Annotated in this window: 49 protein-coding genes, 2 tRNA genes and 1 pseudogene (1 of these 52 only partly in view); 15 read left to right on the top strand and 37 right to left on the bottom strand. The window is 74.2% G+C overall.

Features of this window, described 5'->3' with window-relative positions:
- Both ACIQBJ_RS21560 and ACIQBJ_RS21555 read right to left on the bottom strand, forming a co-directional pair.
- Positions 1-703, bottom strand: partial view of an NAD-dependent epimerase/dehydratase family protein gene (locus ACIQBJ_RS21560; RefSeq protein WP_400712738.1) — the 5' portion only. Its footprint begins 278 nt before the window's first position; the window shows 703 of its 981 coding nt (coding positions 1-703); its start codon is at positions 701-703; its stop codon lies beyond the left edge, outside the window.
- Positions 700-1,860 (bottom strand): Gfo/Idh/MocA family protein, encoded by a 1,161-nt coding sequence (locus tag ACIQBJ_RS21555; protein ID WP_400712735.1) that lies wholly within the window; start codon positions 1,858-1,860, stop codon positions 700-702. Before ACIQBJ_RS21555 ends, ACIQBJ_RS21560 begins: the two co-directional genes overlap by 4 nt.
- A 352-nt stretch (positions 1,861-2,212) precedes the next feature.
- On the opposite strand from ACIQBJ_RS21555, the gene ACIQBJ_RS21550 reads away from it, so the two are divergent.
- Positions 2,213-2,668, top strand: a complete 456-nt coding sequence (locus ACIQBJ_RS21550; protein ID WP_400712732.1) for a YwqJ-related putative deaminase — start codon at positions 2,213-2,215, stop codon at positions 2,666-2,668.
- Between the two features lie 43 nt (positions 2,669-2,711).
- The gene (locus ACIQBJ_RS21545) at positions 2,712-3,215 is read left to right on the top strand and encodes an SUKH-3 domain-containing protein (protein WP_400713581.1); all 504 of its coding nucleotides are present in this window, start codon (positions 2,712-2,714) and stop codon (positions 3,213-3,215) included.
- A 64-nt stretch (positions 3,216-3,279) separates the two neighbouring features.
- On the opposite strand, the gene ACIQBJ_RS21540 is transcribed toward ACIQBJ_RS21545, so the two are convergent.
- Entirely contained in the window at positions 3,280-4,545 is a 1,266-nt protein-coding gene (locus ACIQBJ_RS21540; protein ID WP_400712729.1) for a sensor histidine kinase, read from the bottom strand.
- Positions 4,546-4,762: 217 nt separating this feature from the next.
- Between ACIQBJ_RS21540 and ppc the strand changes: the two genes are divergently transcribed.
- Positions 4,763-7,558, top strand: a complete 2,796-nt coding sequence (gene ppc, locus ACIQBJ_RS21535) for a phosphoenolpyruvate carboxylase (protein ID WP_400712726.1) — start codon at positions 4,763-4,765, stop codon at positions 7,556-7,558.
- Between the two features lie 65 nt (positions 7,559-7,623).
- On the opposite strand, the gene ACIQBJ_RS21530 is transcribed toward ppc, so the two are convergent.
- From ACIQBJ_RS21530 to ACIQBJ_RS21505, 6 genes are all read right to left on the bottom strand, one after another.
- Complete coding sequence (locus ACIQBJ_RS21530) at positions 7,624-7,905, bottom strand: hypothetical protein (RefSeq protein WP_400712723.1); 282 nt, start codon at positions 7,903-7,905, stop codon at positions 7,624-7,626.
- A gap of 105 nt (positions 7,906-8,010) precedes the next feature.
- Complete coding sequence (gene pth, locus ACIQBJ_RS21525; protein ID WP_400712720.1) at positions 8,011-8,586, bottom strand: aminoacyl-tRNA hydrolase; 576 nt, start codon at positions 8,584-8,586, stop codon at positions 8,011-8,013.
- A 121-nt stretch (positions 8,587-8,707) separates the two neighbouring features.
- Entirely contained in the window at positions 8,708-9,295 is a 588-nt protein-coding gene (locus ACIQBJ_RS21520) for a 50S ribosomal protein L25/general stress protein Ctc (RefSeq protein ID WP_400712717.1), read from the bottom strand.
- Between the two features lie 250 nt (positions 9,296-9,545).
- On the bottom strand, positions 9,546-10,526 hold the full coding sequence (locus tag ACIQBJ_RS21515) for a ribose-phosphate diphosphokinase (RefSeq protein ID WP_400712714.1): 981 nt from the start codon (positions 10,524-10,526) through the stop codon (positions 9,546-9,548).
- Positions 10,527-10,681: 155 nt separating this feature from the next.
- Positions 10,682-12,127: a bifunctional UDP-N-acetylglucosamine diphosphorylase/glucosamine-1-phosphate N-acetyltransferase GlmU gene (gene glmU / locus ACIQBJ_RS21510; RefSeq protein ID WP_400712711.1), complete on the bottom strand. Its 1,446-nt coding sequence runs from the start codon at positions 12,125-12,127 to the stop codon at positions 10,682-10,684.
- A 100-nt stretch (positions 12,128-12,227) separates the two neighbouring features.
- Positions 12,228-12,298, bottom strand: a tRNA-Gln gene (locus ACIQBJ_RS21505).
- 244 nt (positions 12,299-12,542) lie between these two features.
- Between ACIQBJ_RS21505 and ACIQBJ_RS21500 the strand changes: the two genes are divergently transcribed.
- Together ACIQBJ_RS21500 and ACIQBJ_RS21495 are read left to right on the top strand one after the other, a co-directional pair.
- Positions 12,543-13,511 carry an acyl-CoA desaturase gene (locus ACIQBJ_RS21500; protein WP_400712708.1) on the top strand — a complete coding sequence of 323 codons (969 nt, stop codon included), beginning with the start codon at positions 12,543-12,545 and terminating at the stop codon, positions 13,509-13,511.
- A complete protein-coding gene (locus ACIQBJ_RS21495; protein WP_400712705.1) occupies positions 13,508-14,218 on the top strand; it encodes a TetR family transcriptional regulator in 711 nt (236 codons plus the stop codon). Before ACIQBJ_RS21500 ends, ACIQBJ_RS21495 begins: the two co-directional genes overlap by 4 nt.
- A gap of 19 nt (positions 14,219-14,237) precedes the next feature.
- Here ACIQBJ_RS21495 and ACIQBJ_RS21490 read toward each other — a convergent pair whose 3' ends face one another.
- Positions 14,238-15,032, bottom strand: a complete 795-nt coding sequence (locus tag ACIQBJ_RS21490; protein WP_400712702.1) for a methyltransferase domain-containing protein — start codon at positions 15,030-15,032, stop codon at positions 14,238-14,240.
- A gap of 117 nt (positions 15,033-15,149) precedes the next feature.
- Here ACIQBJ_RS21490 and ACIQBJ_RS21485 point away from each other — a divergent pair, with 117 nt between their 5' ends.
- A complete protein-coding gene (locus ACIQBJ_RS21485; RefSeq protein WP_400712699.1) occupies positions 15,150-15,644 on the top strand; it encodes a MarR family winged helix-turn-helix transcriptional regulator in 495 nt (164 codons plus the stop codon).
- A 122-nt stretch (positions 15,645-15,766) separates the two neighbouring features.
- On the opposite strand, the gene ACIQBJ_RS21480 is transcribed toward ACIQBJ_RS21485, so the two are convergent.
- The 4 genes from ACIQBJ_RS21480 to ACIQBJ_RS21465 form a co-directional block, all read right to left on the bottom strand.
- Positions 15,767-17,308: a polysaccharide biosynthesis protein gene (locus tag ACIQBJ_RS21480; RefSeq protein ID WP_400712696.1), complete on the bottom strand. Its 1,542-nt coding sequence runs from the start codon at positions 17,306-17,308 to the stop codon at positions 15,767-15,769.
- A gap of 62 nt (positions 17,309-17,370) precedes the next feature.
- Positions 17,371-18,240: a LuxR C-terminal-related transcriptional regulator gene (locus tag ACIQBJ_RS21475; protein ID WP_400712693.1), complete on the bottom strand. Its 870-nt coding sequence runs from the start codon at positions 18,238-18,240 to the stop codon at positions 17,371-17,373.
- A 143-nt stretch (positions 18,241-18,383) separates the two neighbouring features.
- Positions 18,384-19,343 carry a UDP-glucose 4-epimerase GalE gene (galE, locus tag ACIQBJ_RS21470; protein ID WP_400712690.1) on the bottom strand — a complete coding sequence of 320 codons (960 nt, stop codon included), beginning with the start codon at positions 19,341-19,343 and terminating at the stop codon, positions 18,384-18,386.
- A gap of 67 nt (positions 19,344-19,410) precedes the next feature.
- Positions 19,411-19,974, bottom strand: coding sequence for a TIGR03086 family metal-binding protein (locus tag ACIQBJ_RS21465; RefSeq protein WP_400712687.1), 564 nt, complete (start codon positions 19,972-19,974; stop codon positions 19,411-19,413).
- Between the two features lie 306 nt (positions 19,975-20,280).
- Between ACIQBJ_RS21465 and ACIQBJ_RS21460 the strand changes: the two are divergent.
- Positions 20,281-21,065 (top strand): annotated as a pseudogene (locus tag ACIQBJ_RS21460) (DUF6597 domain-containing transcriptional factor).
- 48 nt (positions 21,066-21,113) lie between these two features.
- On the opposite strand, the gene ACIQBJ_RS21455 reads toward ACIQBJ_RS21460, so the two are convergent.
- Both ACIQBJ_RS21455 and ACIQBJ_RS21450 read right to left on the bottom strand, forming a co-directional pair.
- On the bottom strand, positions 21,114-21,773 hold the full coding sequence (locus ACIQBJ_RS21455) for a LuxR C-terminal-related transcriptional regulator (protein WP_400712684.1): 660 nt from the start codon (positions 21,771-21,773) through the stop codon (positions 21,114-21,116).
- Positions 21,774-21,898: 125 nt separating this feature from the next.
- Positions 21,899-21,971: transfer RNA gene (locus ACIQBJ_RS21450), tRNA-Thr, on the bottom strand.
- Positions 21,972-22,235: 264 nt separating this feature from the next.
- Between ACIQBJ_RS21450 and ACIQBJ_RS21445 the strand changes: the two genes are divergently transcribed.
- Positions 22,236-24,068 (top strand): FUSC family protein, encoded by a 1,833-nt coding sequence (locus ACIQBJ_RS21445; RefSeq protein WP_400712681.1) that lies wholly within the window; start codon positions 22,236-22,238, stop codon positions 24,066-24,068.
- Positions 24,069-24,072: 4 nt separating this feature from the next.
- Here the strand turns inward: ACIQBJ_RS21445 and ACIQBJ_RS21440 are convergent, their stop codons facing one another.
- The 8 genes from ACIQBJ_RS21440 to rsmI all read right to left on the bottom strand — a co-directional run bounded on the left by ACIQBJ_RS21440 (position 24,073) and on the right by rsmI (position 31,983).
- Positions 24,073-25,887 (bottom strand): ABC-F family ATP-binding cassette domain-containing protein, encoded by a 1,815-nt coding sequence (locus tag ACIQBJ_RS21440; RefSeq protein WP_400712678.1) that lies wholly within the window; start codon positions 25,885-25,887, stop codon positions 24,073-24,075.
- Between the two features lie 72 nt (positions 25,888-25,959).
- Positions 25,960-26,946 carry an aldo/keto reductase gene (locus ACIQBJ_RS21435; protein WP_400712675.1) on the bottom strand — a complete coding sequence of 329 codons (987 nt, stop codon included), beginning with the start codon at positions 26,944-26,946 and terminating at the stop codon, positions 25,960-25,962.
- 79 nt (positions 26,947-27,025) lie between these two features.
- Positions 27,026-27,952, bottom strand: coding sequence for a 4-(cytidine 5'-diphospho)-2-C-methyl-D-erythritol kinase (locus tag ACIQBJ_RS21430; protein WP_400712672.1), 927 nt, complete (start codon positions 27,950-27,952; stop codon positions 27,026-27,028).
- Positions 27,952-28,833 (bottom strand): 16S rRNA (adenine(1518)-N(6)/adenine(1519)-N(6))-dimethyltransferase RsmA, encoded by an 882-nt coding sequence (rsmA, locus tag ACIQBJ_RS21425; RefSeq protein WP_400712669.1) that lies wholly within the window; start codon positions 28,831-28,833, stop codon positions 27,952-27,954. Before rsmA ends, ACIQBJ_RS21430 begins: the two co-directional genes overlap by 1 nt.
- Positions 28,834-28,849: 16 nt before the next feature.
- Positions 28,850-29,425 carry a Uma2 family endonuclease gene (locus ACIQBJ_RS21420; RefSeq protein ID WP_400712666.1) on the bottom strand — a complete coding sequence of 192 codons (576 nt, stop codon included), beginning with the start codon at positions 29,423-29,425 and terminating at the stop codon, positions 28,850-28,852.
- Positions 29,426-29,479: 54 nt separating this feature from the next.
- Positions 29,480-30,361 carry a TatD family hydrolase gene (locus tag ACIQBJ_RS21415; RefSeq protein WP_400712663.1) on the bottom strand — a complete coding sequence of 294 codons (882 nt, stop codon included), beginning with the start codon at positions 30,359-30,361 and terminating at the stop codon, positions 29,480-29,482.
- 145 nt (positions 30,362-30,506) lie between these two features.
- A complete protein-coding gene (locus ACIQBJ_RS21410; RefSeq protein WP_400712660.1) occupies positions 30,507-30,917 on the bottom strand; it encodes a hypothetical protein in 411 nt (136 codons plus the stop codon).
- 220 nt (positions 30,918-31,137) lie between these two features.
- Positions 31,138-31,983, bottom strand: a complete 846-nt coding sequence (rsmI, locus tag ACIQBJ_RS21405) for a 16S rRNA (cytidine(1402)-2'-O)-methyltransferase (protein ID WP_400712657.1) — start codon at positions 31,981-31,983, stop codon at positions 31,138-31,140.
- Positions 31,984-32,119: 136 nt separating this feature from the next.
- Between rsmI and ACIQBJ_RS21400 the strand changes: the two genes are divergently transcribed.
- Together ACIQBJ_RS21400 and ACIQBJ_RS21395 are read left to right on the top strand one after the other, a co-directional pair.
- Complete coding sequence (locus ACIQBJ_RS21400; RefSeq protein ID WP_400713578.1) at positions 32,120-33,919, top strand: dolichyl-phosphate-mannose--protein mannosyltransferase; 1,800 nt, start codon at positions 32,120-32,122, stop codon at positions 33,917-33,919.
- A gap of 149 nt (positions 33,920-34,068) precedes the next feature.
- Entirely contained in the window at positions 34,069-35,769 is a 1,701-nt protein-coding gene (locus ACIQBJ_RS21395) for a penicillin-binding transpeptidase domain-containing protein (protein ID WP_400712654.1), read from the top strand.
- 236 nt (positions 35,770-36,005) lie between these two features.
- On the opposite strand, the gene ACIQBJ_RS21390 is transcribed toward ACIQBJ_RS21395, so the two are convergent.
- The 7 genes from ACIQBJ_RS21390 to ACIQBJ_RS21360 all read right to left on the bottom strand — a co-directional run bounded on the left by ACIQBJ_RS21390 (position 36,006) and on the right by ACIQBJ_RS21360 (position 44,238).
- Positions 36,006-37,520, bottom strand: coding sequence for a N,N-dimethylformamidase beta subunit family domain-containing protein (locus tag ACIQBJ_RS21390; RefSeq protein WP_400712651.1), 1,515 nt, complete (start codon positions 37,518-37,520; stop codon positions 36,006-36,008).
- 40 nt (positions 37,521-37,560) lie between these two features.
- A complete protein-coding gene (locus ACIQBJ_RS21385; RefSeq protein WP_400712648.1) occupies positions 37,561-38,964 on the bottom strand; it encodes an APC family permease in 1,404 nt (467 codons plus the stop codon).
- A gap of 97 nt (positions 38,965-39,061) precedes the next feature.
- Positions 39,062-40,486, bottom strand: a complete 1,425-nt coding sequence (locus ACIQBJ_RS21380) for a penicillin-binding transpeptidase domain-containing protein (protein ID WP_400713575.1) — start codon at positions 40,484-40,486, stop codon at positions 39,062-39,064.
- A gap of 86 nt (positions 40,487-40,572) precedes the next feature.
- A complete protein-coding gene (locus tag ACIQBJ_RS21375; RefSeq protein ID WP_400712645.1) occupies positions 40,573-41,922 on the bottom strand; it encodes an FtsW/RodA/SpoVE family cell cycle protein in 1,350 nt (449 codons plus the stop codon).
- 20 nt (positions 41,923-41,942) lie between these two features.
- Positions 41,943-42,446 (bottom strand): DUF1269 domain-containing protein, encoded by a 504-nt coding sequence (locus tag ACIQBJ_RS21370; protein WP_400712643.1) that lies wholly within the window; start codon positions 42,444-42,446, stop codon positions 41,943-41,945.
- A 116-nt stretch (positions 42,447-42,562) separates the two neighbouring features.
- Complete coding sequence (locus ACIQBJ_RS21365; protein WP_400712640.1) at positions 42,563-43,213, bottom strand: ABC transporter; 651 nt, start codon at positions 43,211-43,213, stop codon at positions 42,563-42,565.
- A gap of 146 nt (positions 43,214-43,359) precedes the next feature.
- Entirely contained in the window at positions 43,360-44,238 is an 879-nt protein-coding gene (locus tag ACIQBJ_RS21360; RefSeq protein WP_400712637.1) for an ATP-binding cassette domain-containing protein, read from the bottom strand.
- Positions 44,239-44,327: 89 nt separating this feature from the next.
- Here ACIQBJ_RS21360 and ACIQBJ_RS21355 point away from each other — a divergent pair, with 89 nt between their 5' ends.
- Together ACIQBJ_RS21355 and ACIQBJ_RS21350 are read left to right on the top strand one after the other, a co-directional pair.
- Positions 44,328-45,665: a VWA domain-containing protein gene (locus tag ACIQBJ_RS21355; protein WP_400712634.1), complete on the top strand. Its 1,338-nt coding sequence runs from the start codon at positions 44,328-44,330 to the stop codon at positions 45,663-45,665.
- A gap of 2 nt (positions 45,666-45,667) precedes the next feature.
- Entirely contained in the window at positions 45,668-46,615 is a 948-nt protein-coding gene (locus tag ACIQBJ_RS21350) for a peptidase (RefSeq protein ID WP_400712631.1), read from the top strand.
- Positions 46,616-46,669: 54 nt separating this feature from the next.
- Here the strand turns inward: ACIQBJ_RS21350 and ACIQBJ_RS21345 are convergent, their stop codons facing one another.
- Positions 46,670-48,862 (bottom strand): germacradienol/geosmin synthase, encoded by a 2,193-nt coding sequence (locus ACIQBJ_RS21345; RefSeq protein ID WP_400712628.1) that lies wholly within the window; start codon positions 48,860-48,862, stop codon positions 46,670-46,672.
- 159 nt (positions 48,863-49,021) lie between these two features.
- On the opposite strand from ACIQBJ_RS21345, the gene ACIQBJ_RS21340 reads away from it, so the two are divergent.
- Together ACIQBJ_RS21340 and ACIQBJ_RS21335 are read left to right on the top strand one after the other, a co-directional pair.
- Positions 49,022-49,342, top strand: a complete 321-nt coding sequence (locus ACIQBJ_RS21340; RefSeq protein WP_400712625.1) for a hypothetical protein — start codon at positions 49,022-49,024, stop codon at positions 49,340-49,342.
- 117 nt (positions 49,343-49,459) lie between these two features.
- Complete coding sequence (locus ACIQBJ_RS21335; protein WP_400712622.1) at positions 49,460-49,990, top strand: hypothetical protein; 531 nt, start codon at positions 49,460-49,462, stop codon at positions 49,988-49,990.
- On the opposite strand, the gene ACIQBJ_RS21330 is transcribed toward ACIQBJ_RS21335, so the two are convergent.
- The 4 genes from ACIQBJ_RS21330 to ACIQBJ_RS21315 form a co-directional block, all read right to left on the bottom strand.
- Positions 49,977-51,233 carry an MFS transporter gene (locus ACIQBJ_RS21330; RefSeq protein ID WP_400712619.1) on the bottom strand — a complete coding sequence of 419 codons (1,257 nt, stop codon included), beginning with the start codon at positions 51,231-51,233 and terminating at the stop codon, positions 49,977-49,979. The two genes, ACIQBJ_RS21335 and ACIQBJ_RS21330, sit on opposite strands and share 14 nt — an antisense overlap.
- Before the next feature lie 196 nt (positions 51,234-51,429).
- Positions 51,430-52,074, bottom strand: coding sequence for a TOPRIM nucleotidyl transferase/hydrolase domain-containing protein (locus ACIQBJ_RS21325; RefSeq protein ID WP_400712616.1), 645 nt, complete (start codon positions 52,072-52,074; stop codon positions 51,430-51,432).
- A 108-nt stretch (positions 52,075-52,182) separates the two neighbouring features.
- Complete coding sequence (locus ACIQBJ_RS21320) at positions 52,183-53,901, bottom strand: SulP family inorganic anion transporter (protein ID WP_400712613.1); 1,719 nt, start codon at positions 53,899-53,901, stop codon at positions 52,183-52,185.
- A gap of 157 nt (positions 53,902-54,058) precedes the next feature.
- Entirely contained in the window at positions 54,059-54,436 is a 378-nt protein-coding gene (locus ACIQBJ_RS21315; RefSeq protein WP_400712610.1) for an ArsR/SmtB family transcription factor, read from the bottom strand.
- A gap of 281 nt (positions 54,437-54,717) precedes the next feature.
- Between ACIQBJ_RS21315 and ACIQBJ_RS21310 the strand changes: the two genes are divergently transcribed.
- Positions 54,718-55,080, top strand: coding sequence for a zinc ribbon domain-containing protein YjdM (locus ACIQBJ_RS21310; protein WP_400712607.1), 363 nt, complete (start codon positions 54,718-54,720; stop codon positions 55,078-55,080).
- Positions 55,081-55,182: 102 nt separating this feature from the next.
- Here ACIQBJ_RS21310 and ACIQBJ_RS21305 read toward each other — a convergent pair.
- Positions 55,183-55,896, bottom strand: a 714-nt coding sequence (locus ACIQBJ_RS21305; RefSeq protein WP_400712604.1) for a hypothetical protein, incomplete at its 5' end; no start/stop codon positions are given.

Here is a 55,896-nt window from a genome sequence, read left to right as displayed (position 1 = left end):
CGATGTCCTCGGTGTAGACGAAGTCCATGGTCTGGGCGCCGTCGCCGAAGATCAGCGGCTGCTGCCCGGCGGCGATCCGCTCCATCCAGCGGATGAACACCTCGGTGTAGCGGCCGTGCACGTCCATCCGGGGGCCGTACACGTTGAAGTAGCGCAGCGCGACGTAGTCCAGGCCGTACATGGCGTGGAAGCTGCGCAGCAGGCCCTCGTTGAAGACCTTGGCGGCGCCGTACAGGGTGTCGTTGCGGTACGGGTGCTGGGTCTCGGGCGTCGGGAAGGTGTCGGCGAGGCCGTACACCGAGGCGGTCGAGGAGGCGATCACCTTGCCGACGCCGACCTCGGCCGCGGCCTCGACCACGTCGAAGGTGCCGTCGACCATGATCTCCAGGGCGAGCCGGGGTTCGGCGGCGCACTGGGTGATCCGGATCGCGGCGAGGTGGAACAGCGCGTCGGTGCCGGGCGCGAGCAGTTCGCGCAGCAGGGCGCGGTCGCGGATGTCGCCGTCGACGACCCGCAGTTGTCCGGGGGCGGCGATCTCCTGGGCGCGGGCCAGGTTGGCCATCCGGCCGCGGACGAAGTTGTCGAGGACGACGACCTCGCGGGCGCCGGCTTCGAGGAGCTGGTCGACGACGGTGGAGCCGATGGTTCCGGCGCCGCCGGTGACCAGGCAGCGGGAGCCTTCGAGGGGGACGGCGGCGTTCATCGTGCGGCGGCCTTCTGCTGGACGGGCTGGGCGGTCTGGACGGGCTGGGCGGGGTGGTGACGGGTGATCAGGTCGGTGTCGGTGGCGGCCGGGTCCACGGGGACGGTCGCGCCGCCGAGTTCGAGGCTGCGGGAGGCGGCGTGCAGCAGGCGCAGCACGCGCAGTCCGGCCCGGCCGTCGGTGAGCGCGGGGCGGCCCTCGGCGATGGCGGCGGCGAACTCGCCCATCACGTTCCGCAGGGCCTCCTGCTCGACCAGGGCGGGGGCGACCATGTCGCCGACCCGGTAGGAGATCAGGGCGCGGTGCCGGATGGCGTCGGTGAGTTCGTCGGGCGGGGTGAGGTCGACGCCGCGGTCGTGGACGGCGAGCCGGGCCTGCGGGTTGAGGTCGTCCCAGACCAGGGTGCGGCGGGAGCCGCCGATCATGGTGGTGCGGACCTTGGTCGGGGAGAGCCAGTTGACGTGGCAGTGCGCGAGCGCGCCGTTGGACAGCCGGAGCGTCAGGTAGGCGACGCAGGCCCGGCCGGCGCCGATCGGGTCGGCGGCCTGGGCGCTGACGCCGACGGGTTCGACGCCGGGCGGCAGCACGAAGTCGAGGATCGACAGGTCGTGCGGGGCGAGGTCCCAGAGCACGTCGACGTCGGGCTGGACCAGGCCGAGGTTGATCCGGACCGAGTCGAAGAACTGGATGTCGCCGAGTTCGCCGGCGTGCACGAGTTCGCGGATGCGGCGGACCACGGGGGTGTAGCAGAAGGTGTGGTCGCACATCAGGACCAGGCCGCGCTCCTCGGCGAGGGCGACCAGGTCGGCGGCCTCCTCGGCGGTGGTGGTGATCGGCTTCTCGACCAGGACGTGCTTGCCGGCCTCCAGGGCGGCCCGGGCCAGCCGGTGGTGGGCGGCGGCGGGCGTGGCGATGGCGACCGCCTGCACCCGCTCGTCGGCCAGCACCTCGTCGAAGGAGGTGGTGGAGGCGACCGTGGAGTACTCGCCGAGGACCCGGCGGGAGCGCTGTTCGTCCAGGTCGCACAGCCAGTGCAGCCGCAGCGCGGCGGTCTGCTGGGCGTTGCGGACCAGGTTCGGGCCCCAGTAGCCGGCCCCGACCACCGCGAGTCCGATCCGCCGGTCGGGCTGCCGCTCGGTGCTGCCCGGTGTGGGCACGTGTTCCCCTGGCGCCTCGTGCGCCACGACGTTCGACCCCATCGCAAGACCCCCCTTGCCGCCGCGTCGCTCGAACGGTACCGGCCCGGCCGGGCCCGCCGGGGCACAATCGGCAAAACCGGGTGGCCCCGCCCGGGGCGCGCGCGGCGGCGGTTCGGCCCTCCGTACACCTCCGCGCGCCCCGTGTCCGGACCCCGGCGCGGCGGGCGTCGGTACGGTTTGGCAGGCTGGACGCTCCGGGGTGAGGATTCACTCTCCGTGGACCGTCCGGTCCTCGGGAGTTCACCCTCCGTCAGCAGACCCCCGGCAGCTGAGAACTGCCGGTGCGCCGTACCGAAGCCGAGGAGCAGTCATGGATGAGTCGGGCCCGCCCCCGGTGCTGCGGCACCAGCGCGACAGCCTGCTGCCCGCGGTGGCCGCGGCGCTGTCGCTGCGCGGCGGCGAGGTGCACACGCTGGCCGGGGAGAAGTCCGCGCCGGCCCCGATGCTGCACCCGCTGGTCGGCGAGTTCCTGGCGGGGCTGCCGGTGGAGAAGCGCGAGCGCTTCCTCGGCCGGTGCCCGGAGCCGGCCCTGCTGTCGCAGTACCTGGCGCAGGTCGACGCCTCCCGGTCGAAGCGGGCGGCGCGCAAGCCGATGACGCTGCACGAGGCCCGCAAGGCGCTCAAGGGCGCCCGGATGACCACGGTGCGGATCCGCGAGGAGGGCGATCCGGCGCACGGCACGCACGCCCCGCCGTGCCGCTCCTGCGGCCCGCTGCTGGATCATCTGAACGTGGCCAGCGTGCAGGTCGGACCGTCCGGCGGCTGACCGCACCCGCACGTCCCCCCGTCCCCGAACCACGGAGCACGCCCTGAACGCCAGCACCGTCCGCAACCGGCCCAGGTTCCCGGCCGACGTCGCCGCCGCGCTCAAGCAGGCCGGCTGGCACCCCGGCCGCTGGGAGATCCGGCAGGCCGAGCAGTGGGCCGACGCCCTGGTCGCGCACGGCGGCCCGCTGGACCCGCAGCACGCGGTGTTCCCGGCCGCGATCGAGGCCTGGGCCGAGTTCGGCGGCCTGGCCTTCGACGTGCCGGGGCCGGGGCGGGTGCTGGCCCGCACCCCGTTCCTGCTGGACCCGCGCCGCGGCCTGCACGCCCCGCGCGCGCTGGCCGACCTGGGCCGGGCCCTGGACACCCGGCTCGCGCCGCTCGGCGAGGAGCTGCACGGGCAGGCGCTGCTGGCCGTCGACGAGCAGGGCCGGGTCTACAGCCTCGACCACACCGGCGAGTGGTTCCTCGGGGACGGCGTCGACCGGGCGATCGCCACCCTGGTGCTCGGCCTGGCCCCGCACCGGCTGCGCACCGCCGAGGACTGACCGGGCGCACGGTCGGCCGTCGGTCGGCCGAACGCCCGTCCGGCCGAGGGTTCCTGACGCTCCGTCAGTCCAGTGGTTCGCGGGCCGTCCGCAGCCGGGAGGGCAGCACCGCCTCGATCCGGAAGCCGCCGTCCTGCTCCGGTCCGGAGTGGAACGCCCCGCCGAGCGCGAGCACCCGCTCCCGCATGCCGACCAGGCCGTTGCCGCCGCTCGGCAGCGCGACGCCGTCCCCGCCCGGGCAGTCGTTCACCACCGACACCCGCACCCCGTTGGGCACGTAGGCGAGCAGCACCGCCACCCGGGCCCCGCCGGCGTGCTTGTGCGCGTTGGTCAGGCCCTCCTGCACCACCCGGTAGGCGGTCTGCTCGGCCTCCGCCGCGTACCGGGCCGGGTCGCCGCTGACGGTCAGCGACACCGCCATGCCCGCGATCCGGGACTGCTCGACCAGTCCGGGCAGTTCGCCGAGGCCGCCGACCGGGGCCTCCACCTGCTCCTGCGGCTCGGTCATCCGCAGCACGCCGAGGATCTCCCGCAGTTCGTCCAGCGCCTGCCGACCGGTCTCGCCGATCAGCCTGGCCGACTGCTGGGCCTTCACCGGGTCCTTGGGGACGATCCGCTCCACCGCGGAGGCGTGCACCACCATCAGGCTGACCCGGTGCGCGACCACGTCGTGCATCTCGCGGGCGATCCTGGTGCGCTCCTCGGCCCGGGCCCGCCAGGCCCGCTCCCTGGCCTGCTCGGCCAGCAGCGTCAGCTCGGTCTCCAGTCCCTGCGCGCGGTCCTTCAGCGACTCCACCAGCCGCCGCCGCGCGCCCACGTACAGGCCGCTCGCCACCGGGGCCACCGCCATGCCGACCGCGACGAAGGCCGCCGTCACGGCGTACACCCAGGTCGGCGGCAGCGGTTCGGCGGACGGCGTCTTCGGCGGCGCCGACATCGCGAACCAGACCATCCCGAAGGTCTCCACCATGGCGAGCGCGGCGAGCCCGACCACCCGGCCGCGCCGCGAGGGCCACTCCCAGGTCGCCGCCAGCGTGTACAGCGACACCACCAGCAGCACCACGCCGAAGAACCCCGGCACGAACACCAGCGCCACCACCACCGGCACCACCGGCCAGCGCCGCCGCACCAGCAACGAGGCGCCCGCGAGCGCCCCCAGCACCACGCACACCACGGCGGCCGGGACGCCCAGGTGCAGCCGGTCCCGGATCAGCCCGTACGCCCCGAGGGCGCACTCCAGCCCCGAGACCGCCGCCAGCCCCACGTCCAGTACCGCGCCGCGCCGCCGCGCCCACCACCACACGCCGTCCCCCGCCGGCTTCTCACTCATGCGGCCACGATACGCAACCCCGCGCGGGCGGCCGCGGGAACGTGCGCGACGGGGCGGCGGCGAACCGCGCGACCTGTCCGCCATCCGGCCACCTCTCCGTTCTGGCACCCCGTGCCACCTATGCTGTTGCCCGTCGGACAGCGCGGTCCGCACCCGTCACCCGCACCGCGGTGATGGCAGAGCCGTTGCCGAACCCCACCACCACAGGGAGCCAGCCGTGACCGCTCCGGTCCCCACCTCGGCGGACAACCCATCCCCGATCGCCGACGCAGACAACGCCGCCCTGCGCGCGGACATCCGTCGCCTCGGCGACCTGCTCGGCGAGACCCTCGTGCGCCAGGAGGGCCCCGAACTGCTGGGCCTGGTCGAGCAGGTGCGGCTGCTGAGCCGCACCGACGGCGAGGCGACCGCGCAGTTGCTGGCCGAGATCGACCTGGACACCGCGGCGAAGCTGGTGCGGGCGTTCTCCACCTACTTCCACCTGGCGAACGTCACCGAACAGGTGCACCGCGGCCGGGAGTTCGCGGCCCGCCGGGCCCGCGAGGGCTCGCTGCTCTCGCAGACCGTGGACGAGCTGAAGGACGCCGACCCGAAGCACCTGGCCGACACCCTGGCCAACCTCGCGGTCCGCCCGGTGTTCACCGCGCACCCGACCGAGGCGGCCCGCCGCAGCGTGCTGAACAAGCTGCGCCGGGTCGGCGAGCTGCTGGAGCGCATCCACCGCGAGCAGGCCGCCACCGGCCGGGTAGACAGCGCCCGGCAGACCTCGGCCCGCCGCCAGGCCGACCGCCGCCTCGCCGAGGTGATCGACCTGCTCTGGCAGACCGACGAGCTGCGGATCGCCCGCCCCGAGCCCACCGACGAGGCCCGCAACGCCGTCTACTACCTGGACGAGCTGTACCGCGACGCCGTCCCGGAGGTGCTGGAGGAGCTGCACGAGGAGCTGGCCCGGGTCGGCCTGTCCCTCCCCGAGGGCGTCCGCCCGCTGACCTTCGGCACCTGGATCGGCGGCGACCGGGACGGCAACCCGAACGTCACCCCGCGGGTCACCTGGGACGTGCTCAACCTGCAGCACGAGTACGGCATCAAGGACGCCCTGGAGGCGGTCGACGACCTGCGCGCCTCGCTCTCCACCTCGGTCCGCCTGGCCGGCGCCTCGGAGGAGCTGCTGGCCTCGCTGGAGGCCGACCTGGCGCACCTGCCGGAGCTGAGCCCGCGCTACAAGCGGATGAACGCCGAGGAGCCGTACCGGCTGAAGGCCACCTGCGTCCGGATCAAGCTGGAGAACACCCGGGACCGGCTGGCCGCGGGCACCGCGCCCAGCCCGGGCCGCGACTACGTCGGCACCCGGGACCTGATCGCCGACCTGCGGCTGATCCAGGACTCGCTGCGCGCGCACCGCGGCGGCCTGATCGCCGACGGCCGGCTGGCCCGCGCGATCCGCACCATCGAGGCGTTCGGCCTGCAGCTCGCCACCATGGACGTGCGCGAGCACGCCGAGGCGCACCACCACGCGCTGGGCCAGCTGTTCGACCGGCTCGGCGAGGAGGCGTGGCGCTACACCGACATGCCGCGCGAGTACCGCCAGCGCCTGCTGTCGAAGGAGATGCGCTCGCGCCGCCCGCTGGCCCCGACCCCGGCGCCGCTGGACGCCGCGGGTGCCAAGACGCTGGGCGTGTTCACCACCATCCGCGAGGGCTTCGAGCGGTTCGGCGACGAGATCGTCGAGTCGTACATCATCTCGATGTGCCAGGGCGCGGACGACGTGTTCGCGGCCGCGGTGCTGGCCCGCGAGGCCGGCCTGATCGACCTGCACGCGGGCATCGCCAAGATCGGCATCGTGCCGCTGCTGGAGACCACCGACGAGCTCCAGGAGGCCGACCGGATCCTGGACGAGATGCTCTCCGACCCGTCGTACCGGCTGCTGGTGTCGCTGCGCGGCGACATCCAGGAGGTCATGCTCGGCTACTCGGACTCCTCGAAGTTCGGCGGCATCACCACCTCGCAGTGGGAGATCCACCGGGCCCAGCGCCGGCTGCGCGACGTCGCGCACCGGTACGGCATCCGGCTGCGGCTGTTCCACGGCCGCGGCGGCACGGTCGGCCGCGGCGGCGGCCCCTCGCACGAGGCGATCCTCGCGCAGCCGTGGGGCACCCTGGAGGGCGAGATCAAGGTCACCGAGCAGGGCGAGGTGATCTCCGACAAGTACCTGCTGCCGTCGCTGGCCCGGGAGAACCTGGAGCTGACCCTCTCCGCGACGCTGGCCGCGTCCGCGCTGCACACCGCGCCCCGGCAGGCCCCGGAGGAGCTGGCCCGCTGGGACGCCGCGATGGACCGGGTCTCCGAGGCCGCGCACACCGCGTACCGGGCGCTGGTCGAGCAGGAGGACCTGCCGAAGTACTTCTTCGCCGCCACCCCGGTCGACCAGCTGGCCTCGTTGCACCTGGGCTCCCGCCCGTCCCGCCGCCCGGACTCCGGCGCGGGCCTGGACGGCCTGCGGGCGATCCCGTGGGTGTTCGGCTGGACGCAGTCCCGGCAGATCGTGCCCGGCTGGTACGGCGTCGGCTCCGGCCTGGCGGCGGCCCGCGCGGCGGGCCTGGGCGACGTGCTGGACGAGATGCACGGCAACTGGCACTTCTTCCGCAACTTCCTGTCCAACGTCGCCATGACGCTGGCCAAGACGGACCTGCGGATCGCCCGGCACTACGTCGAGCAGCTGGTCCCGGCCGAGCTGCACCACGTCTTCGACCAGATCGTGGCCGAGCACGACCTGACCCTGCGCGAGGTGCTGCGGCTCACCGGCGAGGGCGAACTGCTGGAGCACAACGAGGTGTTGAAGCAGACCTTCAACGTCCGCGACGCCTACCTGGACCCGATCTCCTACCTGCAGGTGGCGCTGCTGCGCCGCCAGCGCGAGGAGGTGGCGGCCGGCCGGCCGGAGGACCCGCTGCGGGCCCGGGCGCTGCTGCTGACCGTGAACGGCATCGCGGCGGGCCTGCGCAACACCGGCTGACCACCGGCCGGTCCGGCGCACGACGACGGCCCGCCCCCCCGGTCCGGGGGGCGGGCCGTCGTCCGTCAGGCCTTCTTGCGCTTGCGCAGCCAGGTGGCCGCGCCGCCGGCCGCCACGACCAGGCCGCCGCCGACGGCGTACACGCCGACCGCGCCCACCGAGCCGGTGGGCGGGGCGAGTCTGGCGGCGGCGGGCTCCGGGCCGGTGCTGGGTTCGGCGGCCGCGGCGGGCGCGGCGCCCCACCCTCCGGCGGCCAGGCACAGCACGGCTCCTCCGACGACCTTGCCCATCCGCTTCGACCGGATCACGGTCCATACCCCCAGTGACGGCACTTCAATCCTGCGCATCCACCCCGACGGTATCCGATCCGCGGCCGGTCCTGACCCCCAGTCAGCTTCCAGCGGGCAAGCGTTGCATGAACGTTGTGCACGGAGCGTGGTGGGCGCCGGGGGTCAGGAGTGGTAGTTCTGCTGGGCGCGCTCCAGGCCGTCCTGGAGCAGTGCCTCGACGGCGTCGGCGGCCCGGTCGACGAACCAGTCCAGGTCCTTGCGCTCGGTGGCGGAGAAGTCCTTGAGCACGAAGTCGGCGACCTCCATCCGGCCGGGCGGGCGGCCGATGCCGCAGCGCACCCGGTGGTAGTCCGGTCCGAGCGACTTGGTGATCGACTTCAGGCCGTTGTGGCCGTTGTCGCCGCCGCCGAGCTTGAGCCGCAACCCGGAGTAGTCCAGGTCGAGTTCGTCGTGCACGGCGACGATCGCGGCGGCCGGGACCTTGTAGAAGTCGCGCAGCGCGGTGACCGGGCCGCCCGAGAGGTTCATGAAGGTCATCGGCTCGGCGAGCACCACCCGCTTGCCGGCCAGCCGCCCCTCGGCGACCTGGGCCCGGCTCTTGTGGGCCTTGAACTTCGCGCCCATCCGCTGGGCCAGCAGTTCGACCACCATGAAGCCGATGTTGTGCCGGTTGCGGGCGTACTCCTTGCCCGGGTTGCCGAGCCCCACCACCAGCCAGGGGCCGTCGTACTCGCTCATGCCGCTCCTCACGCGGGTGTTCTCCGTACCGCCATCATCCCGGGTGCCGTCGTCCCGGACACGCCGCTGCCCCGGCCGTCCGCGCGGGTGCGGGACGGCCGGGGCAGCGGGCGGGAGGTGATCAGGCCTCGGCGGACTCGTCGCCGGCCTCGTCCTCGACGGCCTCGGGGGCCTGGGCGCCGATGACCTGCAGCACGACGGTGTCGGCCTCGACGGCCAGGGTCACGCCGGAGGGCAGGGTGATGTCGCCGGCGGTGATGGCGGCGCCGGCCTCCAGGCCCTCGACCGAGACGGTGACGGCCTCGGGCAGGTGGGTGGCCTCGGCCTCGACCGGGAGGGCGTTCAGCACGTTCTCGATCAGGTTGCCGCCGGGGGCCAGCTCGCCCTCGGTGTGGACCGGGATCTCGACGGTGACCTTCTCGCCGCGCTTGACCAGCAGCAGGTCGACGTGCTCGATGGAGCGCTTGATGGCCTCGCGCTGGACGGCCTTCGGCAGCACGAACTCGTCCTTGCCGTCGATCGGGACGACCAGCAGCGCGTTCGGGGTCTTCAGGGCCATCATCAGGTCGTGGCCGGGCAGGTTCAGGTGCACCGGGGCGTGGCCGTGGCCGTACACGACACCGGGGACGAAGCCGGCGCGGCGGGCGCGACGGGCGGCACCCTTGCCGAACTCGGTGCGGGCTTCGGCGGCAAGGCGGATCTCGGACACGACTGCACTCCTCGTGAAGGCGAAGGGGTGCAGGAACGACAGAACCGCCGGGCCACACCCTCAGGTATTTCGGGGGGACGCTCGGCGGTTCGATCAAGGCGCATCGTTCTCGCGCGTCGATCACGGACCACCTTGTGAAGGGCATCCCTCGCCGAGCATTCTCCCCAGCCTAACCGGGGGATGGCGCGGACGTGAAATCGGCCCCCGGCTCCGGGGCGGAGCGGGGGGCCGACCGGGGTCCGACGGAGGGTCAGTGCACGCCCTCGAAGAGGCTGGTGACCGAGCCGTCCTCGAACACCTCGCGCACCGCGGCGGCGATCGACGGGGCGATCGACAGCGTGGTGATCTTGTCCAGCTGGAGCTGGGCCGGGGTCGGCAGGGTGTTGGTGAACACGAACTCGCTGACCCGGGAGTTCTTCAGCCGGTCCGCGGCGGGGCCGGAGAGCACGCCGTGGGTGGCGGCGACGATGACGTCGGCGGCGCCCGCGTCGAACAGCGCGTCGGCGGCGGCGCAGATGGTGCCGGCGGTGTCGATCATGTCGTCGACCAGGACGCAGACCCGGTCCCTGACGTCACCGACCACCTCGGCGGAGAGGATGGTGTTGGCCTGCGACATGTCGCGGCGCTTGTGGATGATCGCCAGCGGGGCGCCCAGCCGGTCGCACCACTGGTCGGCGACCTTCACCCGGCCGGCGTCCGGGGAGACGATGGTCAGCTTGGAGCGGTCGGCGACCCGGTCGCCCACGTAGTCGGCCAGCATCGGCAGAGCGAACAGGTGGTCCACCGGGCCGTCGAAGAAGCCCTGGATCTGCGCGGTGTGCAGGTCCACGGCCATCAGCCGGTCGGCGCCGGCCTGGCGGAGCAGGTCGGCGACCAGGCGGGCCGAGATGGGCTCGCGGCCGAGGTGCTTCTTGTCCTGCCGGGCGTAGCCGTAGAACGGCAGGATCGCGGTGATGCTGCGGGCCGACGCGCGCTTCAGCGCGTCGATCATGATCAGCTGCTCCATGATCCACTGGTTGATCGGAGCCGTGTGGCTCTGGATCACGAAGCAGTCCGCGCCGCGGGCGGACTCCAGGAAGCGGACGTAGATCTCGCCGTTGGCGAAGTCCAGGGCCTTGGTCGGGACGAGTTCGGTGCCCAGTTCGCGGGCGACCTCCTCGGCAAGTTCGTGGTGGGCACGGCCGGAGAAGAGTTTGAGCTTCTTCTCGCCGGAGGTCGTGATCCCGCTCACTGCACCGTCTCCTCGGGTTGCTGCAACGCTGAGTGAGTACGCCGAGGCACGGCCGAGCAGGCCCGATGGCGCACGTGTGTACTTCAGGTTACGCGCCCCGGACCGCGAGCGGCGGCCGGGGACCACTCCTCAAGATCCCCGGCGGCCCCTCCGGACTACTCCGTCCCGTGCGCCTCGGCGGCCGCGCGGGCCGAGGCGGAACCGGGCCGCTTGCGCTCCACCCAGCCCGCGATGTTGCGCTGCTGGGCCCGGGCCACACCGAGCGAACCCGCAGGTACGTCATGGGTGATGACCGATCCGGCGGCGGTGTAGGCGCCGTCACCGACGGTGACCGGGGCGATGAACATGTTGTCGGAACCGGTGCGGCAGTGCGCCCCGATGACGGTCCGGTGCTTGTCCACGCCGTCGTAGTTCACTGTGACGGACGCCGCACCCACGTTGGTGCCCTCGCCGATCGTCGCGTCCCCGATGTAGGACAGGTGCGGGACCTTCGCCCCCTCGCCGAGCTCGGAGTTCTTGATCTCCACGTAGGTGCCGGCCTTCGCCTTCCGGGCCAGCCTGGTGCCGGGCCGCAGGTAGGCGTACGGGCCGACCACGGCCTCCGGGCCGATCTCGGCGCGCTCGGCCGTGGCGTTGCTCACCCGGGCCCCGGCGCCCACCGAGGTGTCGGTGAGGGTGGTGTTCGGGCCGACCTCGCAGCCCTCGCCCAGCCGGGTGGCGCCGTGCAGCTGGGTGTTCGGGTGGACCAGCGCGTCCGGCTCGTACGTCACCCGGACGTCGAACCAGGTGGAGGCCGGGTCGACCACGGTGACGCCGGCCCGCATGGCGTCCTCCAGCAGCCGGGCGTTCAGCAGCCGGCGGGCCTCGGCCAGCTGGACCCGGTCGTTGATGCCGACGATCTCCCGGTGGTCGGCGGCCACCACCGCGCCCACCCGGTGGCCCTCCCGGCGGAGGATCTCCAGGGTGTCGGTCAGGTACTCCTCGCCCTGCGCGTTGTCGGTGCCGACCAGTGAGAGGGCGAGCGCCAGCAGCTTGGCGTCGAAGGCGAACACCCCGGAGTTGATCTCGGTGACGGCCAACTGCTCGGCACTGGCGTCCTTGTGCTCGACGATCGCGGCGACCGCGCCGTCCGCGTCGCGCAGGATGCGCCCGTAGCCGGTGGCGTCCGGGACCACCGCGGTCAGCACGGTGACGCCGTTGCCCTGCTCGGCGTGCGCGGCGGCCAGCGCGCCCAGCGTGGCGCCGGTCAGCAGCGGGGCGTCGCCGGTGGTGACCAGCACGGTGCCGTCCAGTTCCACCCCGTCGGCGGCCAGCGCCGCCAGCGCGGTGCGCACCGCGTGGCCGGTGCCGTTCTGCTGCTCCTGGACCACCGGGCGGGCCGCCGGGTACTGCTCGGCCAGGTGCGCCTCGACCAGCTCGCGCAGGTGGCCGACCACCACGACCAGCTGACCCGGCGTCAACTCCTCGGCGGCGCTGACCGCGTGGCCCACCAGGGAGCGGCCGCAGATCTCGTGCAGCACCTTCGGCAGGGCCCTGGACTTCATCCGCGTGCCGCCGCCGGCGGCGAGCACGATCACGGCAGCGGGCTGGTTGGCACTCACGCGGGGGAGCTCCTCGGTCGATGCGGGACGAGAGTGCACCGAGGATACCGAGGCAAGGGGGACGGAAAGCATCCGAAACGGTCGAAACGGTCGGAACGGGCTCCGCCGCTAGGATTCGAACCCAGACAAAGGCCTCCAAAGGGCCCTGTGCTGCCATTACACCACGGCGGAAAGGGCGCGTTTCCGCGCCCAGCACAGCCTACGGCTTGACGGCCCGTAGCTCCACCACCTTCCACGAAGGCACACGAACGACGTCCCGGCCCCCGCGCGCCGACCGTTCGGAATCCGCCGGGGGAACACTGCGACACGGAGCCCGGGCCCTCTTCCGCTTCCCGGCCCGCACTACCTACGATGCCGTAAGTTACGCAGACGTAGGTACTCGTCGCACCCCACCCCTCCTCCCCCGGGAAGCGCCATGACCATCGAGGCCGGGCAGGCGCCGCCGCGCGCCGCCGAGGACCACCCGATCCCCCGCCAGCTCTCCGCCACCAGGGGCGGCGAGCGCCAGGGCCGCCTGGAGCGCGTCACCCTGGGCCTGTTCATCGCGGTGCCCTTCCTGGCCCTGGCCGCCGCCGTCCCGGTCGCCTGGGGCCGGGGGCTGTCCTGGCTGGACGCCGGGCTCGGCGTCTTCATGTACTTCCTCACCTGCCACGGCATCACCGTCGGCTACCACCGCTACTTCACCCACGGCTCCTTCAAGGCCGGCCGCGCCCTGCACCTGGCGCTCGCGGTGGCCGGCTCGATGGCCGTCGAGGGCCCGCTGGTGCGCTGGGTCGCCGACCACCGCAAGCACCACCGCTACTCCGACAAGGACGGCGACCCGCACTCCCCCTGGCGCTACGGCGAGAGCCTGCCCGCGCTGCTCAAGGGCCTGTGGTGGGCGCACATGGGCTGGCTGTTCGACGAGGAGCAGACCCCGCAGCTCACGTACGCCCCCGACCTGGTCCGCGACCCGGCGATAAGGGCGATCTCCCGACTGTTCTGGCTCTGGACGCTGATCTCGCTGGCCGTCCCCCCGGTGGTCGGCGGCCTGGTCACCTGGAGCTGGCAGGGCGCGCTGTCCGCCTTCTTCTGGGGCTCGCTGGTCCGGGTCGCGCTGCTGCACCACGTCACCTGGTCGATCAACTCGATCTGCCACGCGGTCGGTTCGCGCCCCTTCAAGTCCCGCGACCGGTCCGGCAACGTGTGGTGGCTGGCCGTGCTGTCCTGCGGCGAGTCCTGGCACAACCTGCACCACGCCGACCCCACCTCGGCCCGGCACGGCGTGCTCCGCGGCCAGGTCGACTCCTCCGCCCGGATCATCCGCTGGTTCGAGCAGGCGGGTTGGGCCCGGGACGTCCGCTGGCCCGGCGCGGAGCGGATCGCCGCCCGCCGCGCCGCATGAGGCAGCGCCTACAGCATGATGGAGGGGTGAACGGGACCAACGGAGACAGCGCCGGCCATCAGCAGCCCCCGCGGCGGGGCGGGGGCCGGAGCGGCCGGGTGCGGATGACCGGCAAGCAGCGCCGCGAGCAGTTGCTGGAGATCGGCCGGTCGGTCTTCGCCGAACGCGGCTACGACGGCACCTCGGTGGAGGAGATCGCCGAGCGGGCCGGAGTCTCCAAGCCGGTCGTCTACGAGCACTTCGGCGGCAAGGAGGGGCTGTACGCGGTGGTCGTCGACCGCGAGATGCAGCTCCTGCTCGACATGGTCACCGGCGCGCTCACCGGCGGGCACTCCCGCGAGCTGCTGGAGCAGGCCGCGTTCGCGCTGATGGACTACATCGACACCTCCACCGACGGTTTCAAGATCCTGGTCCGGGACTCCCCGGTCGCCCAGTCCACCGGCTCGTTCGCCTCGCTGATCGGCGACATCGCCACCCAGGTCGAGGACATCCTCGGCCTGGAGTTCAAGTCCCGCGGCTTCGACGCCCGGCTCGCGCCGATGTACTCGCAGATGCTGGTCGGCATGGTGGCGCTGACCGGCCAGTGGTGGCTGGAGGTCCGCAAGCCCGGCAAGGCGGAGGTCGCCGCCCACCTGGTCAACCTGGCCTGGCACGGCCTGGAGGGCCTGGAGCGGCACCCCAAGCTGGTCGGCGACCGCAAGAACTGACGGCCCGTCCGCCCTCCGCTCACCGCTTGACCGCCACCGCGAAGACCCGGCGGAACGGGAACACCGTGCCGTGCTCCCCCGCCGGGTACGCCGCGCGCAGCAGCGCCCCGTACTCGGCCAGGAACGCGGCGCGGTCCCGCTCCCGCGGCAGCAGGTCCAGCACCGGGCGGAGCGCGGAGCCCTTGACCCACTCCAGCACCGGGTCGGTCCCGGTCAGGACGGTCAGGTACGTGGTCTCCCAGACGTCCGCGGTGCAGCCCGCCGCCGCCAGCGCCGCCAGGTAGCGCTCCGGGGCGTGGCAGGAGGCGTCCGGGCGAGCGGCGGCCAGTCGGTCGCGCCAGCGCGGGGCGCGGCGCAGTTCGGCGAGCAGGGTGTGGCTGGGGGCGGCGAAGTTGCCGGGCAGCTGGAAGGCGATCACCCCGCCGGGGCGCAGCGCGGCCGCCCAGCGCGGCAGCAGTTCCAGGTGGTCGGCGGTGTCGGTGTCCATCCAGTGCAGGGCGGCGTTGGAGGCGATCAGGTCCGGCCGCTCGGGCGCCGGGTCGTAGGCCGTGACGTCCTGCTCCCGGTACTCCGCGGACGGCTCGCCGGCGGTCCGGGCCTCGGTCAGCAGGGCGGCCGAGTTGTCCAGCCCCAGCAGGCGGGCGTCCGGCCAGCGGCGGCGGAGCGCGGCGGTGGAGTTCCCGGGGCCGCAGCCGAGGTCCAGGACGCGTGGCGCGGACGGGAGTTCGGGGACCCGGGCGAGCAGGTCGGCCATCGGGCGGGCGCGTTCGCGGGCGTAGCGCAGGTACTGCTCGGCGTCCCAGGCGGCGGGCACGGCGAACCTCCGAAGTATCTCGACGTCAAGATATCTCTGTCGCGCCGAAGACTTCCTTTGTTATCTCTTGATGTCAAGAGACTTCACATCGACACAACCCCCGATACACTGATCGTCATGGAGGACGAGGTCGACCGCCTGGTCGCAGCATGGCGCCGAGAGCGCCCCGACCTCGACGTGGACCCGCTGGAGGTCCTCAGTCGAGTGAGCCGCCTCGCCCGCCACCTCGACCGGGCCCGGCGCACCGCGTTCGCCGAGCACGGCCTCGAACCCTGGGAGTTCGACGTCCTCACCGCCCTGCGCCGGGCCGGCTCCCCCTACCAGCTCTCCCCCGGCCAGCTGCTCACCCAGACCCTGGTCACCTCGGGCACCATGACCAACCGGATCGACCGCCTCACCACCAAGGGCCTGGTCGTCCGCCTCCCCGACCCGGACGACCGCCGCGGCGTGCTGGTCCGGCTCACCGACGAGGGCCGTGACAAGGCCGACCAGGCGCTGGCCGGCCTGCTCTCCCACGAGCGCGAGATCCTCTCCCAGCTGGCCCCCGCCCAGCAGACCGAACTCGCCACCCTCCTCCGCCAGTTGGTCGCCCCCTTCGACCGCGCGGGCTAGTCCTCGAAGGCTCTGGGGCGCAGCTCCGGGGGCCCGGGGAACGGCGGGGCCGAGGGGCAGGCGTCCAACAGGCTGCGATGCGCCACCCCGTTTCGGGCCGAAGGCCCCCGAGCCTCCTGGTTTCAGAAGCCGTCCGGGTAGGGGGTGGTCAGGGCCGGGGTCCGCGAGTGGGCGCTCTGGTAGCCGGGGAGCAGCGCCGCCAGGCGGTCGCGGACCTCGGAGTCGGAGTTGACCGTCGCGGCGTCGTAGAGCCCGGTGAGGCCGCCCGCGAGGTCCTCGGGGACGGTGGCGTGGTCCGCGACGGTGGCGAAGATCCGGGAGTGGGCGGTGGGGAGGCGCTCCTCGGTGTCGGAGAACAGCGCCTCGTTCAGCTTCTCGCCGGCCCGCAGGCCGGTGTAGCGGATCTCGACCTCGTCCGCCCCGAGCTGCACCTGTTCGGCGAAGTTGTGCACCAGGTCGACGATCCGGACCGGCTCGCCCATGTCGAGCACGAAGACCTCGCCGCCCTCGGCCATCCGCCCGGCCTCCAGGACCAGGCCGACGGCCTCCTCGATGGTCATGAAGAAGCGGGTGACGTCGGGGTGGGTGACCGTCACCGGGCCGCCGCTGCGCAGCTGCTCCTCCAGCACGGACAGCAGCGAGCCGCGCGAGCCGAGCACGTTGCCGAAGCGGACGGCGGCGAAGACCCCGGTGCCGAGGTTGCGGGCGTCCCGGGCGTTGGCCTGGACGATCAGCTCGGCGAGCCGCTTGCTGGCGCCCAGGACGGACGTCGGGTCGGCGGCCTTGTCGGTGGAGATCAGCACGAAGCGCTCGACGCCGGTGGCGAGCGCGGCCTCGACCAGGTGGTCGGTGCCGAGCACGTTGGACTTGACGGCCTCGCTGGGGTGCCGCTCCAGCAGCGGGAGGTGCTTGTGCGCGGCGGCGTGGAAGACCACGTCGGGGCGGAGGTCGCGGAAGATCTGCTGGACCCGGGGGCGGTCCCGGATGTCGGCGATCACCAGGGACTCGTCGGTGAGCAGCGCCTCGCCCCAGATGTCGAGCTGGAGCCGGTGCAGGTTGGACTCGTCGTGGTCGAGCATGTAGAGCGCGGCGGGCCCGAACGCCTGGACCTGGCGGCAGAGTTCGCTGCCGATCGAGCCGCCCGCGCCGGTGACCAGGACGCGCCGGCCCTCGATCACGGTGCGGACGTCCGGGGAGACCACGTGCACCTCGTGCCGGCCGATCAGCCGGTTGACGTCCAGGGTCCGCATGTCGGAGCCGACCACCTCGCGGCGCAGCGCCGAGAGGAAGGACGGCAGGTAGCGGACGGCGGCGCCGGCCGCGGCGGCGGAGGTGGCGAGTTCGCGGACCCGCTGGTGCGGGAGGCCGGGGATGGCGAGCACCACCACCTGGGCGCGGTGGGTCAGGGCCAGGTGGGTGAGGTCGGCCAGGCGGCCCAGGACGGGACTGCCCGAGACCTCCTGCCCGGCCTTGTCCGGATCGTCGTCCAGCACCCCGACCGGGACGAGCCCGAACTCCGGGGTCCGGCCCAGGTCGCGGACCAGGGCGGTGCCGGCGGCGCCGCCCCCGACCACGAGGGTGCGCAGGCCGACGGGGCGGGTCCGCTGGGCGGGCGGGCGGGTACTGGACGCTTCGGGGCGTGCGGCAGTGGGGTGCGGCGACATCTGTCCTCCGGTATCCCTGACTCGACTCACGGAGTGGAACGTGCGGGAAGGCGGGGGCTCGGTCAGCCCGCGCCGGGGCCTGTGGTTGAGGCGACGGTCGGCGGGGGGACGGGAACGGGCGCGGGGAGCGGACCCGGGGGTTCGGAGGGGGCGATGCCGGCCCGGCGGGCGACGGCCACCGCGGCGAGTGTGGAGTGCACCCCCAGCTTGCCCAGGACGTTCTGCATGTGGGTGCGGACGGTGTGCGGGGAGAGGAACAGCCGTTCGGCGACCGCCTGGCGGCCGAGGCCGGCCACCATGCAGCGCAGCACCTCCTCCTCGCGGGGGGTGAGCGCGGCGACCAGGCGCTCGCTCTCCGAGCGGTCCCGGCGGGCCGAGGTGAGTTCGCGGATCACGCCGGTCAGCAGCGCGGGCGGCAGGTGGGTCTCGTCGCGCAGCACGCCGCGCACCACGGCCATCAGCGCGCCGAGCGAACTCTCGCGCGCCACCCAGCCGTTGGCGCCGGCCTGAAGGGCCCGGGCGGCCCGCGGCGGGTCGTCGGCGGCGGCCAGCACCACGGCGCGCAGCTCCGGGTGGGCCCGGCGGACCCGGCCGATCAGGGCGGTGCCGTCGGACAGCGGCCGGGCCTCGGCGGGAACCTGAGGGGCCGTCAACGACGGTGCGGCCGACCGCTGCTGCTGCCCGGCGGGAACGGCCCGGGGCGGTGGCACCGCGGCCGGGCGGGCGGCCGCCGGGGCGGCGCCGAGGTCGATGTCGACCAGCACCACGTCGTACGGGCGGCGTTCGGTCGCCGCCCGTTCCAGTGCGCGTTCGGCCGCCGCCGCGCTGCCCGCCGCCCCGACGTCCACGTCGGGTTCGGCGGCCAGTGCGGTCGCCAGTGCCTCGGCGAAGATCCGGTGGCCGTCGACCACCAGGACGCGAATCCGCCCCATTCGTCCTTGCCCCCCTGCTCGTGGCCCGACCCCCACCGGTGCCGCACTCAGCCTACGGGCGGACGCCCGGGCGGCGTGGGGGTTTGGTGAAGTTCCTGTACACAGGGACTTCGGGGGCGGAGTCGGGCCGGGGAGCGGGCAGGTCAGGCGCGGTGGGCGACGGTGAACTCCCAGGCGTCGGCCACGATCTCGTCCAGTTCGGGGCGCTTCGGAACCCAGCCGAGGGCGTCCCGGGCGCGGTCCGCGGCGGCCACCAGGACGGCCGGGTCGCCGGGGCGGCGGCCGGCCATCTGGACCGGGATCTCCCGGCCGGTGACGCGCTTGACGGACTCGATCACCTCGCGCACCGAGAAGCCGGTGCCGTTGCCGAGGTTGCAGATCAGGTGCTCGCCGGGCTTGGCGGCGGCGATCGCCAGCAGGTGCGCCTCGGCCAGGTCGGCGATGTGGATGTAGTCGCGGATGCAGGTGCCGTCCGGGGTCGGGTAGTCCTCGCCGAACACCGAGATGTGCGGGCGCTGCCCGAGCGCGGCCTGGAACACCAGCGGGATCAGGTGCGACTCGGGGTCGTGGCGCTCGCCGTAACGGCCGTACGCCCCGGCCACGTTGAAGTAGCGCAGGCTGACGGCGGCCAGGCCGTGGGCGATCGCCTCGGAGGTGATCAGGTGGTCCACGGCCAGCTTGGTGGCGCCGTAGGCGTTGGTCGGCGAGGTGCGCGCGGTCTCCTTGATCGGCACCTCCTCCGGCTCGCCGTACACGGCGGCGGTCGAGGAGAAGACCAGCCGGCCCACGCCGGCCTTGCGCATCGCCGTCACCAGTTCGAGCGAACCGGCGACGTTGTTGCGCCAGTACTTCTCCGGGTCCGCGACCGACTCGCCGACCTGCGAGGAGGCGGCGAAGTGCAGCACGCCGTCGAAGGAGGGGTCGAGCACGTCGGCGGCGTCCTGGATGCGGCCGCGGACGAACTCGGCGCCGTCCGGCACCCCTTCGGCGAACCCGGTGGACAGGTCGTCCAGCACCGTGACCTGGTGGCCGGCCTCCAGCAGGTGGGCCGCCACCACGCTCCCCACGTAGCCGGCTCCGCCCGTGACCAGGTACTTGCTCATGCCCTCGACCTCCGCGACATTCGGGTGTTCCTCGTCCGGAGCATAGGGCACCCGCCTGAACCCGCGGTCAGGCCGTCCGCCCCGCGTCCCGGCCGGTCAGCGCCAGCAGCGCCGCGAACGGATCGTCCCCGGAGTACCCGACCGGCTCGTCGAACATCCCCATCGTCCGTGCGGTCGGCGCGAGTTCGGCGGTCAGCGGGCCCAGGGCGGCGACCGCCTCCGGGGCCGGCCCGTACGGCAGGCCGGTCGCCCGGGCGAGGTCCCAGCCGTGCACGGTCAGGTCCAGCAGCACCATCCCGCCGACGGTCACCGCGGGCAGCGCCATCGCGCCCGTCGTCCCCTCGTCCGCGCCGGGCTCCGCCCAGGCCGCGACCAGCGCGTCAGTGTCCGCCGCGAACCGGCCCCGCCAGTCCCCGGCCAGCTCCGGCGCGGGCAGCGACCAGTCGACCTCCCGCTTCGCCGCCAGCTCCCGGAAGTTCACCACCACCTGCCACAGGTGCCGCACCAGCCCCCGCACGTCGTACTCCCCGCACGGCGTCGGCGCCCCCAACCCCCCGTCCGGCAGGGCCTCCACCAGGGGAACGGTACGGTCGGCGGCGGCCCGCAGCAGGGCGGCGATCTGAGTGCTCATGCCCCCGACGCTACGGCGGGGGGCCGCGCCGGGGCTTGAAGAAACGCGACAGGGTGATCGGGGGGCCGGGAACTCTTCGGCAGGCGAGACGGGAACAATCAGGGGCCCGGGGAACGGCGGGGCCGAGGGGCTGAGGGCCGGAGGACAGTGGGGCGCCACGGGGCTGTCGCCAAGGGCCTTCGGCCCGAAACGGGGTGGCGCCCAGCAGCCCGTCGGACACCAGCCACTCGGCACCGCCGTTCCCCGGGCCCCTGGAGCTTCGCTCCCGCGCGGCCCCGTGGGCCCCGGGGTGCTTAGCCTGGTCGCATGGCTCCACCGCGTGAGGACACCCGGGGCATCCTCGACCCCGACGGGCTGCTGGCGAGGGTGCGGTTCCGGCGGTGGGACGCGGCCGGGCCGCTGCGGCCCTATGTCGAGCACTACTGGCTGATCGACTGGGACCTGGCCGAGCCGTACGTCTCGGCGGTGCTGCCGCACCCCTCGGTGAACGTGGTGTTCCAGTGGCCCGGGCGGGCCGAGCTGACCGGGATCGGCACCGGGGTGGCCCGGGAGGAGCTGACCGGGCGGGGCCGGGTCGCGGGGGTGCAGTTCCGGCCGGGCGGCTTCGGCGCGTTCGCCCCGGGGGTGCCGGTCTCGGCGTGGACCGGCCGCCGGGTGCCGCTGGCGGAGGTCTGGCCCGGGGCGGAGGACGCCGCCGGGGCGGCGGCGCTCCCGGACGGCCTGCGGGTCGCCGCGCTGGACGCCCTGCTGCTGGCCCGCGGCCCGCGCCCGGACCCGGAGACCGACCTCGCGCTGCGGCGGCCGACCTGGCCCGGCACGACCGGAGCATCCGCCGGGTCGCCGACCTGGCCGCGCTCGGCGGCCTGACGGTGCGGAGCCTGCAGCGGCTGTTCGCCGCCCGGGTCGGGGTGCCGCCGAAGTGGGTGATCCTGCGCTACCGGCTGCACGAGGCGCTGGAGGCCGCCGCCGGGCAGGAGTCGCCCGACTGGTCCCGGCTGGCGGCCGAACTCGGCTACAGCGACCACGCGCACCTGACCCGCGAGTTCACCCGCACCCTCGGCGTCCCGCCCTCGGCCTTCGCCGAACGCTGAACGCCGAACGCCGAACGCCGAACGCTCAACGCCGAACGGCCTTGAGGTTCAGGCCAGTTGGTCGAGCAGGCCGGTCCGGGCAGCCAGCGCCGCCGCCTCCAGCCGGGAGCGCGCGCCGAGCTTGGTCAGCACCCGCTGCACGTGCGTCCGGGCGGTGGACGGGGCGATCCGCATCGCCGCGGCGATCGCCGCGGTGTCCTCGCCGTCCGCGATCCGCGCCAGCACCTGCACCTCCCGCCGGGTCAGCAGCCGCAGCAGCCGGACCGCCTCGTCGTCCGGTTCGGCGACCGGCCACAGCAGGTGCTCGAACGCGGCCCGCAGCACGTCGACCGCGACCGCCGCCTCCCCGGCCCGGACCCGGGCGATCGCCCGGTCCACCACGTCGATCCGCTCGTCGCTGCGCACGTAGCCGGCCGCGCCCGCGGCGAACGCCGCCGCCACCCGGGCCGGCGCGCCCAGCGGGCCCAGCACCACCACCGCGATCTCCGGCCGCTCCCGGCGCAGCCGCCGCAGCGGCTCGAACGGGTCCTCCGGCCGGTCCCCGGTCCCGAGCAGGCACACCTCGGGGCGCCGCCCCGCGACCAGTTCCAGCACTCCCGCGCACGGCGACCCGACGCCCAGCACCCGGTGCCCGCGCTGCTGCAGGGCCGACCCCAGGGCCTCGGCCATCAACCGGTGGTCGTCCGCCACCACGAGCCGCGCACTCATCCCCCGCTCACCTCCCCGGTCGGGCCGACCGACGCACCATCACAGCGCACAATCGCCCGCCCCGCCAGAGGACCCCCCGGGAAAACGCGGAAGGCCCCGCCTCACGGCGGGGCCTTCCCGATCTGAGCCCCCATGCGGAATCGAACCGCAGACCTTCTCCTTACCATGGAGACGCTCTACCGACTGAGCTATAGGGGCTTGTTGCTCAGGTCCGCCTCGCGGCTTCCCCTTGCGACGAGGAAGACTTTACATGCTCGGCCGACCCCATGGGAAATCCGCTTCCACCAGGTCGGAGGGCTAAACTGCCCGAGAAGACCCGATCTGCCGTGCAATGTCGCCCAGCAGCCGCGAATCTCCCGTGCAGCGAAGGCGCGTGATCCTGTGTCAGCCCCCGGCCGCAGTCGTGTTCCCGGTGCGGCGTCCGCGTGGTGGGCGCTGGCGTTGCGGCCGAGCCGGCCGGTGGTGGCGTGGGGGCTGACGGTGCGGGCGGCGCTGGGGATGGCGGTGCCGCTGTTCGCGGGGCTGCTGGGCGGGCGGCTGGACCTGGGCGTGTTCGCGGCGCTCGGGGCGATGCACGCGACGATGAACGACCGGGTGGAGCCGCTGCGGCTGCGGGCACCGCGGATCGCGCTGGCGCTGGCGGCGTCCACCGGCGGGATGCTGATCGGGGCGGGCCTGCAGCACGCCGGGGCGGGCGGCCTGCTGATCGGGGTGGTGCTGACGGCCGTCGGCTTCGCGGGCGGCGCGCTCTCCGCGACCGGCCCGCGCGGCTCGGCCGCCGGGATGCTGCTGCTGGTCTCGGCCTCGCTGGGCGGCGGGATGGCGCTGCCGCACCCGTGGTGGGCGGCGCCCGCGATGCTGCCGTGCGGCGCGGCGCTGGTGCTGCTGCTGGGGGTGCGCTACCGCACCGACGTCCGGACCGATCCGCGCACCCGGGCCCTCGCGGACGCCTACACCGCGCTCGGCGGCGTGCTGGCCGCGCTCGGCACCCCGGAGGGCGCGGCGGCCCGCCGCCTGCTCACCGGCCGGCTCAACCAGGTGCAGGACCTGCTGCCGCCGCCCCGTCCGGGCCGGGCCGAGCCGGAGCGGGTCCGGTGGCTGCGGCGCTGCTACGAGGCGGCGCTGGGCGCGACCGAGGCCGCGGCGGGACTGCTCTGGGCGTGGCGGCCGGTGCCGCCGGAGGTCGCGGAGCTGCCGGTCCGGCTGGCGGCGCAGATCACCGGCGGGCCGGAGCCGGGGTACCCGGACTGGCGGCCGGACACCCCGTCCCGAACGGCCTTCGACACCGCGCTGCGGGCCGCCGCCGACACCGTCGCGGGCCGCCCGGCCCCGCTGGGGACCGCCGCCCCGCCGCCGCCCGACCCGTGGCGGCTGCGGGCCCGGCTGCTGTCGCGCGGCTCGGTGCGCTACGGCCTGCGGGTGGCGCTGTGCGTGGCGGTCGCCGAGGCGGTGGTCAACGGGCTGACCCTGAGCCGCAGTTACTGGGTGCCGATGACGGTGGCGTTCGTCCTGAAGCCGGACCTGGGCTCGGTGTTCCAGCGCGCCGTCAGCCGGGTGCTGGGCACCGTGCTGGGCATCGCGGTGACGGCGGTGCTGCTGGCCCTGACCACGAACTCCTGGGTGCTGGCGGTGGCCGTCTCGGGCTGCGTGGCGCTGCTGCCGTACTCGACGGCCGCGCACTACGGGCTGAACACGCTGGTGATGACGCCGGTGGCGCTGATCCTGGTGCAGCTCGGCGGGGAGAGCGGGGCCGCCGAGTTCTGGCCCCGGGTCCTGGACACCGTGCTGGCCGGCGCGATCGTGCTGGTCTTCGGCTACCTGCTGTGGCCCGAGCGGCCGCCGCACCGGATCGAGCCGGGCATCGTGACCGCCGCCACCGCCGTCCGCGCCTACCTGGCCTCGGTGGTGGCGGGGCGGGACGAGCCGGTGGCCCAGGTGTGGCTGCGCCGGACGGCGTACCGGGCGCTGGCGGACGCCCGGCGGCAGGTGGACCTGGGCCTGTCCGAGCCGCCGCCGGCCGGGCGGCTGGCCGAGCGGTGGCTGCCCGCGACGGCCGCCCTGGAGCGGCTGTCGGGGGCGGTGGCCGCGTACGCCGCCCAGTTGCGCTACGGCGGGCGCGAGCCCGAACCGGCCGTGGTGGAACGGGTGTTGGACTCGCTGGACCGGCTCACCGGGGCGGCCCGGGCGCACCGGCCGCCGGCCGGGCGGGCCGAGCGGCCCACCGGCCCGCACGACCCGGACCGCAGCGCGCTGGCCCGGGCCGCCGACGAGCTGGACCAGCTGCTCGCGGGGTGAGCGCTCAGACCTGGTCGGCCAGCTCCAGCCAGGCCATCTCCAGCTCCTCCTTCTCCTCGCGCACCTTGCGCAGCTGCCCGTCCAGCTCGGCGACCTTGGAGAAGTCGGCGGCGTGCTCGGCGAGTTGGGTGTGCAGCTTGGACTCCTGCTGGTCGAGCTTGGCGATCTGCCGCTCCAGCTTCTGCATCTCCTTCTTGGCGGCCCGCAGGTCGCCCGCCGACAGGCCGGCGGCGTCCGCGGCGGCGGCCGGGACCTGGGCGGCGGCAGCGGCCGCGGCGGCCTCGGCCATCGCGGTGCGGCGCTCCAGGTACTCGTCGACGCCGTTCGGCAGCATCCGCATCCGGCGGTCGCCGAGCAGCGCGTAGCAGGTGTCGGTGGTGCGCTCGATGAAGAACCGGTCGTGGCTGATCACCACCATCGAGCCGGGCCAGCCGTCGAGCAGGTCCTCCAGCTGGTTGAGGGTCTCGATGTCGAGGTCGTTGGTGGGCTCGTCGAGGAACAGCACGTTCGGCTCGTCCATCAGCAGCCGGAGCAGCTGGAGCCGGCGGCGCTCGCCGCCGGACAGGTCGCCGACCGGCGTCCACTGCTTGTCCTTGCCGAAGCCGAACTGCTCGCACAGCTGCCCGGCGCTCATCTCCCGGCCCTTGCCGAGGTCGACCCGGCCGCGGACCTGCTCGACGGCCTGCAGGACGCGGGTGGTCGGGTCGAGTTCGGCGATCTCCTGCGAGAGGTAGGCCAGGCGGACGGTCTTGCCGACCTTGACCACGCCGCCGGCCGGCTGCACGTCGCCCTCGGTGGCGTACGCGGCCTGCATGGCGCGCAGCAGCGAGGTCTTGCCGGCGCCGTTGACGCCGAGCAGGCCGATCCGGTCGCCCGGGCCGAGCTGCCAGGTGAGGTGCTCCATCAGCAGCTTGTCGCCGGCCTTGACGGTCACGTCCTCCAGGTCGAAGACGGTGCGGCCGAGGCGGGCGTTGGCGAACTTCATCAGCTCGGACTTGTCGCGCGGCTCCGGCACGTCCGCGATCAGCGCGTTCGCGGCCTCGATCCGGTAGCGCGGCTTGGAGGTGCGGGCGGGGGCGCCGCGGCGCAGCCAGGCCAGCTCCTTGCGGGCCAGGTTCTGCCGCTTCTGCTCCTCGGTGGCCTCGATCCGGGAGCGCTCGGCGCGGGCGAACACGTAGTCCGAGTAGCCGCCCTCGTACTCGCGGACCTCGCCGCGCTGGACGTCCCACATCCGGGTGCAGACCTGGTCGAGGAACCACCGGTCGTGGGTGACGCAGACCAGTGCGGAGCGGCGGTTCTGCAGGTGCTTGGCGAGCCAGGCGATGCCCTCGACGTCGAGGTGGTTGGTGGGCTCGTCCAGCACGACCAGGTCGGGTTCGCCGAGCAGCAGCTTGGCGAGCGCGATCCGGCGGCGCTCGCCGCCGGAGAGCGGGCCGATCACGGTGTCCAGGCCGTTCGGGAAGCCCGGCAGGTCGAGGCCGCCGAACAGGCCCTGGATGATGTCGCGGATCCGGGCGTCGCCCAGCCACTCGTGGTCGGCCCGGTCGGCGATCACCTCGTGCCGGATGGTGGCCTCCGGGTCCAGCGAGTCGTGCTGGGTGAGCACCGCCATCTGCAGGCCGCCGGAGTGGGTGACCCGCCCGGTGTCGGGCTCCTCCAGCCCCGCCAGGATCCGGATCAGCGTCGTCTTGCCGTCGCCGTTGCGGCCCACCACGCCGATCCGGTCGCCCTCGCTGACGCCGAGGCTGACCCCGTCCAGCAGGGCCCTGGTGCCGTACACCTTGGTGACGGACTCGATGGTGGCGAGGTTGACGGCCACGAAGCTGCACTCCTGAGGAAGGGGGGTGGAACGACTGCCCAGCCTAGTGCCGTGCGCGTCCCGGGTTCCGCCTCACCGGGCCTGGTCCAGCAACGCCCGCTGCTCGGCGGTGAGTTCCAGGTCGAGTGCGGCCAGGCTCTCGTTCAGCTGGGCCACCGAGGAGGCCCCGACCAGCGGGATCGCCGGGAGTTCGCCGCCGAGCAGCCAGGCCAGCACGACCTGGTTGCGGGTGGCGCCGGTCTCGCGCGCCACGGTGTCGAGCGCGGCGAGGCGGGCCGGGGTGCCGGCGTGGTCGAAGGACGGGCCGAGCGGCTTGTCGGCGCGGACGTAGCCGCCGCCGAGCAGCGGGGAGTACGCGACCAGGGTCAGCTCGGGGCTCTCCTTGAGGTAGGTGATCAGGTCGCCCTGGACGGCGGCCTGGTCGCCGTCCGCGCAGGTCAGCCCGGGCAGGTCGCCGCGGCGGCGCAGGTAGCTGTGCCCGTACTGGAGCACCTCGTACCCCGGGAGCCCGGCCTGCGCCGCGATGTTCCGGGCCCGCTCGACCCGCCACGACCAGTGGTTGGAGACGCCGAGCAGGCCGACCGTCCCCTCGTTCACCAGCTCGCCGAAGGCGTGCACCGTCTCGGCGAGCGGCACCGTCCGGTCCTCGATGTGCGCGTACAGCAGGTCGAGCTTGTCGACGCCGAGCCGCTTCCGGCTGGCCTCCGAGGAGGTCCGGACCACCTCGGCCGAGAGCCCCTCGCCGTTCTCGACGAACCCGGTGCCGGGGGCCTTCGGGCGGGCGCCCAGCTTGGTGGCGATCACCACCTCGTCGGTGATGCCGCGGCTGGCCCGCCAGCGGCCGATCACCTCTTCGCTGATGCCGCCCTGGCCGCCGTCCTGCCAGTACGCGTAGTTGTTGGCGGTGTCGATGAACGTGCCGCCCGCCTCGACGTAGCGGTCCAGCACCGCGAACGAGGTCGCCTCGTCCGTGAGCGTGCCGAACAGCATCGCCCCCAGGCTGAGCACGCTGACCTCACGACGGGTGCGCGGATCGGTTCCGATGGTGCGCTTGCGCATGGCCGGGATTCCCCTCGTCTCCGCGGCCCGCTCGGTGCGGGCCGCGGTCACGAGTCTGGAACCCGGAGCGCGCTCCAGGTCAAGCAGAGGTATGGACCACCTGCGCGCCCGGGACCGGGCCGTGGGTGGCGTGGGCGGTGCGGCAGGTGCCGGAGGCGCGGAGGGCGGCGGCGAGCTGGGCGGCGGCGTCGGCGTCCTTGGCGAGGAAGGCGCAGGTGGGACCGGAGCCGGAGACCAGGGCGGCCAGGGCGCCCGCCTCGGTGCCCGCGTGCAGGGTGTCGGCGAGGGCCGGGCGGAGCGAGACGGCGGCGGCCTGCAGGTCGTTGGCGAGGGCGGCGGCCAGCGCGACGGGGTCGCCGTCGGCGAGGGCGGCGAGCAGGGCGGGGTCGGCGTCGGGGTCCGGAATGTCGGCGGCGGACGACCCGAGGCCGGCTTCTTCCCGCAGACGGTCGCACTCGCGGTAGACGGCCGGGGTGGAGAGCCCGCCGTCGGCGACCGCGAACACCCAGTGGAAGGTGCCGGAGACCGGCAGCGGCTCCAGCAGCTCGCCGCGGCCGCGGCCCAGCGCGACGCCGCCGAGCAGGGCGAACGGGACGTCGGAGCCGAGGTCGGCGGCGAGGTCGAGGAGGGTGGCGAACGGGGTGTCCAGGCCCCACAGCGCGTCGCAGGCGAGCAGCGCGGCGGCGCCGTCCGCGCTGCCGCCGGCCATGCCGCCGGCCACCGGGATCGCCTTGTCGATGTGCAGGTGCACGCCGGGGTCGGCGAGGCCGTGGTGGGCGGCGAGCAGCCGGGCGGCGCGGGCGGCCAGGTTGCTGTCGTCGAGCGGGACGGCGTCCGCGTCGGGGCCGGAGCAGCTGAGCGTGACGCCCGGGCCCGGGGTGGCGGTGACCTGGTCGCCGAGGGCGACGGCGAAGAAGACGTTGGCGAGGTCGTGGTAGCCGTCGGGGCGGACCCCGCCGACGCCGAGCTGGACGTTGACCTTGGCGGGGACCCGGACGGTGACCATCACTGCTCCTGGGGCTTCGGCTTGTGCTCGGCGATCGCGGCGAACTGCTCCACCGTCAGCATCTCGCCGCGCAGCGTGTGGTCGATCCCGGCGCCGCGCAACGCCTCCTCGGCGGCGGCGGGCGAGCCGGCCCAGGACGCGAGGGCGGCCCGCAGGGTCTTGCGGCGCTGCGCGAACGCGGCGTCGACGACCGCGAAGACCTCGCGGCGGGTGGCGGTGGTGACCGGCGGGTCGCGGCGGACCAGCGAGACCAGGCCGGAGTCGACGTTGGGCGCGGGCCAGAACACGTTCCGGCCGATCGCCCCGGCGCGCTTCACGTCCGCGTACCAGTTGGCCTTCACCGAGGGCACGCCGTAGACCTTGTTGCCGGGCTTGGCGGCGAGCCGGTCGGCGACCTCGCTCTGCACCATCACCAGGGTGCGCTCGATGCTGGGGAAGTGCTCCAGCATGTGCAGCAGCACCGGGACGGCGACGTTGTACGGCAGGTTCGCCACCAGCGCGGTCGGCGGCGGGCCGGGCAGCTCGGTGACCTCCATCGCGTCGCTGAGCACCAGCTCGAAGCTGTCCGCCTTCGCGGGCATCCGCCCCTTGACGGTGTCCGGCAGGTGCCGGGCCAGCACCGGGTCGATCTCCACCGCCGTGACGTGCCGCGCCACCTCCAGCAGCGCCAGCGTCAGCGACCCGAGCCCCGGCCCGACCTCGACCACCGCGTCCTGTTCCGTCACCCCCGCCGCCCGGACGATCCGCCGGACGGTGTTCCCGTCGATGACGAAGTTCTGCCCGCGCTGCTTGGTCGGCTTCACGCCGAACGCCTCGGCCAGCGCACGGATGTCGGCGGCTCCCAGCAGGTGGCCGTCGGAGGTGGGTTCGGTGGTGCTCACCCGCCAAGGATACGGGTCAGCGCTTGACGAGCCGCTTCAGATCGATCTCGACGGGGAACGGCAGCTCGGTGCGGAGCGACCCTTCGTGCACGGTGACGGGGAGGTACACGCCCTGCTCCGGGTCGAGCCGGAACTCGTGCACGACGGGAACGTCGTCCTCACCGCGCTCGACGCGCCAGTAGGACGGGACGCCCTTCTCCGCGTACAGGCCGGGCTTGGTGAACCGGTCGGCCACCCGTGAACCGGGAGAGACCACCTCGACGGCCAGGACCACCGACGCCACCGGGGTGCACGCCAGCTCGGAGACCTCCAGGCCGGTTTCGTCGAACACCATGACGTCGGGCAGGACGACGTTGTGCTCGTCCAGCAGGACGGCCCGCTCCACGTTCGCGTCGTAGGGCTCGCCACTCGCTGCGAGCAGTTGCACGAGCAGACGGTCACGCACTCGGTCGTGCCACCACAGCGTCTGTCCCTTGACCACGATCGCTCCGTCCACCAGTTCCCACTTGAACGGCAGATCGAGCTCATTGACCTGGTCAAACGTCCAGCCGCTGGCCGGCGGGTACACCCAGTCGATCGGTTCGGCGGTCATCTCAGCCTCCTCGCTGCCTCCATGCTAACGAGCGGGCCCGTCACCGGGATGCGCTCAGTAGCCGAAGGCGCGGGCGGTGTTGGCGGCGATCGCCGTGGCCAGTTCGTCCTCGCCAAGGGCCAGGTGGGCCGCCATCGCCCGCAGCGTGACCGGGATCAGGTACGGGGCGTTGGGGCGGCCGCGGTAGGGGTGGGGGGTGAGGAAGGGGGCGTCGGTCTCGATCAGGACGCGGTCGAGGGGGGTGGCGGTGAGGGCTTCGCGCAGGGGGTGGTTGGCCTTGTAGGTGACGGGGCCGGCGAAGGAGAGGTACCAGCCGTGTTCGGCGCAGGTGCGGGCCATCGCGGCGTCGCCGGAGTAGCAGTGGAAGACGGTGCGTTCGGGGGCGCCCTCTTCGAGGAGGACGGCGATGACGTCCTCGTGGGCGTCGCGGTCGTGGATGACCAGGGCCTTGCCGTGCCGCTTGGCGATCTCGATGTGGCGGCGGAAGGACTCCTTCTGCAGGTCGACGCCCTCGGGGCCGGTGCGGAAGTAGTCGAGGCCGGTCTCGCCGACGGCGCGGACGTGCGGGAGGGCGGCGAGGCGGTCGATCTCGGCGAGGGCCTCCTCCAGGGCCTTCTGGCCGCCGGGGGTGCGGCGCTGCCCGGACCACCCGTCGGGGTCGCCGAGGAAGATCCGCGGGGCCTCGTTGGGGTGCAGGGCGACGGCGGCGTGCACCTGCTCGAACTCGGCGGCCAGCGCGGCCGCCCACTGCGAGCCGGGGACGTCGCAGCCGACCTGGACGACGGTGGTGACGCCGACCGAGGCGGCCCGGGTCAGGCCCTCGGCGGGGGTGCCGGACTGCATGTCGAGGTGGGTGTGCGAGTCGGCGACGGGGACCGCGAGCGGCTCGGGGAGCGGCGGCGGGGTGGACCGGTCGTCGTTCTTCTTGCCCGCCATCGGGAGGCTGCCTTCGCTGTCGGGGTCGGGGGGCCGGCCGCCGTCCGGGTCTGCGTGGTCGTCCTCGGCGGCCGCCGTACCCGGGAATCCTAGTCCGGCGCGGGGCCGCCCCGGTCGGGGCGGCCCGGGGCGGCCGGGGCGGGGGTCAGCCGGTGCGGTGGAACCGGGCGAGCCAGCGGCGGCGGGCCCGCAGTCCGGGCGGCTCGGGCGGGCCCTCGGTTTCGGCGGCCGGGCGGCCGGGGGCGGTCAGGGCGGCCAGGTCGGCGACCCGGCCGGCCCGCATGATCCGGACGCGCTCGCCGCCGCAGCCCGGGCAGACCAGTTCGCGCAGCGGCGAGGGCACCCGGACCCCGTTCGCCTTGTACTGCACCACGGTGTGGCCGTCGCGGCCGACGTGGTGCTCGATGTCGTACGCCTGCTCCCAGCCGTAGCCGCAGTTGAGGCAGGCGAAGGAGTAGGCCTCGCGGACCGTCTCCACGGCGGTGCGCGGCCTGCTGGCCACGCCGAGGCCACTGGGTTCTCCGCCGTTCCGGGGGCTGTCGATCGTGTCGCTCATGCGCCACCTCGCTTCGCTCGGAGCCCGGCGCCGGACCTGGGGTCCGGTGCGGGTCTTTCCATCCCAGGGAATGCCCGGGAGGCTCCGTCCGATGCCCGGCTTGCCAAGTCTTGGTCCCGAATTGGCCCTCCGCTGGGGTGCTCATTCCAACGTACGCGCGAATCCGGCCATTGTCGTACAAGTCGGCCGGGAGATCGGAGCGGGACGGTGTCCGGGCAGGTCAGGGCGCGTGCTTGGCGGCCACCACGGCGTCGAAGACGATCGACTTCCGCAGGCCCAGCTCGACCGCGACCGCCGCGATGGCCTCCTTGCGGCGCTCCCCGGCGGCCTCCCGGGCGGCGACCAGCCGGGCCAGCTCGGCCGGGCCGACCTCCTCGGGGGCGGCGGGCGGGGCGCCGGCCACCACCACGGTGATCTCGCCCCGGACGCCGTCGGCCGCCCACTCGGCGAGTTCGCCGAGCGGGCCGCGCCGGACCTCCTCGTAGGTCTTGGTGAGTTCCCGGCAGACCGCGGCGGGACGGTCGGCGCCGAACGCCTCGGCCATCGCGGCCAGCGTCTCGGCGATCCGGTGCGGGGCCTCGAAGAACACCATGGTGCGCGGCTCGGCGGCGACCTGGGCGAGCTGCCGGGAGCGGTCGCCGGCCTTGCGGGGCAGGAAGCCCTCGAAGGTGAACCGGTCGACCGGCAGCGCGGACAGCGCCAGCGCCGTCAGCACCGCGGACGGGCCGGGCACCGCCGTCACCTTGATCCCGGCGGCCACCGCGGCGTCCACCAGCCGGTAGCCGGGGTCGGACACCGAGGGCATGCCGGCGTCGGTGACCAGCAGCACCCGGGAGCCGTCCAGCAGCGCGGCGACCAGCTCGGGGGTGCGGCCGACCTCGTTGCCCTCGAAGTAGGAGACCACCCGGCCGGTGGGGACCACGCCGAGGGCCTGGGTCAGCCGGCGCAGCCGCCGGGTGTCCTCGGCCGCGATCACGTCGGCCCCGGCCAGTTCGGCGCGCAGTCGGGGCGGCGCGTCCTCGACGTCGCCGATGGGGGTACCTGCCAGTACGAGAACACCAGTCACGGCACCATCCTCCCCTACCCGGAGCGGTCCTGGGCAGGACGGACGCGCCCCGGCCCGGTCCGGTCCGGTGGGTGCCCCTTGTGACTTCCGCCATTGCCCCTACGATGTGGCCGTGAACGGCGACATGGAGAGTGGTATGGACCACCCCGAGCGGGGCGGCGTGACCGTGCTGGATTCGGCCGACCCGGCCGCCGTTCCGGCGCCGCGCGCGGAGCCCGGACCGGCCTCCCGGTGGGCCCGCGCCCTGGTCGGCGCTGGCTACCGCGCACCGCACCGCCGGACGCTGGACGAGCAGCTGGTGCCGCCGATGCCGGACGGCCCGGGCGTGACCCCCGCGGTGGTCGAGCCGTCCCCGCTGCTGGCCCGGCTGGGTGTGCGGATTCCCGCGCCGCTCTGGTCCTGGCTGTGCCGCTGGTCCGGCTGGCTCGGCCCGCTGCTGATCGCGGTCTTCGCCGGCGTGCTGCGCTTCGTGAACCTCGGCAACCCGCACGCGCTGATCTTCGACGAGACGTACTACGCCAAGGACGCGTACGCGCTCTGGCAGCTCGGCTACGAGAGCAACTGGTCCGACGACGCCAACGGCCTGATCACCGCGCCCAACCCGGCCGTCCCGCTGCGCACCGATCCCGCGTACGTGGTGCACCCGCCGGTCGGCAAGTGGATCATCGGCCTGGGCGAGCAGCTGTTCCACATGACGCCGTTCGGCTGGCGCTTCATGGTCGCGGTGCTCGGCACCCTGTCGGTGCTGATGATCGCCCGGATCGCCCGCCGGATGTTCCGCTCCACCCTGCTGGGCTGCGTGGCCGGGCTGCTGCTGTCGGTGGACGGCCTGCACTTCGTGCTCAGCCGCACCGCGATCCTCGACCTGATCGTGATGTTCTGGTTCCTCGCCGCGTTCGGCCTGCTGCTGATCGACCGGGACCGCAGCCGGGCGCTGGTCGCCCGCCGGATCGAGCAGGGCCTGGACGGGGGCTGGTGGGTCCTCGGGTGGCGCCCCTACCGGATCGCCGCCGGCGTCTGCCTGGGCCTGATGATGGGCACCAAGTGGAGCGGCGGCCCGGCGATCCTCGCCTTCGTGCTGCTCACCGCCGTCTGGGAGTCCTCGGCCCGCCGCCTGGCCGGCCACGTCCGCCGCACCCTCCCGAACGGCGCCGCCGCGCCCGCCCCGCCCGCCGGGGTGCGCGCCCTGTGGGACGTCTTCTGGTCCGCCCTGACCATCGGCGTCTCCGCGCTCGTCACCTACCTGGTGTCCTGGTCCGGCTGGATCGCCTCCTCCACCGAGCCCGGCAAGGGCGGCTACTACCGCAACTGGGCGACCGGGCGCGGCACCGACTACCCCTGGATCCCGGAGTGGGTGCGCAGCCTGTGGCACTACCACCACGAGGTCTGGGAGTTCCACACCCACCTGCACAGCCCGCACACCTACCAGTCCAACCCGTGGAACTGGCTGGTCCTCGGCCGCCCGGTCTCGTTCTTCTACGAGTCCCCGAAGAACGGCCAGGCCGGCTGCACCACCACCGAGTGCGCCCGCGAGGTGCTGGCGATCGGCACCCCGTTCCTGTGGTGGGCCGGCATCGCCGCGGTGCTCTACTGCCTGTACCGCTGGCTGCTGCGCCGCGACTGGCGGGCCGGCGCGGTGCTGTGCGGCCTGGCCGCCGGGTACCTGCCCTGGTTCATGTACCAGGAGCGCACCATCTTCCTGTTCTACGCGGTCTGCTTCGTCCCGTTCCTGGTGCTGGCCGTGACGATGATGATCGGCGCGATGCTCGGCCCCGCGGACGCCTCCCCCGACCGCCGGCTGGCCGGCGCCACCGGGGCGGGCCTGCTGGTCGCCGCGATCATGTGGAACTTCCTGTACTTCTTCCCGCTGTTCACCGGCGAGACGATCCCGATGCAGGACTGGCGCGCCCGGATGTGGCTCAGCACCTGGATCTGACCCGGCCCGGGCCGGTCGGCGGCCACACCTGTCGACGTGTACCGGAACTGTCACAAAGGGGGGCGTGTCGTGAGTGCACGGATGGTGCCCGTTTATGGTGTCGTGGCCGCTGATTCCGGACGGCCACGACTCACCCTGGGGGACTCCACGTGAACAAGGGCGCGAAGATCGGCATCGCCGCGACCGCCGCGGTGGTGCTCGCCGGCGGCGGCTACGGCGCGTACGCCCTGCTCTCCGGCGGCTCCGGCAAGGCCGAGGCGGCCAAGCCGCGGACCGTGCTGGCCGAGCCCCCCAGCCCCGAACTGGCCGCGTCCGGCGCCAAGGCGTTCCTGGACGCCTGGGCCAAGGGCGACCTGGCCGGCGCCGCGAAGCTCACCGACGACCCGGACCGGGCGCAGGCCGCGCTGCAGGCCTTCCAGGGCTCGGTCAAGCCCAGCGCCGTCCACCTGACGGTCGGCGGCCCCACCACCGCGCCCTCCCCCGGCGCGGCCAAGTCCGCCTCGGCGGCGCCCTCGGGCGCGGCGAGCGCCTCCGCGAGCGCCAGTGCGCCGACCGGGCCGACCGGGGTGCTGGAGAGCTTCAAGGCTTCGCTGGAGTTCGCCGACACCGGCCTCCCGTGGAACTACGACGGCGTGCTCGGCGTGGTCAAGATGAGCGACAACACCGCCGCCGTGCACTGGGCGCCGAGCGTGCTGCACCCCAAGCTGAAGACCGGCCAGAGCCTCTCGGTGAAGCCCGTCTACGCCGCGCCGTCCAGCATCACCGACCGCAACAACAAGCCGCTCGCCGCGTACCCGTCGCTGACCGGCCTGCTCAACCAGCTCAAGTCGGCGGCGCCGCAGGGCGGCAAGCCCGAGGACGCCGGGACCGGCGTGGTGATCACCAACGACGGCGGCACCGGGACGCCCGAGAAGCTCTTCACCATCAAGGAGCCGAAGGCCGTCCCCAACCTGAAGCTCACCCTGGACGCGGACCTGCAGGCCGCCGCCGAGTCGGCGATCTCCGCCCAGGGCAAGCCCTCCTCGCTGGTCGCCGTCGAGCCCAGCACCGGCAACATCCTGGCCTACGCCTTCTCCCCCGCGACCGGCCAGAACCGGGCCTTCTCCGGCGGCACCGCGCCCGGCTCCACCATGAAGATCCTCACCTCGGCGGCCCTGCTGGAGGCCGGCATCACGCCGACCACCCCGATGCCCTGCCCCGAGACCACCATGGTCACCGGACGGTCCGTCACCAACGACGAGCCCGGCGCGCACCCCGACTACACGCTCACGGACGCGTTCGTGAACTCCTGCAACACCTCCTTCATCGAGAAGGGCAAGGACGTCCTCAAGCCGAACTCGCTGCCCTCGATCGCCAAGGACGTGTTCGGCCTCGGGCTGGTCTGGAAGACCGGCCTGTCCAACTTCGACACCGACATCCCGGTCGAGAGCAACATGGCGGGCGCCGCCAGCGAGTTCATCGGCCAGGGCAAGGTGCGCACCAACCCGCTGGCGATGGCCTCGGTCGCCGCGACCGTGCAGTCCGGGGTCTTCCGGCAGCCCGTCCTGGTCCCCGGCATGGACCAGGTGAAGGCCGCCCGCGCGCTCTCCCCGCAGGTCGCCCAGGACCTCCGCACCCTGATGACCAAGACCGTCCAGATCGGCACCGCCTCCGTGGTGAAGCCCGCCCTGCCCGCCGGGTCCGGCGCGAAGACCGGCACCGCCGAGGTCGACAACTCCGCCGACAACAACTCCTGGTTCACCGCCTACTCGGGCAACCTCGCCGTCGCCGCCGAGGTCCAGGGCGGCGGCCACGGCGCGACGGCGGCGGGGCCGGCGGTGTCCAAGCTCCTGCACATCGGCAACAAGTAACCGGGGATTCGGGAGGAACGAACCCGGGTCCCGGGGCACAGTGGGGCCGAGGGGCTGATCGCCGGGGCACAGTGGGGCGCGACGGGGCTTTCGCCGAGGACCTTCGGCCCGCAACGGGGTGGCGCACAGCGGCCCGTCGGACACCAGCCACTCGGCCCCGCCGTTCCCCGGGCCCCTGGAGCTTCGCTCCCGCGAAGCCCCGCGGGCCCGGGACGGAGCTTCGCTCCCCAAAAGCGCTAGGCGCTGAACCTGCGGAGCAGGTTCTCGGTGACGCGGCGGGTGAAGTCGCCCGCGCGGCCGTCGATGTTGTGGATGGCGCCGTTGCCCGCGGGGCCGGTGGCTTCGAGGGACTCGACCCAGCGCATGGTGCCGGTGGCGAAGACCTGGGCTCCGCTGTGGGCGGTGTAGAGGGCGGTGTCGGCGTAGGAGTGGCGGCCTTCGCAGACGACCGGGGAGTGGGCGAGGAGTTCGATGCCGGCGGGGGTGGGGAAGGACGGGTCGACCCGGTCGTACTCGACGCCGACGAGGTGGGGGAAGCTGTCGCCGTTCTTGGCGCCGGTGCCGTCGAGCAGCCAGTGGCCGGGGTTGGTGACCACGTAGGGGGCGTCGACGGGGTAGCCGTCGTAGAGGACGCCGAGCAGCGAGGATTCGGGGTCGGCGGCGGGCGGGGAGCGGAAGTCGGTGGTGGCGGGGTGGCCGGCCCGGTAGCCGGGGTCGTCCTTCCAGGCGCCCTTCCAGCAGACCACGGTGCGGTCGGGGCCGGTCGGTGAGGGCTCGTAGCGGACGCGCCGGTAGCAGCAGTTGGCGCCGAGGAAGGCGAGGTGGGTGCCGGCGTCGCGGGCGGCGGTGACGTGGGCGCGCTGTTCGGGGGACCAGTACTCGTCGTGGCCGGGCGAGAGGAGGGCCTTGGCGCCGTGCAGCAGGGCGGGGTCGGCGGCGAGGTCGATGCCGGTGGTGTACGAGAGCGGGATGCCGAGTCTCTCGGCGAGGGCGAGCAGCGGGGCCTCGTAGACCAGGAAGAGTCCGGCGCCGTCGTCGTACTGGTAGGGGCGGTCGAAGGTGACGGCGAGCGAGCGGGTGGGGAGGCCGCCGGTGGGGCCGTTGTAGAGGTTGTAGCCGCCCCACTCGTTGTAGGCCTGCCAGGTGGCGACGGCGTTGACGAGGACGGTGGTGCCGGCGGTGCCGCGGGAGCGGATCGTCAGCGGGACGTAGCGCTGGCCGGCGCCGCCGTCGGCGTCGAGGCGGAGCAGGTAGCACCCCTCGGGCCAGCCGGTGGTGTCGAGGGTGGTGCTGCGGGGCCAGGCGGTGCTGACGGTGCGGGTCGTCCTCTCGACGGTGAACGGGGCCTGGGCGGTGCCGGGGAGCGGGCCGGACTTCCAGACCTTGCGGGCGCGGGCGCCGCCGTACCAGCCCATCCGGTAGGCGGTGACGGTGAAGCCGGGGGCGGTGGTGGAGACGTGCAGGCCGACGGGTTCGCCGGGCAGGGCGCTGACCCGGTCGGCCCAGCCCTCGATCGCCCGGGCCGGTCCGGCGTCGACGATCCGCCAGTCGGCGTCGCCGGGGCGGGAGTTCTCGGCGACGGCGGCCTGCGCGGAGGCGGGTCCGGAGGCGGGCGCGGGGCCGGGGGTGCCGGTGCCGCCGGGGTGGGCGGGGTGGGCGGGGTGGCCGCCCGGTCCGCAGGCGGTGAGGCCGGCGGCCGCGCCCGCGGCCAGTCCGAGGAAGCGGCGTCGTCCGGTGGCGCCCAATGTCACTCCCGTGTTCGAGCGGTGTTCCCGGCCACCTTAACGACGGTCAGCGGCGCTCCAGCTTCGAGTGCCGGGCGCTGTAGCCGAAGTAGAGGACGGCGGCGAGGGCCAGCGCGACGGCGAAGGCGAGGAAGGTGTCGCGGTGCAGCCTGGTGATCAGGTAGACGCAGAACGCGGCGCTGAGCAGCGGGGTGACGGGGTAGAGCGGGACCTTGAAGCCGCGCGGCAGGTCGGGGCGGGTGCGGCGGAGCACCACGATGCCGACGGACACGGCGGAGAACGCCACCAGGGTGCCCATCGAGGTCATGTCGGCGAGCAGCCGGAGCGGGAAGACCGCGGAGAGCAGGGCGACGGCGGTGCCGACCGCGAGGGTGTTCCGGACCGGGGTGCCGGTGCGCGGCGAGACCTCGGTGAAGAAGGACGGGAGGAGGCCGTCGCGGCCCATCGCGTACAGGATGCGGGTCTGGCCGTAGATCACCACCAGGGTGATCGAGAAGATCGAGACGATCGCGCCGGCGGCGAAGACCAGCGCGGGCCAGCTCTGGCCGGTGACGTCCTCCAGGATCTGGGCGAGGCCGGCCTCCTGGCCGTCGAACCGGTCCCAGGGCTGGGCGCCGACGGCGGTGACCGCGACGGCGACGTAGAGCAGGGTGACGACGGTGAGCGAGATCAGGATGGCGCGCGGGAGGGTGCGGCGCGGGTCGCGGACCTCCTCGCCGGCGGTGGAGACGGCGTCCAGGCCGATGAAGGAGAAGAAGATGGTGGAGGCGGCGGTCTGGACGCCGTCCCAGCCGTTGGGGGCGAAGGGCGTGAAGTTGCCGGCGCTGAAGCCGGTCAGGCCGATCGCGACGAACAGCACCAGGATGGTCAGCTTGATCGCCACCATGACGGCGTTGACCTTGGCGGACTCGCCGATGCCGCGGATCAGCAGGACGGTGACCAGCAGCACCAGGATCACGGCGGGCAGGTTGACCACGCCGCCGTCGCCGGGCGGGGCGGTGAGCGCGGCGGGCAGCCGGACGCCGAACGCGAGGTCGGCGAACCGGTCGAGGTACTGGCCCCAGGTGACGGCGATCGCGGAGGCGGAGACGCCGTACTCCATCAGCAGGCAGACGCCGACGCCGAAGGCGACGCCCTCGCCCATGGTGGCGTAGGCGTACGAGTAGGAGGAGCCGGAGACCGGGATGGCGGAGGCGAGTTCGGCGTAGCAGAGGGCGGTGAGGCCGGCGGTGACGGCGGCGATCACGAAGGAGAGCACGACGGCGGGGCCGGCCTCGGGGACGGAGGTGGTGAGGACGAAGAAGATGCCGGTGCCGACGGTGGCGCCGATGCCGATCGCGGAGAGCTGCCAGAGGCCGATGGAGCGGCGCAGGTGGTCGGCGCCGGTGCCGCCCGCCTCGGCGATCAGGGTGTCGACGGGCTTGCGCCGGAGCAGGCGGGTGGTGCTCATCGGGGTCCTGTTCTCCTGGGGGGGGGACGGGGCTCGGCGGGTGTGCGGCTCGGCGGGCGGGGGGCTCGGCGGGTGTGCGGCTCGGCGGTTGCGGGGCTCAGCGGCCGAGCACGGCCTGCATGACGGACTTGGCGACGGGGGCGGCGAGTCCGCCGCCGGTGACCTCGGACGCCTGGCTGTCGGCGACGACCACGGCGACGGCGACCGGCGGGGTGGCGGTGGAGCCGGCCGGGCGGGCCCAGGCGATGAACCAGGCGTAGGGGGTGCCGGAGTTGTCGACGCCGTGCTCCGCGGTGCCGGTCTTGCCGCCGACCTCGACGCCGGGGATGCGGGCGTTGCGGCCGGTGCCGTTCTCGACCACGTCGACCATCAGCCGGCGCAGCTGGTTGGCGACGCCGCCACCGAACGCCTGCCGGTAGAGGGTGGGGCGCATCAGCTCGACCTGGCTGCCGTCGGCCTCGGTGAGCCGGTCGACCAGCTGCGGGTACATCACCTGGCCGTCGGCGGCGGCCCCGGCGGCGACCATCGCCATCACCAGCGGGGTGGCGGCGGTGTTGTACTGGCCGATCGAGGAGAGGGCCAGCTGGGACTTGTTCATCGCGGTGTCGAAGTTGGAGCGGGCGGCCCGGACCGGGATGTCGAGCTTGGCGTCGTCGAAGCCGAAGTTCTTCGCCATCGCCACCATCGGGTCGAGTCCGGTCTGCACGCCGAGGTAGCCGAGGACGCTGTTGCAGGAGAGCGTCATCGCCTCGTCGAGCGAGAGCCCGGCCCGGTCGCAGGCGGTGGTGTCGTTGTTCAGCGGGATGGTGGTGCCGGGCATCACGTACGGGAACGGGGCGTCGGTGGGGGCGTCGATGTCGGCGACCACGCCGTTGGCCAGCGCGGCGGCGGCGGTGACGACCTTGAAGGTGGAGCCGGGCGGGTAGATCTGCCGCAGCGCCCGGTTGAGCATCGGCTGGTCGGGGTCGTCCTGGAGCTTCCGCCAGGCGGCCTGGTCGGCGGCGGAGGTGCCGGCGAAGGTGCCGGGGTCGTAGCCGGGGGTGGAGGCGAGGGCGAGGATCCGGCCGGTGGCGGGTTCGATCGCGGCGACGGCGCCCTTCTGGTTGCCGAGGCCCTGCACGGCGGCGCGCTGGGCGGCCGGGTCGATGGTGGTCACCACGTCGCCGCCGGGCCGCTGCTTGCGGGTGACGGCGTCCCAGACCGCCCAGCCGGCCAGCGCGGGGTCGGTGCCGGAGAGCAGGTCGTCGTGGACGCCTTCGAGCTGGGTGTTGCCGTAGGTCTGCGAGGAGTAGCCGGTGACGGCTGCGTACAGCGCGCCGTCCGTGTAGGTGCGCTCGTACGCGAGCCGGCCGCCGGTGGGCTTGGAGCCGGTGACGGGCTGCCCGGCGACCAGCAGGTTGCCCCGGGGCTGGGCGTAGCGCTGGATCAGGGCGCGCTGGTTGGCGCTGTTGTGGTCGAGTTCGTGCTTCTGGAAGACCTGCACCCGGGTGGCCTGCACGGCGAGAGCGACCACCAGCAGCATGCAGAAGGTGCCGGCCCGGCGGCCGGTGGTGGAGATGCCGGGCAGTCCCTGCGGACCGCCGTTGGTGCCCTCGGGGCGGGTGGGCCTCACGGGTGCTCCTCGGGGGCGGGCCGCCGGGCCAGGTCGCTCATCCGCACCAGCAGCGCCACGATCACCCAGTTGGTGACCACGGACGAGCCGCCCTGCGCGATGAACGGCAGCGTCATGCCGGTCAGCGGGATCAGGTCGAGGACGCCGCCGGCCACCACGAACACCTGGATCGCGACCAGCGCGGCCAGGCCGACGGCGAGCAGCCGCCCGAACGGGTCGCGCAGCGCGAGGCCGGTGCGGAAGCCGCGGGAGACCAGCAGGGCGTACAGCAGGAACACCGCGAGCAGGCCGGTCAGGCCGAGTTCCTCGCCGACGGTGGCCAGGATGAAGTCGGACTTGGTGGCGAAGCCGATCAGCGCGGAGTGGCCGAGGCCGAGGCCGGTGCCGAGTTCGCCGCCCCAGGCGAAGGAGAACAGCGACTGGGCGATCTGGTTGGCGCCCCGGCCCGCCTCGATCGAGGCCATCGGGTGCAGCCACTCGGTGACCCGGCTGTGCACGTGCGGGGAGAGCCAGCCGACCCCGACCGCGGCGACGGCGGACAGGAGCAGGCCGATGACGATCCATCCGGTCCGCGCGGTGGCCACGTACAGCATCACCACGAACAGGCCGAAGAACAGCAGCGAGGTGCCGAGGTCGGTCTCCAGGACCAGCACCCCGACGAAGGCCGCCCAGATCAGCAGCACCGGCCCGAGCACCCGGCCCAGCGGCAGCCGGAACCACAGCACCTGACGGCCGGTCAGCGCGAGCGCGTCCCGGTGCGCGGCCAGGTAGGCGGCGAAGAACACGGCCAGCAGGATCTTGGCGAACTCGCCGGGCTGGAAGGACAGCGGGCCCAGCTTGATCCAGATCCGCGAGCCGTACACCGGCGGGAAGAACACCGGCAGCACCAGCAGGACGAGGGCCACGAACGCGCCGACGTAGGCGTAGCGCTGGAGGCGGCGGTGGTCGCGCAGCAGCACCACCACGCCGATGAACAGGCCCACCCCGAGGGTGGACCAGAGCAGTTGGGTGGGGGCGGCCGCGCCGCCCGGGTTGCGGTCCAGCCGGTAGATGACGACCAGTCCGATGCCGTTCAGCAGCACCCCGATCGGCAGCAGCAGCGGGTCCGCCCACCTGGCCCGCCAGCGCACCACCCCGTGCGCGACCAGCGCGAGCACGCCGAGCGCCCCGCCGTACTGGGCGGCGTCCGGCGGGGCCTGGCCGTCGATGTTGACGCCGACCTCGACGTACCCGAACACCGCCAGGCCCACCGCGGCCAGCACCAGCGCCAGTTCGGTCCACCGGCCGGTCCGGGCCCGCGGCGGGCCGGTCACCCGGGCCGCCCGGGTCGGGGAGTCAGTCGCCACCAGCGGTCAGCGCGTGCCGGTCAGAGCGTCGACGCCGGGTTCGCCGCCTTGGCGATCTCGCGCAGGTGCTCCTCCTCCTCGTGGCTCAGCGAGGTCTGGATCAGCTCGCCGCCGAACTGGGCGACCGCCGGGATCACCTTGTCCTGGGTCGCGGAGCGGACCAGCGCGAACACCGCGGCGCTGCCCGGGGCCATCTTCTGCCCGACCTGCCGCATGAAGTTGTCGTCCACCCCGGTGTCGGTGGACGCGCCGACCGCCGCGCCGGTCGCGCCGCCGATCGCCGCGCCGAGGAACGGCATGAAGAACAGCAGGCCGATCACCCCGCCCCAGAGCGCGCCGGAGGCCGCGCCGACACCGGCGTTGGACACCGCCTGGTGCAGCTTGATCTTCCCGTCCTCGCGGCGCTCCACGACGACGACGTCCTCCAGGTCGATCAGCTTCTGCTTCTGCAGGCCGACCAGTTCGTCCCGCACCTTCTGCGCGGTGGAGACGTCCGGGTAGGCGATCGCGAACAGGTTGCTCACAGCGGGGGCTTCCTTCCGACGGGGACGGGCACGTCCCCCAGCACCCTAGCCAGGATTCGACACATTCATCCCCATCCCGACCGGTGTGTCCGTTTCCCGCCGTCCGCTCGCCCCGCTCACTCGCCCCGGCGCTCGGCCGCCAGCACGGCCACCCACCAGCCCGCCGCCGCGAACAGCGCCGCCGCCGGCAGCGTCCACCACGGCACCCCCGCCGCGTGCCGCCGCGACCCCAGCACCAGGGCCCGCACCACCGCGTTGGCCGGCGAGCCCGGCACCAGCAGCACCGCCACCACCCCGGCCAGCCCCAGCGGCACCGCGTACTGGGCCCCCGTCACCACCGGCCGGTTGCACACCGCGCCGACGCCCGCCCCCGAGAGCACGCACACCACCGTGGCCGCCGCCCCCGCGAACGCGGCCGCCGGCGAACCGCCGCTGCCCACCAGCAGCACCGCGAGCAGGCCCAGCCCGCCCAGGACGAGGCCCGCCAGCGCGCCCGCGAACAGCGCCGAGAGCTGCACCCGCCGCCAGCCGGCCGCCGCCACCAGGCACGCCCGCGACTGCGGCGGCTCCGCCGTCACCGCGCCCCGGGTCAGCCACACCGTCACCGGGACCAGCAGCCCCGCCGAGAACGCCGCCGCCGACAGCGCCTCGTCCCCGCCGGACAGGCCCAGCCCCATCACCACCACGTACGCCAGCCCGGGGGCCAGCCACTTCTGCGAGCGCACCAGCAGCTCCAGGTGATAGCGGGTCAGCACGCGCAGTGTCACGGGGACTCCCTTTCGGCAGACGAGGTGTTCAGGGGCCCGGGGAACGGCGGGGCCGAGGGGCGGTGGGCCGGGGCACAGTGGGGCGCCACGGGGCTTTCGCCGAGGACCTTCGGCCCGGAACGGGGTGGCGCACAGCGGCCTGTCGGTCACCCGCCCCTCGGCACCGCCGTTCCCCGGGCCCCTGGAGCTCCGCTCCCGCGAAGCCCCGCGGGCCCGGGGCGCACGGCGTGGATGTGCACCGGGGGTGTGGCGGCGAGGAGGCGGCGCAGGACGGTGTCGGACTGGGCGGTGGGGACGTCGAACTCGGCGGTGCCGTCGGGGTGGCGGGTGTGCGGGGGGAGCCAGGGCGGGAGGGTGGGGGCGGAGAGGACGAGGGTGGTGCGGGGGCCGTCCGGGTCGGGGGCGGGGAGGTGGGCGGTGTGCAGGGTGCCGCCCTCGACGGTGCGGACGGCGGTGAGCAGGCCGGCCAGCCGGGTGGGGTCGTGGTCGACGTGGACGACCAGGCCGCCGGCGGCGGCGCGTTCGGCGACCGCGAGGTCGAGTTCGGTGCGGGCGGCGCGGTCGAGTCCGGTCCAGGCTTCGTCGAGCAGGAGGAGTTCGGCCTCGGCGAGCAGGGCCTGGGCGACGGCGACCTTCTGGCAGGTGCCCTTGGAGAGGCGTCCGACGGGGGTGGTCGCGTAGGAGGTGATGCCGAAGCGTTCGAGCCAGTGGTCGGCGCGGCGGAGCGCCTCCGCGGTGGAGAGGCCGCGCAGGCGTCCGTGCTGGCGCAGGTAGTCGCGGGCGTCGAACGGCAGGGCGGGCGGGAAGCGTTCGGGGACGTAGGCGCGGCGGGCGGGGGCGGCGAGGGTGCCGGCGCTGGGGCGTTCGAGGCCGCCGAGGAGTTTGAGCAGGGTGGACTTGCCGCTGCCGTTGGCGCCCTCGATCCGGACGATCTCCCCGGGTTCCAGGGCGAGTTCGACCTCGCGCAGGACCCACGGGCCGCCGCGTCCGTACCGCTTGCCGACCCCCGTCAGACGCACCGTCATGGACTGTCCCCCGTCTCCGCCGTGACCGGCCCTCAGCCTAGGCGGCGGGGCGGACCCGCATTGGGTGATCGCCACCGGCGGTCCTTAGGATGCGGCGGGTGATCACCACGACGACACCACGACGGACGGCCCGCGGGGCCGCGCTGCTCGGTGCGCTGACGATAGTCGCGGCCACCGTGCTGGGCGGACTCCCCGCACACGCCGACGAGCCAGGGGCCCCGCCCGCCGCCGCCACCGAAGCGCCCAAGGTCGACCTGGTCCTGGACGGGTCCGGGTCGATGCGGACCACCGACATCCAGGGCAAGAGCCGGATGGCGGTGGCCCAGCAGTCGATCAACGAGGTCATCGACGCGCTGCCGGCCGAGACCGAGTTCGGCATCCGGACGCTCGGCGCGACCTACCCGGGCAACGACCAGAAGGAGGGCTGCAAGGACACCCAGCAGCTCTACCCGGTCGGGAAGACGGACAAGACGCAGGCCAAGACGGCCGTGGCGACGGTCCGTTCGACCGGCTGGACCCCGATCGGGGTGGCGCTGCGGGCGGCCGCGCAGGACCTGGGCACCGGCCCGACCACCCGCCGGATCGTGCTGATCACCGACGGCGAGGACACCTGCGCCCCGCCGGACCCGTGCGACGTGGCCCGCGAGTTGGCCGCCCAGGGCATCCACCTGGTGATCGACACGCTGGGCCTGGCGCACGACGACAAGACCCGCCAGCAGCTGCTGTGCATCGCCAACGCGACCGGCGGCACCTTCACCGACGTCCGCACCCAGGACCAGATGACCCAGCGGGTCAAGCAGTTGGTGAACCGGGCCCAGGACACCCACGCGGTGACCCCGGCGAAGGTGGCCGGCACGGAGAAGTGCGCGGACGCGCCGGTGCTGACGCCGGGCGTGTACACCGACCGGGAGAAGTTCTCCGAGCACCGGGTGTACCGGGTGCCGGTGAAGCCGGGCCAGGAGCTGCGGGCCTCGGTGAGCGTGACCCCGGACCGGGCGGTGGCCCGGGACTACGGGGTGCTGCTGCAGGCCACCGACAGCACCGGCCAGGAGCTGGTGCGCGGCAACGACGCGGGCTCGGGCCGCACCGACGTGGCGTCCACCGGTGTCCGCTGGTCGGCGCCGGGTTCGGCGGACGACGAGGTCTCGCCGTCGCCGACGGCCGGGTCCAAGGGCGCGGCGGGGCGGACGGTCTGCCTGGTCGTCAGCAACTCCTTCTCCTCCAGCACGAACGTGCAGGCCGACTCCGGTCTGCCGCTGGAGCTGACGGTCGACGTGACGGCGGCCTCCCCGGCGCCCGACGGTCCGGCGATGGGTCTCGGCCGCGGCTGGATCCTGCTCGGTGTCCTCACCCTGGCGGGCCTGCTCGCCGGTCTGATCTTCGGCTGGCTGGCACGCTGGCGGATCGCCGTCTGGCGGGAGAACTGACGATGCGCAAGCTCCTCACCGCGGCGGGTTCCGCCGCCGCCCTGGCCGGGCTGTTCCTGCTGGCGCCCGGCACGGCCTCGGCCGCGTCCCCGGCGGCCTCGGCCTCGCCGTCCGCGAGCGGCACCGCGAAGCCGGTGGTCAACTCGGTCGGCACCAGCTTCCTGACCGCCACCACGCTGGCGGCCGGCCAGGACGCGGACGTCCCGGTCTCCACCGGTGACTACCTGTACTGGGCGTTCCCGGCCTCGGCGGGCCAGACCGCGACCGTGCAGGTCAAGGTCACGCTGCCGGCGGCCGCGGACCGGCACGGCCCGCAGACCTGGTCGGTCGAGCTGTTCGACGGGCTGCGCCGCCGCCAGTCCTGCACGGCGGGGCCGCAGACCGGCACCGCCGAGCAGGGGGCGGGCGCGCTGGACCTGAGCTGCACGCTGCGGCAGATCCGGTCCTGGGCCGAGCCCTGGTCGGGCGACCCGCTGCCCGGCACGTACTACGTGAAGCTGTCCACCACGGACATCCCGCAGAACGACCTCGGCCTGGCCTCGACCGTCCACGTGCACGTGGCGACCAAGGGCGGCGTGGACGACGCGCAGCCCGAGGGCGGCGAGCTGAAGGCCCCGCTGGTGCCGCCGGTGAACGCCGGCGCGACGGCGGCGCCGGGTGCGGGGGCGGCCGCGACGCCGGCTCCGAGCGCGAGCGCCGCGCACGCGGCGGCGCCCGTCGCGGAGGAGACCCACTGGTACTCGGACCTGTTCTCCGGCTGGAACACCCGCTGGTGGTGGACGGTCGCCGGCGGCGTGCTGGCCGCGCTGGCCGGTGTGCTCGGCTACACCCTGACCCGGCACCCGCGGGGGCACCGCCACCAGCCGCGTCCGGCGGCCGGCCCGGTGCCGCACCAGGGGCAGCACCAGCACCACCACCCGCAGCAGCAGCAGCCGAACAACTGGCAGTAGCCGCACGGCGGTCGGGGGGAGGGGCCGTTCGCGGCCCCTCCCCCTCCGCGTCGGCTAGCGCCCGATGGACTGCAGGATGCGCATCGCCGAGGTGCCCAGCTCCGGCGTGACGGCGGTCTTCGGGGCGAAGTGCCGGCGCAGCACGTCCTCGCCGTAGCGGTGGCACTCGCGGTGCCAGTTGAGCACCGCGGCCATCCAGTCCTGCAGCCCGCGGACGTAGCCGTCCAGGGCTGCCCCGGCCTCCGCGTCGAGGGCGAAGTCCTCCTTGACCAGCGGGAGTTCGCCGTCGACGACGTGCTGGAACTGGCTCAGCCGGGAAGCCATCAGGTCGGCGACGATGGCGGCGGCCACGGTGTGGTCGCAGGAGAAGAAGTTCTCCACCACCCGGACCAGGTTGTGGAACTCGCCCTCGTACTCGATCTCCTTCTGGTACGAGTGCAGGTCGTTGACCAGGCAGCCGTAGTCCGCCGCCGAGTTCTCGACGGCGCGCACGGTGCCGCTGGCGTAGACGGCCTCGGGGATCACCGAGCCCTGGGCGAGCCGGGCCAGGCCCATCGTCAGGTCGGAGCCGAAGGTGGCGCGGCGCATCTCGATGTAGTCGACGGGGTCGGGGATGCGGTTCTGCGCCTGGTTGGCGAGCTCCCACAGCCAACTGTCGAGCATGTCGCCGACGCCCTTGCGGAACTTCTCCCGGTCGGCGGTGGAGAACGGGGCGATGGTGCGCCGCCAGAGGTCGGCGAGGCCGGTCTCCAGGGCGTTGCGCGGGGCGAAGGGGAGGGTGCCGTCGATCGTCATCAGCGCGTGCAGGCGCTCGTTGGCGGCCCGGGCACCGGCCAGGTCGCGCGGGCGGCCGAAGACCACGGGGTAGTAGTCGTCGGCGTAGGTGCCCCAGGTCAGCCAGGCGGACGAGAGGTCGAGTTCGGCGGGGGTGGAGTCGGGGTCGATACCGGCCGCGCAGAGCGCGAAGTCGTAGTCGCGGAGCTTGCGTTCGCTCCAGATGTCGGAGGCGGGGACGCCGGGCTCGGGGTCGAGCAGGCCGTGCTCGCGGGCCCAGCCGACCACGTACTCGCGGGCGGTGCCGAGGTGCGGGTTGAGGGTGAGCGGGTAGGGCATCGGGAACTCGGGCAGCACCGAGGGGCCGACCTTGCGGTGCGGGGTGTGGCCGAAGCTGCGCAGGCCGCGGATGCCCGCGGCGAGGCGGATGTTGGCGGCGGAGGTGCCCAGGCCGCGGGGGCCGTGCACGGGGGCTGCGGCACCGCCGCCGTTCATGTACCGGCTGGAGCGCATGTGCCACTCGTGGCCGCCGGACTGCCAGTCCTGCATGCCCTTGACGTAGGCGCCGACCCGGGCGATCTGCTCGGCGTCCAGGGCGTGTTCGGCGCACAGCGGGGCGAGTTCGGTGAGCGCGGTGTTCTCGAACTGCTGGAGGCGGGAGGTCAGCAGGTCGTTGACGGCGTCGGCGGCCTGCTGGGTGGTGCAGCCGAGGAAGGTCTCCAGGACCAGGACGCCGTTGGAGAGTTCGCCCTCGTCGCCGATCTCCCGCTCGTAGGAGAACAGGTCGTTGCGCAGGTGCACGCCGTCCGAGAAGGCGTCCCGCAGCACCCGCAGCGGGCGGGAGTGCGCCACCGCCTCGGGCACCTCGGCCTGCGCCGCGTACTCGATCAGGCCGGCCGACCAGGGGGCGCCGCCGACCTTGCGGCGCATCTCGATGTACTCGACGGGGTTGGAGATCCGGCCCGCGTTGATGTTGGAGAGCTCCCAGAGGGACTCGTTCAGCAGATTGCGGGTGGACTCGGCGAACCGGGCCCGCCAGTCGGCGGACATGTGCGGGACGGTGCGCTGCCACAGGTCGGCCAGGCCGGCCTCGACGGGGTTGGTGGCCTCCGGGTACGCGGCGCCCGGGTCCATCGGCATGAAGGCGGGCAGCCGGTCCAGGTACGCCTTGCCGCCCTCGCGGTCCAGCGTGCGCTTGAAGATCTCCAGGAAGTGGTCGTCGAAGAAGAAGACCCAGGTGTACCAGTCGGTGACGAGGTTCAGCGCCTCGCTGTCGCAGTCGGGGTGGGTGTAGGAGCAGAGCAGCGCGTAGTCGTGCGAGTCGAGGTCGTGCTCCTCCCAGATGCCCGACCCCTCCAGCATCCCGAAGGCGCGGGCCCAGTCCTTGGTGTGGACCCGGGCCTCCTCGTAGTGCGGGTTGAACCGCGCCGGGTACGGCACGTAGAAGTCCGGCAGTTCGAACGGCTGAGCCACTTGGTCCCGCCCCTGAGGAATCGTCATGAGTCGTCGACAGCTGTCGGCGCACGGCCTAACGAGCCCGTGGGCCCGCCGTCACCCGTACCCTGTTGATCCGTTCGGATGCCGAAGTCCACTCGTACGAGTGAACGTCCGGTGCGCCCCCGAGGAGTTCCCTTGGCTTTCACCGATGAGACCTGGCAGCTGTTCCACGGCACCGAGCCCGCCGGCTCGATCCGGATCACCGATGCCGACTTCCCCTGGCTGGAGGGCGAGTTCACCCCGGGTCCGGCCTTCCCGGCGGTCGCCCCGCTGTTCGCCGAGACCCGCCGGCTGGCCGACGCGGAGGACTGGGCGGGCTTCGACCGCGCCTACGACGCGATCGACTCCGCCTGCACCCTGCACTCCCCCGACGGCCCGGTCGCCGAGTTCCTGCTCCACGTCGAACCGCCCCGGGCCTGGTTCCGGTTCAGCGAGGAGCCGTTCGAGGACGACTGACCGGCCGGTGAGGGCGCGGGGCCGGTCTATGATCCGATGAACCGCCGCCCGGGAACGGGTGTTCGGGGTCGTCGTCCGCGGGCGTCCACCGGGCGGGGAATCGTCCGGGGGTGGGAAGTGACGGCTGTCCGCAGCTGGAGGCGCAGGCCGCTGGTCTGGGCGCTGGTGGCCCTGCTGGCCCTCGGCGGGGGCCTGTTCGGGGCCCGGCGGGCCTGGGGCGCCTGCTGGCCGGTGAAGCCGCACGACGCCCGCGCGTACCGGCAGTACGACTGCTCCAACCTGGGCGGCCCGCGCAACCTGCCCACCCTGCTGCGGTACTACGGCCTGACCCTGCCCAAGGGCGCCGAGGGGGTGCGCTACTACAGCGACGACGACTCGGCCGCGGGCCCGGACGTGTTCTTCCTGCGCTTCGCCCTCCCGGCCGCCGACGCCGAGTCCTTCGTCGCCGCCCTGCACGCCTCCCCCTCCGCCGCCCACCCGGAGACCGCCCTGCGGGACACCCGGGAGCTGCGCCGCCGGGACGGCGTCGACTGGACCTTCCCCGCCGAACTGCCGCACCGGGTCCTCGACTTCTCCCCCGCCGGCACCGCGGTGCTCACCCCCGAGGGCTCCCGCACGGTCGTCCGGGTGGTCGTCAGCCGGTCCTGACGGCGGCCCGGCGGCGCGGTTCCCGGGGGTCCCGCAGGTGCACGGTCCAGACCAGGGCGGTGGCCAGCAGCAGCGCGGCCACGGCGGTGGCCAGGCCGGGGCGCAGGCCGGCGGTGGCGGTGACGGTGCCCGCGACCAGCGCGCCGAGCGGGACGCCCAGGCCGGAGGAGAGCGTCCGGCGGGTGGTGTTGACCCGGCCCTGCAGCTCCGGCGGGGTGACCTCCTGCGCGTAGGTCATAGTGTTGACCAGCACCACCAGGTAGGCGGTGCCCCAGGCGGCCAGCGCCGGGACGCAGATCCGCCAGTCGGTGGCGAGCACCACCGCGGTGCCCAGCAGCGCCCCGGTCGGCAGCACGCCCAGCAGCAGTTCGAACGCCCCGTAGCGGCGGCGCAGCCGGGGCAGCAGCAGCGAGCCGCCGATGCCGCCGCCGCTCCAGGCCAGGTACAGCAGGCCGATCCGCCCGTCCGGGCCGTGCAGGCCCAGACCCCGGTCGGCGAGCACCACCAGCTGCCCGACCACCGCGCCGCCGGAGAACGACTGCAGGGTGCCGACCGCCGTCATGGTGCGCAGCGTCCGGTGCCCGGCCAGGAAGCGCAGGCCCTCGCGGACCGACGCGGCCAAGCCGGGGCGCGGCCCGGACGGCCGGGGCCGCCCGCCCGCCGAGCCGAGTGCGCGCAGCAGCAGCGCGGACCCGGCGAAGCTCAGTGCGTCCAGGGCGAGCGCCCCCGCCGGGTCGGCCAGCACGATCAGGCCGCCCGCGACGGCGCTGCCGGCGATCCGCGCCACGGTCTCCGCGCCGTACAGCGAGCTGTTGGCCCGGGCCAGTCGTTCCGTCCCGACCAGGTCCGGGACCAGGCCGTACCCGCCCGCGTCGAAGAACAGCGCCAGGGTCGACGCCAGGAAGGCGACGGCCACCACCTGGGCGGCCGTCAGCACGCCGAGCGCCCGGGCCGCCGGGACGGAGGCCAGCGCGAGGGCGCTCAGCGCGTCCGCCGCGACCATCAGGGTCCGCCGGTCCACCCGGTCCGCGACCGCGCCGGCCGGCAGGCCGAACACCAGGTAGGGCAGGGTGCCGGCCGCCGCGACCAGGGAGACCAGCAGTGGGGAGCCGCTCTCCCGGTAGACCAGCACGGGCAGCGCGACGGTGGTGACGGCGGAGCCGAGGCCGGACACCGCCCGGGAGAGCCAGAAGCGGCGGAAGGCCGCGATCCGCAGCGGGGAGGGGAGTCGAGCGGTCGTCATGGGCGGTCGGGGGTCCTCTCGGTCGGGTCGCGTCGGCGGTGCGTGCCCGCGGGTCGCATCGGCGGTGCGCGGGCATGCCGAGCACCCGTACCGGGGGCCGGTACGGGTGCGCGTGCGGAAGGGGGCGGGGCAGCAGGTGCGGGCGAACTGCCCCGGAAACGAAGAAGGTTCCCGCAGCGGGGAACCTGTGGGGATTCTAGCAGTGCGCCGCCGGGCCGGGCCCGAGGTACCGGAACAGGCCGTCCAGCGGGGCGGGGACGGCGGCCGGGTCGAGGGCCTCGACGAGCAGTCGGCCGTAGCGGATCTTGCGGCCCTTCCGGGTGCCGAGGAAGCGGCGCAGCCGCTGCTCCGGGGTCCGGTCCCGCTGGGCGGGCTGGCGCTCGAAGGTGCGCCAGGCGGGGAGGTCGCCCTCGGCGCGGAACACCTCCTCGATCCGGGCGGGGCCGAGGGCCCGGACCAGTTCGTCCTCCAGGTCGGCCGCGCAGCCGAAGATGCCGTCCCCGGGTGCCCCGGCCCGGGCGAACCCCCGCTCGTACCAGCCGCGTTCGTTCCGGTCGCAGAGCCCGGCCAGCCGCAGCCCCAGCCCGGTCGGGCCGAGCAGGGCGGCGTACCGGCCCACGTTCATCGCCCCGCCCATCGGGACGGCGGCCACCCCTTCGGCCGCCAGGTCGCGGCCCCGCGCGGCGGCCAGCGCCTCGACGGCGGCGAGGTCGCTCAGGCCCTCCAGCAGCACCGCCGTCCGCACCCGGGCCCGCCGGGCCGCACCGGCCGGGTCCGCCCCGCCGTCCGGGTCGGCCGCCCGGTCGGCCACCGCCGCCAGGAACGCGCGCATCTCCGCCACGCACCGATTCTGCCCCTCCCCCGCCGCCCCGGGCACGGCCTTTTCCGCGGGCGGCCGGGCGGCCGGGGCGGACGGCCGGGATGGACGGCCCGGGCGGGCGGCCGGGGCTCAGCCGCCCGGGGCGCGGTCGTGCCGGAGGTGGCGGCGGGCGCAGCCGATGGCCTCCGGGGTGGTGGCGAACACCCGGCCCTCGGCGCGCAGGCGGTCCAGGACGCCGAGGGCGTCGAGCGGGCGGTGGTGCTCGGCCCGCAGGCCGGAGACCAGGACCAGGGTGCCGCGGCGTTCCAGTCTGCCGATCGCGTCGCCGAGCACGGTCGCCCCGCTGGCGTCGATCGCGCTGACCCGGGACATCCGCAGGATCGCCACCCGGACCTGGGCCGACTCGGTCAGTTCCAGCAGGAAGCGGTGCGCGGCGGCGAACAGCAGCGGCCCGTCGATCCGGTACGCCACGATGTGTTCGGCGAGCAGGGCCCGTTCCTCGTCGTGGTGGTCGGCGGGCGGCAGGTCCTCGTGCAGCGGCACCCGTTCGACCCGGGCGGCCCGGGCGACCTCGGCCAGCGCCAGCACGCCCGCGACCAGCAGGCCGACGACGACGGCGGTGACCAGGTCGAAGGCCAGCGTGGCGACCGCGGTGAGCAGCAGCACCACGGCCTCGCCGCGGCCGCTGCGGACCAGTGCGCGCACCGAGCCGACCTCGACCATCCGGACCGCGGTGGCGATCAGCACGCCGGCCAGCGCGGCGAGCGGGATGCCGGACACCAGCGGCGCGGCGGCGAACACGATCACGGCGAGGACCGCGGCGTGGGTCAGCGCGGCCAGCCGGGAGACCGCGCCGGAGCGGACGTTGACGGCGGTCCGGGCGATCGCGCCGGTGGCGGCGACGCCGCCGAACAGCGGGGCGGCCAGGTTGGCCAGGCCCTGTCCGAACAGTTCCCGGTCGCTGTCGTGCCGTTCGCCGACCCGCATGGCGTCGGCGGCGGTCGCGGACATCAGCGATTCGAGCGCGGCGAGCGCCGCCACCGCGAGGGCGGAGGGCAGCAGCGCGGGCAGTTCGGCGGGGCGGAGGAAGGCCAGCGACGGGGCGGGGAGCCCCGCGGGCAGGTGGCCGATGGTCGCCACCGGCAGGTCCGCGAACCGGGTCAGCAGGGTGGCCGCGACCACCGCGAGCAGCGAGAACGGGACGCCGGGCCGCAGCCGGGCGCCGACCAGCATCGTGGCGGCGACGCCCAGCGCGAGGCCGGGCGCCGCCCAGTGCGGGGTGCCCAGGAAGGCGACGGCGGCCCGGACCGCGACCGCGGCCGGGTTGTCGCCGTCGGGCTTGGGCACGCCGAGCGCGCCCGGCACCTGCTGGAGCGCGATCACGCCGGCGATGCCGAGGGTGAAGCCCTCGACCACGGGGACGGGCACGTACGCCATCCAGCGTCCGGCCCGGAGCACCGCCAGGCCGACCAGCAGCAGCCCGGCCAGCAGGCCGACGGTCAGCACCCCGTCGGTGCCGTAGCGGTGGACGATCGGGACCAGCACCACCGTCATCGCCCCGGTCGGGCCGGAGACCTGGAGGTCCGAGCCGCCGAACAGGGCGGCCAGCGCGCCCGCCACCACGGCGGTGGCCAGTCCGGCGGCGGCGCCCGCGCCGGAGGAGATGCCGAAGCCGAGGGCGAGCGGGAGGGCGACGACGGCGACGGTCAGCCCGGCCAGCAGGTCGGCGCGCGGGTCGCGGCGCAGGCCCGCGCGGGTCCGCCGGTCCGGCAGGAGGGCCGTCCAGCGGGTCCACCGGGCGGCCGGGAGGGCCGGGAGGGCCGGGTCCGGTCCGGCGGGAACGGCCATGGTTCTCCTCGTTCCTGTGCGCTGTCCGCGGTCCGGTGTCCGGCACCCGGGCGGACAGCAGGCATCATGTATGGACTTTACGAATTTGGCAACTCATACATTTGGCAAGTTGTGGCGCGACGCGGGCCGCAGGAAAAGGGGAAGGGGGTGGGCGGGGTCAGCCCCGGGTCGGGCCGGTGGGGGCGCGCAGGCTGTCCAGCAGCTCGACCTGGCCGGTGAGCACGCCGCCGAGGATCTCCCGCGCCACCGCCAGGAGTTCGGCGACCTGCGGACTGGTCAGGCTGTAGTGCACGGTGCTGCCCTCGCGGCGGGCGACCACCAGGCCGGCCCGGCGCAGCACGGCGAGCTGCTGGGACAGGTGCGCGGCCTCGACGCCGGTCTCGGGCAGCAGCTCGGCCACCGCGTGCTCGCGCGCGCTGAGCAGCTCCAGCACCCTGATCCGGACCGGATGGCCGAGGGTTTTGAAGAACTCGGCCTTGACCTGGTAGAGCGGCGCGCTGACCACGGGGGTCGCGCGCGGGGTGTCGGCGCTCACCGCGTCACCCCTCTCCGTCGGTTCCGGACGCTGCCGTCACCCCCGACCTTAGCAATCGCGCGCCGCACGGGCGGGGCCGCCGGGCGGGCTCCCCCGGGACGACATGACGACCTGCGCAGTTGCTAATATTGGCAACCGCGAGGTGACGGGAGGCGGGGACGCGCGTCCCACCGGGCCGCCCCGCGGTCCGGACATCCCCGCCTCCGCCCGCCTGACGCACCGTCAGCTCGACCGCCAGGCACGGGAGTCGGCCGTCCGACCGGGTCGGCTAGGCTGGCGAAATGAGCCAGAATCTTCCGCCTTGCCCGAAATGTTCCAGCGAGTACACCTACGAACTGGACGCGCTGATGGTCTGCCCGGAGTGCGGCCACGAGTGGCCCCCCGCCGGGACGGACGGGACGGCCGGGGCCGGGACCCCGGGCGAGCGGGTGGTCCGGGACGCGGTCGGCAACGTGCTGAGCGACGGCGACACCGTGACGGTGGTCAAGGCGCTGAAGGTGAAGGGCAACCCGTCCGGGATCAAGGCCGGTACCAAGGTGCGCAACATCCGCCTGGTCGACGGCGTGGACGGCCACGACATCGACTGCCGGATCGAGGGCTTCGGCGCGATGCAGCTGAAGTCGAGCGTGGTCAAGAAGGTCTGACCCGCCACCCGCCCGGCCCTCACGCCCGGCCCCGCCACGCGCCCGGGCCCCGGCGCCGCGTGCTGCGGCGGGCCGGGGCCGGGCGGGGCGGGGCGGGGGCGGTCAGTTCAGGTGGTTGTAGACGCCGCCGGTGCCGGCCCGGTCGATCGCGACCTGGTCGACGTCGGTGTTCGGGGTGCCGGTGGCCGTCGCGGCGGCGTGGCCGCCGGTGACGGCGTACAGGTTCCCGGTGCCCCAGCCGCGCAGCACGGTGCCGTCGGCGGGGGTCTGCCGCAGGTGGCGGTAGAAGGTGGCGCTGCCCGCGTTGCCGATGGCCGTGCCGTCGACGGTGGTGTAGGGCTGGAAGCCGCCCACGTTGTTCCAGTTGGTGACCGCGATCGGCGCGCCGCCCGCGACCCGGTAGACCTGGCCGCTGGTGCCGTCGTTGAGGAAGGTGCCGTCGGCCGGGACGGCCCGCAGGTGGTTGTAGAAGGCGCCGCTCCCGGCGTTGTCGATCGCGCTCTGGTCGACGGTCACCCGCGGGGCGATGCCGGGGACGTGCGAGAAGTCGCTGACGTAGACCGGGGAGCCGCCCGCCACCACGAAGATCCCGCCGCCGGTGCCGCCGCCCGCCAGCGCCGTCCCGTCCGCCGGGACGGCCCGCAGGTGGTTGTAGGCGCCGCCGGTGCCGGCCCGGTCGATCGCGGCCTGGTCGACGGTCACCCGCTGCGCGATGCCCGGCACGTGCGAGAAGTCGCTGACGTAGACCGGGGAGCCGCCCGCCACCACGAAGATCCCGCCGCCGGTGCCGCCGCCCGCCAGCGCCGTCCCGTCCGC

It is taken from the genome of Kitasatospora sp. NPDC088391, from assembly GCF_044753345.1.
Taxonomy (GTDB): domain Bacteria; phylum Actinomycetota; class Actinomycetes; order Streptomycetales; family Streptomycetaceae; genus Kitasatospora.
This window is presented reverse-complemented; position numbering and strand designations above follow the sequence as displayed.

Excerpts from the sequence above, each read along its gene's own strand:
- ACIQBJ_RS21550 (WP_400712732.1), top strand. The coding sequence starts at position 2,213 with ATGGATGAGTCGGGCCCGCCCCCGGTGCTGCGGCACCAGCGCGACAGC.
- ACIQBJ_RS21540 (WP_400712729.1), bottom strand. The coding sequence starts at position 4,545 with ATGAGTGAGAAGCCGGCGGGGGACGGCGTGTGGTGGTGGGCGCGGCGG.
- ACIQBJ_RS21530 (WP_400712723.1), bottom strand. The coding sequence starts at position 7,905 with ATGCGCAGGATTGAAGTGCCGTCACTGGGGGTATGGACCGTGATCCGG.
- pth (WP_400712720.1), bottom strand. The coding sequence starts at position 8,586 with ATGAGCGAGTACGACGGCCCCTGGCTGGTGGTGGGGCTCGGCAACCCG.
- ACIQBJ_RS21500 (WP_400712708.1), top strand. The coding sequence starts at position 12,543 with ATGACCATCGAGGCCGGGCAGGCGCCGCCGCGCGCCGCCGAGGACCAC.
- ACIQBJ_RS21495 (WP_400712705.1), top strand. The coding sequence starts at position 13,508 with ATGAGGCAGCGCCTACAGCATGATGGAGGGGTGAACGGGACCAACGGA.
- ACIQBJ_RS21485 (WP_400712699.1), top strand. The coding sequence starts at position 15,150 with ATGGAGGACGAGGTCGACCGCCTGGTCGCAGCATGGCGCCGAGAGCGC.
- ACIQBJ_RS21480 (WP_400712696.1), bottom strand. The coding sequence starts at position 17,308 with ATGTCGCCGCACCCCACTGCCGCACGCCCCGAAGCGTCCAGTACCCGC.
- ACIQBJ_RS21475 (WP_400712693.1), bottom strand. The coding sequence starts at position 18,240 with ATGGGGCGGATTCGCGTCCTGGTGGTCGACGGCCACCGGATCTTCGCC.
- galE (WP_400712690.1), bottom strand. The coding sequence starts at position 19,343 with ATGAGCAAGTACCTGGTCACGGGCGGAGCCGGCTACGTGGGGAGCGTG.
- ACIQBJ_RS21465 (WP_400712687.1), bottom strand. The coding sequence starts at position 19,974 with ATGAGCACTCAGATCGCCGCCCTGCTGCGGGCCGCCGCCGACCGTACC.
- ACIQBJ_RS21455 (WP_400712684.1), bottom strand. The coding sequence starts at position 21,773 with ATGAGTGCGCGGCTCGTGGTGGCGGACGACCACCGGTTGATGGCCGAG.
- ACIQBJ_RS21435 (WP_400712675.1), bottom strand. The coding sequence starts at position 26,946 with ATGCGCAAGCGCACCATCGGAACCGATCCGCGCACCCGTCGTGAGGTC.
- ACIQBJ_RS21430 (WP_400712672.1), bottom strand. The coding sequence starts at position 27,952 with ATGGTCACCGTCCGGGTCCCCGCCAAGGTCAACGTCCAGCTCGGCGTC.
- ACIQBJ_RS21420 (WP_400712666.1), bottom strand. The coding sequence starts at position 29,425 with ATGACCGCCGAACCGATCGACTGGGTGTACCCGCCGGCCAGCGGCTGG.
- ACIQBJ_RS21415 (WP_400712663.1), bottom strand. The coding sequence starts at position 30,361 with ATGGCGGGCAAGAAGAACGACGACCGGTCCACCCCGCCGCCGCTCCCC.
- ACIQBJ_RS21410 (WP_400712660.1), bottom strand. The coding sequence starts at position 30,917 with ATGAGCGACACGATCGACAGCCCCCGGAACGGCGGAGAACCCAGTGGC.
- ACIQBJ_RS21400 (WP_400713578.1), top strand. The coding sequence starts at position 32,120 with ATGGACCACCCCGAGCGGGGCGGCGTGACCGTGCTGGATTCGGCCGAC.
- ACIQBJ_RS21385 (WP_400712648.1), bottom strand. The coding sequence starts at position 38,964 with ATGAGCACCACCCGCCTGCTCCGGCGCAAGCCCGTCGACACCCTGATC.
- ACIQBJ_RS21380 (WP_400713575.1), bottom strand. The coding sequence starts at position 40,486 with ATGCTGCTGGTGGTCGCTCTCGCCGTGCAGGCCACCCGGGTGCAGGTC.
- ACIQBJ_RS21360 (WP_400712637.1), bottom strand. The coding sequence starts at position 44,238 with ATGACGGTGCGTCTGACGGGGGTCGGCAAGCGGTACGGACGCGGCGGC.
- ACIQBJ_RS21355 (WP_400712634.1), top strand. The coding sequence starts at position 44,328 with ATGCGGCGGGTGATCACCACGACGACACCACGACGGACGGCCCGCGGG.
- ACIQBJ_RS21350 (WP_400712631.1), top strand. The coding sequence starts at position 45,668 with ATGCGCAAGCTCCTCACCGCGGCGGGTTCCGCCGCCGCCCTGGCCGGG.
- ACIQBJ_RS21330 (WP_400712619.1), bottom strand. The coding sequence starts at position 51,233 with ATGACGACCGCTCGACTCCCCTCCCCGCTGCGGATCGCGGCCTTCCGC.
- ACIQBJ_RS21320 (WP_400712613.1), bottom strand. The coding sequence starts at position 53,901 with ATGGCCGTTCCCGCCGGACCGGACCCGGCCCTCCCGGCCCTCCCGGCC.
- ACIQBJ_RS21310 (WP_400712607.1), top strand. The coding sequence starts at position 54,718 with ATGAGCCAGAATCTTCCGCCTTGCCCGAAATGTTCCAGCGAGTACACC.